Annotated in this window: 64 protein-coding genes and 1 tRNA gene (1 of these 65 cut by a window edge); 18 read left to right on the forward strand and 47 right to left on the reverse strand. The window is 42.1% G+C overall.

Annotated elements, in window-relative coordinates; translation table 11 throughout:
- Positions 1-516, reverse strand: the beginning of a protein-coding gene (locus A4G13_RS07110; RefSeq protein WP_090655621.1) for a glycosyltransferase family 9 protein. It extends 528 nt beyond the left edge of the window; the window shows 516 of its 1,044 coding nt (coding positions 1-516); it begins with the start codon at positions 514-516; its stop codon lies beyond the left edge, outside the window.
- An 86-nt stretch (positions 517-602) separates the two neighbouring features.
- Here A4G13_RS07110 and A4G13_RS07115 point away from each other — a divergent pair, with 86 nt between their 5' ends.
- A complete protein-coding gene (locus A4G13_RS07115) occupies positions 603-1,325 on the forward strand; it encodes a 3-deoxy-D-manno-octulosonic acid kinase (protein ID WP_041640030.1) in 723 nt (240 codons plus the stop codon).
- 35 nt (positions 1,326-1,360) lie between these two features.
- Here the strand turns inward: A4G13_RS07115 and aqpZ are convergent, their stop codons facing one another.
- Positions 1,361-2,053, reverse strand: a complete 693-nt coding sequence (gene aqpZ / locus A4G13_RS07120) for an aquaporin Z (RefSeq protein ID WP_090655618.1) — start codon at positions 2,051-2,053, stop codon at positions 1,361-1,363.
- Between the two features lie 228 nt (positions 2,054-2,281).
- Between aqpZ and metJ the strand changes: the two genes are divergently transcribed.
- Positions 2,282-2,599 carry a met regulon transcriptional regulator MetJ gene (gene metJ, locus A4G13_RS07125; protein WP_041640032.1) on the forward strand — a complete coding sequence of 106 codons (318 nt, stop codon included), beginning with the start codon at positions 2,282-2,284 and terminating at the stop codon, positions 2,597-2,599.
- A 70-nt stretch (positions 2,600-2,669) separates the two neighbouring features.
- Here metJ and A4G13_RS07130 read toward each other — a convergent pair whose 3' ends face one another.
- The 8 genes from A4G13_RS07130 to A4G13_RS07165 form a co-directional block, all read right to left on the reverse strand.
- Entirely contained in the window at positions 2,670-3,515 is an 846-nt protein-coding gene (locus A4G13_RS07130; protein WP_011201125.1) for a Dam family site-specific DNA-(adenine-N6)-methyltransferase, read from the reverse strand.
- Positions 3,516-3,527: 12 nt separating this feature from the next.
- Positions 3,528-4,616: a 3-dehydroquinate synthase gene (aroB, locus tag A4G13_RS07135; RefSeq protein ID WP_011201126.1), complete on the reverse strand. Its 1,089-nt coding sequence runs from the start codon at positions 4,614-4,616 to the stop codon at positions 3,528-3,530.
- Positions 4,617-4,645: 29 nt separating this feature from the next.
- Positions 4,646-5,173: a shikimate kinase AroK gene (gene aroK, locus A4G13_RS07140; protein ID WP_090655615.1), complete on the reverse strand. Its 528-nt coding sequence runs from the start codon at positions 5,171-5,173 to the stop codon at positions 4,646-4,648.
- Positions 5,174-5,366: 193 nt separating this feature from the next.
- Positions 5,367-6,752 (reverse strand): type IV pilus secretin PilQ, encoded by a 1,386-nt coding sequence (locus A4G13_RS07145; RefSeq protein ID WP_090655611.1) that lies wholly within the window; start codon positions 6,750-6,752, stop codon positions 5,367-5,369.
- Between the two features lie 14 nt (positions 6,753-6,766).
- Positions 6,767-7,177 (reverse strand): pilus assembly protein PilP, encoded by a 411-nt coding sequence (locus tag A4G13_RS07150; RefSeq protein ID WP_090655608.1) that lies wholly within the window; start codon positions 7,175-7,177, stop codon positions 6,767-6,769.
- A 2-nt stretch (positions 7,178-7,179) separates the two neighbouring features.
- A complete protein-coding gene (locus A4G13_RS07155; protein WP_090655605.1) occupies positions 7,180-7,692 on the reverse strand; it encodes a hypothetical protein in 513 nt (170 codons plus the stop codon).
- Complete coding sequence (locus A4G13_RS07160; protein ID WP_011201131.1) at positions 7,670-8,206, reverse strand: hypothetical protein; 537 nt, start codon at positions 8,204-8,206, stop codon at positions 7,670-7,672. Before A4G13_RS07160 ends, A4G13_RS07155 begins: the two co-directional genes overlap by 23 nt.
- A gap of 1 nt (position 8,207) precedes the next feature.
- Positions 8,208-9,035, reverse strand: coding sequence for a hypothetical protein (locus tag A4G13_RS07165; RefSeq protein WP_090655602.1), 828 nt, complete (start codon positions 9,033-9,035; stop codon positions 8,208-8,210).
- Positions 9,036-9,188: 153 nt separating this feature from the next.
- Here A4G13_RS07165 and A4G13_RS07170 point away from each other — a divergent pair, with 153 nt between their 5' ends.
- The gene (locus A4G13_RS07170) at positions 9,189-11,810 is read left to right on the forward strand and encodes a penicillin-binding protein 1A (RefSeq protein WP_090655600.1); all 2,622 of its coding nucleotides are present in this window, start codon (positions 9,189-9,191) and stop codon (positions 11,808-11,810) included.
- Positions 11,811-11,951: 141 nt separating this feature from the next.
- The gene (locus A4G13_RS07175; RefSeq protein ID WP_090655597.1) at positions 11,952-12,797 is read left to right on the forward strand and encodes a 23S rRNA (adenine(2030)-N(6))-methyltransferase RlmJ; all 846 of its coding nucleotides are present in this window, start codon (positions 11,952-11,954) and stop codon (positions 12,795-12,797) included.
- Positions 12,798-12,928: 131 nt separating this feature from the next.
- Here A4G13_RS07175 and A4G13_RS07180 read toward each other — a convergent pair whose 3' ends face one another.
- The 5 genes from A4G13_RS07180 to ltnD form a co-directional block, all read right to left on the reverse strand.
- Positions 12,929-14,281, reverse strand: coding sequence for a GntT/GntP/DsdX family permease (locus A4G13_RS07180; RefSeq protein WP_090655593.1), 1,353 nt, complete (start codon positions 14,279-14,281; stop codon positions 12,929-12,931).
- A gap of 109 nt (positions 14,282-14,390) precedes the next feature.
- On the reverse strand, positions 14,391-15,167 hold the full coding sequence (otnI, locus tag A4G13_RS07185; RefSeq protein WP_041640039.1) for a 2-oxo-tetronate isomerase: 777 nt from the start codon (positions 15,165-15,167) through the stop codon (positions 14,391-14,393).
- 1 nt (position 15,168) lies between these two features.
- On the reverse strand, positions 15,169-15,801 hold the full coding sequence (otnC, locus tag A4G13_RS07190; protein ID WP_011201137.1) for a 3-oxo-tetronate 4-phosphate decarboxylase: 633 nt from the start codon (positions 15,799-15,801) through the stop codon (positions 15,169-15,171).
- Positions 15,798-17,042: a 3-oxo-tetronate kinase gene (gene otnK / locus A4G13_RS07195; protein WP_090655590.1), complete on the reverse strand. Its 1,245-nt coding sequence runs from the start codon at positions 17,040-17,042 to the stop codon at positions 15,798-15,800. Before otnK ends, otnC begins: the two co-directional genes overlap by 4 nt.
- Before the next feature lies 1 nt (position 17,043).
- Positions 17,044-17,943: an L-threonate dehydrogenase gene (gene ltnD, locus A4G13_RS07200; protein WP_090655587.1), complete on the reverse strand. Its 900-nt coding sequence runs from the start codon at positions 17,941-17,943 to the stop codon at positions 17,044-17,046.
- Positions 17,944-18,148: 205 nt separating this feature from the next.
- Between ltnD and A4G13_RS07205 the strand changes: the two genes are divergently transcribed.
- Positions 18,149-18,907, forward strand: coding sequence for a DeoR/GlpR family DNA-binding transcription regulator (locus tag A4G13_RS07205; RefSeq protein WP_011201141.1), 759 nt, complete (start codon positions 18,149-18,151; stop codon positions 18,905-18,907).
- A gap of 81 nt (positions 18,908-18,988) precedes the next feature.
- Here the strand turns inward: A4G13_RS07205 and aspA are convergent, their stop codons facing one another.
- Entirely contained in the window at positions 18,989-20,407 is a 1,419-nt protein-coding gene (gene aspA / locus A4G13_RS07210; RefSeq protein WP_090655585.1) for an aspartate ammonia-lyase, read from the reverse strand.
- A gap of 277 nt (positions 20,408-20,684) precedes the next feature.
- Here aspA and gorA point away from each other — a divergent pair, with 277 nt between their 5' ends.
- Together gorA and murQ are read left to right on the forward strand one after the other, a co-directional pair.
- Positions 20,685-22,055: a glutathione-disulfide reductase gene (gene gorA, locus A4G13_RS07215; protein ID WP_011201143.1), complete on the forward strand. Its 1,371-nt coding sequence runs from the start codon at positions 20,685-20,687 to the stop codon at positions 22,053-22,055.
- A 143-nt stretch (positions 22,056-22,198) separates the two neighbouring features.
- Positions 22,199-23,113, forward strand: a complete 915-nt coding sequence (murQ, locus tag A4G13_RS07220; RefSeq protein ID WP_090655582.1) for an N-acetylmuramic acid 6-phosphate etherase — start codon at positions 22,199-22,201, stop codon at positions 23,111-23,113.
- A gap of 52 nt (positions 23,114-23,165) precedes the next feature.
- Here the strand turns inward: murQ and glpK are convergent, their stop codons facing one another.
- Entirely contained in the window at positions 23,166-24,677 is a 1,512-nt protein-coding gene (gene glpK / locus A4G13_RS07225; RefSeq protein ID WP_090655580.1) for a glycerol kinase GlpK, read from the reverse strand.
- A 354-nt stretch (positions 24,678-25,031) separates the two neighbouring features.
- On the opposite strand from glpK, the gene A4G13_RS07230 reads away from it, so the two are divergent.
- The 8 genes from A4G13_RS07230 to A4G13_RS07265 all read left to right on the forward strand — a co-directional run bounded on the left by A4G13_RS07230 (position 25,032) and on the right by A4G13_RS07265 (position 35,738).
- The gene (locus A4G13_RS07230; protein ID WP_041640046.1) at positions 25,032-25,772 is read left to right on the forward strand and encodes an MIP/aquaporin family protein; all 741 of its coding nucleotides are present in this window, start codon (positions 25,032-25,034) and stop codon (positions 25,770-25,772) included.
- 332 nt (positions 25,773-26,104) lie between these two features.
- On the forward strand, positions 26,105-27,550 hold the full coding sequence (gene glpT / locus A4G13_RS07235) for a glycerol-3-phosphate transporter (RefSeq protein WP_090655576.1): 1,446 nt from the start codon (positions 26,105-26,107) through the stop codon (positions 27,548-27,550).
- A 130-nt stretch (positions 27,551-27,680) separates the two neighbouring features.
- A complete protein-coding gene (glpQ, locus tag A4G13_RS07240) occupies positions 27,681-28,787 on the forward strand; it encodes a glycerophosphodiester phosphodiesterase (RefSeq protein ID WP_090655572.1) in 1,107 nt (368 codons plus the stop codon).
- A gap of 206 nt (positions 28,788-28,993) precedes the next feature.
- On the forward strand, positions 28,994-30,676 hold the full coding sequence (gene glpA, locus A4G13_RS07245) for an anaerobic glycerol-3-phosphate dehydrogenase subunit A (protein WP_090655640.1): 1,683 nt from the start codon (positions 28,994-28,996) through the stop codon (positions 30,674-30,676).
- Complete coding sequence (gene glpB / locus A4G13_RS07250; RefSeq protein ID WP_090655569.1) at positions 30,666-31,961, forward strand: glycerol-3-phosphate dehydrogenase subunit GlpB; 1,296 nt, start codon at positions 30,666-30,668, stop codon at positions 31,959-31,961. Before glpA ends, glpB begins: the two co-directional genes overlap by 11 nt.
- Positions 31,962-31,970: 9 nt before the next feature.
- Positions 31,971-33,248 carry an anaerobic glycerol-3-phosphate dehydrogenase subunit GlpC gene (glpC, locus tag A4G13_RS07255; RefSeq protein WP_090655565.1) on the forward strand — a complete coding sequence of 426 codons (1,278 nt, stop codon included), beginning with the start codon at positions 31,971-31,973 and terminating at the stop codon, positions 33,246-33,248.
- A 204-nt stretch (positions 33,249-33,452) separates the two neighbouring features.
- Entirely contained in the window at positions 33,453-34,070 is a 618-nt protein-coding gene (gene yihA, locus A4G13_RS07260) for a ribosome biogenesis GTP-binding protein YihA/YsxC (RefSeq protein ID WP_090655561.1), read from the forward strand.
- A gap of 135 nt (positions 34,071-34,205) precedes the next feature.
- Positions 34,206-35,738, forward strand: a complete 1,533-nt coding sequence (locus A4G13_RS07265) for a YifB family Mg chelatase-like AAA ATPase (RefSeq protein WP_090655557.1) — start codon at positions 34,206-34,208, stop codon at positions 35,736-35,738.
- Positions 35,739-35,816: 78 nt separating this feature from the next.
- On the opposite strand, the gene A4G13_RS07270 is transcribed toward A4G13_RS07265, so the two are convergent.
- A tRNA-Lys gene (locus tag A4G13_RS07270) sits at positions 35,817-35,891 on the reverse strand.
- Between the two features lie 245 nt (positions 35,892-36,136).
- Here A4G13_RS07270 and yccS point away from each other — a divergent pair.
- The gene (gene yccS / locus A4G13_RS07275; protein ID WP_090655554.1) at positions 36,137-38,323 is read left to right on the forward strand and encodes a YccS family putative transporter; all 2,187 of its coding nucleotides are present in this window, start codon (positions 36,137-36,139) and stop codon (positions 38,321-38,323) included.
- Positions 38,324-38,663: 340 nt separating this feature from the next.
- On the opposite strand, the gene rplQ is transcribed toward yccS, so the two are convergent.
- The 29 genes from rplQ to ansB all read right to left on the reverse strand — a co-directional run bounded on the left by rplQ (position 38,664) and on the right by ansB (position 53,800).
- Positions 38,664-39,047 (reverse strand): 50S ribosomal protein L17, encoded by a 384-nt coding sequence (rplQ, locus tag A4G13_RS07280; protein WP_011201180.1) that lies wholly within the window; start codon positions 39,045-39,047, stop codon positions 38,664-38,666.
- Positions 39,048-39,082: 35 nt separating this feature from the next.
- Entirely contained in the window at positions 39,083-40,072 is a 990-nt protein-coding gene (locus tag A4G13_RS07285; protein ID WP_011201181.1) for a DNA-directed RNA polymerase subunit alpha, read from the reverse strand.
- 32 nt (positions 40,073-40,104) lie between these two features.
- Positions 40,105-40,725: a 30S ribosomal protein S4 gene (gene rpsD / locus A4G13_RS07290; RefSeq protein ID WP_011201182.1), complete on the reverse strand. Its 621-nt coding sequence runs from the start codon at positions 40,723-40,725 to the stop codon at positions 40,105-40,107.
- 29 nt (positions 40,726-40,754) lie between these two features.
- Positions 40,755-41,144, reverse strand: a complete 390-nt coding sequence (gene rpsK / locus A4G13_RS07295; protein WP_011201183.1) for a 30S ribosomal protein S11 — start codon at positions 41,142-41,144, stop codon at positions 40,755-40,757.
- A 15-nt stretch (positions 41,145-41,159) separates the two neighbouring features.
- Entirely contained in the window at positions 41,160-41,516 is a 357-nt protein-coding gene (rpsM, locus tag A4G13_RS07300) for a 30S ribosomal protein S13 (RefSeq protein WP_011201184.1), read from the reverse strand.
- A 141-nt stretch (positions 41,517-41,657) separates the two neighbouring features.
- Positions 41,658-41,771: a 50S ribosomal protein L36 gene (rpmJ, locus tag A4G13_RS07305; protein ID WP_011201185.1), complete on the reverse strand. Its 114-nt coding sequence runs from the start codon at positions 41,769-41,771 to the stop codon at positions 41,658-41,660.
- A gap of 27 nt (positions 41,772-41,798) precedes the next feature.
- Entirely contained in the window at positions 41,799-43,124 is a 1,326-nt protein-coding gene (secY, locus tag A4G13_RS07310; protein ID WP_011201186.1) for a preprotein translocase subunit SecY, read from the reverse strand.
- Positions 43,125-43,131: 7 nt separating this feature from the next.
- Positions 43,132-43,566 (reverse strand): 50S ribosomal protein L15, encoded by a 435-nt coding sequence (rplO, locus tag A4G13_RS07315; protein ID WP_090655551.1) that lies wholly within the window; start codon positions 43,564-43,566, stop codon positions 43,132-43,134.
- Positions 43,567-43,570: 4 nt separating this feature from the next.
- Entirely contained in the window at positions 43,571-43,750 is a 180-nt protein-coding gene (rpmD, locus tag A4G13_RS07320; RefSeq protein ID WP_005543631.1) for a 50S ribosomal protein L30, read from the reverse strand.
- 6 nt (positions 43,751-43,756) lie between these two features.
- Entirely contained in the window at positions 43,757-44,257 is a 501-nt protein-coding gene (gene rpsE / locus A4G13_RS07325; RefSeq protein WP_011201189.1) for a 30S ribosomal protein S5, read from the reverse strand.
- 15 nt (positions 44,258-44,272) lie between these two features.
- The gene (gene rplR, locus A4G13_RS07330) at positions 44,273-44,626 is read right to left on the reverse strand and encodes a 50S ribosomal protein L18 (RefSeq protein ID WP_011201190.1); all 354 of its coding nucleotides are present in this window, start codon (positions 44,624-44,626) and stop codon (positions 44,273-44,275) included.
- Positions 44,627-44,639: 13 nt separating this feature from the next.
- On the reverse strand, positions 44,640-45,173 hold the full coding sequence (rplF, locus tag A4G13_RS07335) for a 50S ribosomal protein L6 (protein WP_011201191.1): 534 nt from the start codon (positions 45,171-45,173) through the stop codon (positions 44,640-44,642).
- Positions 45,174-45,188: 15 nt separating this feature from the next.
- Entirely contained in the window at positions 45,189-45,581 is a 393-nt protein-coding gene (rpsH, locus tag A4G13_RS07340) for a 30S ribosomal protein S8 (protein WP_011201192.1), read from the reverse strand.
- A 36-nt stretch (positions 45,582-45,617) separates the two neighbouring features.
- Positions 45,618-45,923, reverse strand: a complete 306-nt coding sequence (gene rpsN / locus A4G13_RS07345; RefSeq protein WP_090655548.1) for a 30S ribosomal protein S14 — start codon at positions 45,921-45,923, stop codon at positions 45,618-45,620.
- An 11-nt stretch (positions 45,924-45,934) separates the two neighbouring features.
- Positions 45,935-46,474: a 50S ribosomal protein L5 gene (gene rplE / locus A4G13_RS07350; protein ID WP_011201194.1), complete on the reverse strand. Its 540-nt coding sequence runs from the start codon at positions 46,472-46,474 to the stop codon at positions 45,935-45,937.
- A gap of 17 nt (positions 46,475-46,491) precedes the next feature.
- On the reverse strand, positions 46,492-46,803 hold the full coding sequence (rplX, locus tag A4G13_RS07355; RefSeq protein ID WP_011201195.1) for a 50S ribosomal protein L24: 312 nt from the start codon (positions 46,801-46,803) through the stop codon (positions 46,492-46,494).
- A gap of 15 nt (positions 46,804-46,818) precedes the next feature.
- Positions 46,819-47,190 carry a 50S ribosomal protein L14 gene (gene rplN / locus A4G13_RS07360; protein WP_005759632.1) on the reverse strand — a complete coding sequence of 124 codons (372 nt, stop codon included), beginning with the start codon at positions 47,188-47,190 and terminating at the stop codon, positions 46,819-46,821.
- Positions 47,191-47,444: 254 nt separating this feature from the next.
- On the reverse strand, positions 47,445-47,702 hold the full coding sequence (gene rpsQ, locus A4G13_RS07365; protein ID WP_005759643.1) for a 30S ribosomal protein S17: 258 nt from the start codon (positions 47,700-47,702) through the stop codon (positions 47,445-47,447).
- Entirely contained in the window at positions 47,702-47,893 is a 192-nt protein-coding gene (gene rpmC, locus A4G13_RS07370; protein WP_011201197.1) for a 50S ribosomal protein L29, read from the reverse strand. The genes rpsQ and rpmC overlap by 1 nt, the downstream gene beginning before the upstream one ends.
- Positions 47,893-48,303 (reverse strand): 50S ribosomal protein L16, encoded by a 411-nt coding sequence (gene rplP / locus A4G13_RS07375; protein ID WP_011201198.1) that lies wholly within the window; start codon positions 48,301-48,303, stop codon positions 47,893-47,895. Before rplP ends, rpmC begins: the two co-directional genes overlap by 1 nt.
- Before the next feature lie 13 nt (positions 48,304-48,316).
- A complete protein-coding gene (gene rpsC / locus A4G13_RS07380; protein WP_011201199.1) occupies positions 48,317-49,024 on the reverse strand; it encodes a 30S ribosomal protein S3 in 708 nt (235 codons plus the stop codon).
- A 16-nt stretch (positions 49,025-49,040) separates the two neighbouring features.
- Complete coding sequence (rplV, locus tag A4G13_RS07385; RefSeq protein ID WP_011201200.1) at positions 49,041-49,373, reverse strand: 50S ribosomal protein L22; 333 nt, start codon at positions 49,371-49,373, stop codon at positions 49,041-49,043.
- 10 nt (positions 49,374-49,383) lie between these two features.
- The gene (gene rpsS, locus A4G13_RS07390; RefSeq protein WP_005539416.1) at positions 49,384-49,659 is read right to left on the reverse strand and encodes a 30S ribosomal protein S19; all 276 of its coding nucleotides are present in this window, start codon (positions 49,657-49,659) and stop codon (positions 49,384-49,386) included.
- Positions 49,660-49,684: 25 nt separating this feature from the next.
- Positions 49,685-50,506: a 50S ribosomal protein L2 gene (rplB, locus tag A4G13_RS07395; RefSeq protein ID WP_011201201.1), complete on the reverse strand. Its 822-nt coding sequence runs from the start codon at positions 50,504-50,506 to the stop codon at positions 49,685-49,687.
- 20 nt (positions 50,507-50,526) lie between these two features.
- On the reverse strand, positions 50,527-50,832 hold the full coding sequence (rplW, locus tag A4G13_RS07400) for a 50S ribosomal protein L23 (RefSeq protein WP_011201202.1): 306 nt from the start codon (positions 50,830-50,832) through the stop codon (positions 50,527-50,529).
- On the reverse strand, positions 50,829-51,431 hold the full coding sequence (gene rplD / locus A4G13_RS07405) for a 50S ribosomal protein L4 (protein WP_011201203.1): 603 nt from the start codon (positions 51,429-51,431) through the stop codon (positions 50,829-50,831). The genes rplW and rplD overlap by 4 nt, the downstream gene beginning before the upstream one ends.
- Positions 51,432-51,446: 15 nt before the next feature.
- Positions 51,447-52,073, reverse strand: a complete 627-nt coding sequence (gene rplC / locus A4G13_RS07410; RefSeq protein WP_011201204.1) for a 50S ribosomal protein L3 — start codon at positions 52,071-52,073, stop codon at positions 51,447-51,449.
- A 16-nt stretch (positions 52,074-52,089) separates the two neighbouring features.
- On the reverse strand, positions 52,090-52,401 hold the full coding sequence (rpsJ, locus tag A4G13_RS07415; protein WP_001181005.1) for a 30S ribosomal protein S10: 312 nt from the start codon (positions 52,399-52,401) through the stop codon (positions 52,090-52,092).
- Between the two features lie 349 nt (positions 52,402-52,750).
- Positions 52,751-53,800 (reverse strand): L-asparaginase 2, encoded by a 1,050-nt coding sequence (gene ansB / locus A4G13_RS07420; protein ID WP_090655544.1) that lies wholly within the window; start codon positions 53,798-53,800, stop codon positions 52,751-52,753.
- Between the two features lie 173 nt (positions 53,801-53,973).
- Here ansB and A4G13_RS07425 point away from each other — a divergent pair, with 173 nt between their 5' ends.
- Positions 53,974-55,359 (forward strand): chloride channel protein, encoded by a 1,386-nt coding sequence (locus tag A4G13_RS07425; protein ID WP_090655539.1) that lies wholly within the window; start codon positions 53,974-53,976, stop codon positions 55,357-55,359.
- A 57-nt stretch (positions 55,360-55,416) separates the two neighbouring features.
- The gene (gene dusA, locus A4G13_RS07430; RefSeq protein WP_090655536.1) at positions 55,417-56,400 is read left to right on the forward strand and encodes a tRNA dihydrouridine(20/20a) synthase DusA; all 984 of its coding nucleotides are present in this window, start codon (positions 55,417-55,419) and stop codon (positions 56,398-56,400) included.
- The last annotated feature ends 80 nt before the right edge of the window (positions 56,401-56,480 follow it).

Here is a 56,480-nt window from a genome sequence, read left to right on the forward strand (position 1 = left end):
ATAAGGCTTAACCGCCTCTTTATCCTGCTCGGAAACCGCCAACTGCCAATGAGGCGCTTCAACCGGCACGCCAAGATATTCTACAAACGCCATAAAACCGTCAAGTACATGGGGATTTTGAGGATCCCGAACTTTGCGGTTAGTAAACAGCCACTGTCCTTCCCTTGCCCGCTGTTTACCAAAACCGATTTTATAACGCGCCTTAATGCCAAACGAAAGAACCGATGCACGAAATGCGGTCTGCATATTTAACAGCGCATCAAAACGGCGATGTTTAAGTTGTCTCCATAAGGCAAGAACCCCTTTCCAGCCCGATTTTTTGTCATACACAATCAATTCCGCATTAGGAATGCCCGCCAATAACTGCGCTTCGGTTTTGCCGACAATCCAGCTGATTTCCGTTTCAGGCCAATATTTCTGAATCTGCTGCACCGCCGCTAACGCATGGCAAACATCGCCAATTGCAGATAAACGCAATACACATAAAGATTTCGGAGCTTGATTAAAAAGTGCCATAAGGTTCTCACATTATTAATTGTATTTTGGTCTCGCCGTTATTTTAAAGTAGAATACGGCTATTCGCTATATCAGTGAGGAAGGATATGCTTCAAGTTCAGCACGAAAATCACTTTTTTTTATTTAATTTTGATGAGAACCGACCGAATCAGGAACATTTTTTCGAATCCTATTTCTGGCAAAAACAAAATCGGATTATAGGTTCCGCGAAAGGGCGCGGCACCACTTGGTTTATTCAGTCACAAGATTTGTTCGGTGTGAATACGGCATTGCGTCATTATTACCGCGGCGGATTATGGGGAAAAATCAATAAGGATCGTTATGCTTTTTCTTCATTAGAAGAAACCCGAAGTTTTGCCGAATTCAATTTGCTAAACCGGCTTTATCAGGCGGGCTTGCCCGTGCCGAAACCTATCGGCGCTCATGTAGAAAAATTAGCTTTTAATCATTATCGTGCGGATTTACTAAGCGAACGTATTGAAAATACGCAAGATTTGACCGCACTTTTACCTAATACGGAATTAACCGCCGAACAATGGCAACAAATCGGCAAGCTAATCCGCCGATTACATGATTTGCAAATCTGCCACACCGATTTGAATGCCCACAATATTTTGATCCGACAGCAAAATAATGACACTAAATTCTGGCTGATTGATTTTGATAAGTGCGGTGAAAAACCGGGAAATTTATGGAAACAAGAAAACCTGCAACGCCTGCACCGTTCCTTCCTTAAAGAAGTAAAAAGAATGCGAATTCAATTTTCTGAAAAAAACTGGGCTGATTTGTTAAACGGCTATCAAAACTAAAGATAAAAAAACGGGGCTTACCGCCCCGTTATCAATTAATCTTTTGATTCTAATAAAACCCGATAAATTATCCCGCCGATAATACCGCCGATGATTGGCGCAACCCAGAACACCCATAACTGCTCAAGTGCCCAACCGCCTTGGAAAACGGCTACCGCCGTACTACGCGCCGGGTTAACCGAAGTATTGGATACCGGAATACTGATTAAATGTATCAGGGTTAATGCCAAACCAATTGCAATTGGCGCAAAGCCCGCGGGCGCTCTTTTATCCGTCGCACCATGGATAATAATCAGGAAAAACGCCGTTAATACGACTTCGGCAATGAAAACCGCCGCTAACGAATAACCGTTTGGCGAATGCTCGCCGAAACCGTTTGAAGCAAAACCGCCGCTTACCGCATCAAAACCGGCTTTACCCGAAGCGATAGCATAAAGAACTGTCGCCCCCATAACACCGCCGACAACTTGCGCAAGAATATAGCTGAAAGCCTCTTTTGCCTGAAAGCGCCCGCCGGCAACTAAACCTAAAGTCACCGCTGGGTTAAAATGCCCGCCTGAAATATGTCCGACCGCATAAGCCATAGTTAATACGGTCAAACCGAAAGCCAGCGCCACACCGGCGAAACCGATTCCCAATTCAGGATAAGCAGCCGCAAGTACCGCACTGCCGCAACCGCCAAACACTAACCAAAATGTTCCGAAAAATTCAGCAAAAAGTTTTTTCATTATATAACCTCTATATTAGTAAAATTCGCTAAAATTTGTTCTAGGCTCGTCAATCACGCAATACCTAGCTTCCGGTTAGTCACTTTAAGCGGCGAAAAGTTGTGTAAAACATTGTAAATATAGGCTTTAATTTGCAAACCTGTTTAGCAGTCTTCACGTCTAGATTGTTATTTGGGCTTTTTTTCATTAAAATACAGACAAATTTTAAGGTTTTTGATAGGAAATTTTATGGCAGATTGGGATGGCAAATACATTAGCCCTTATGCAGAACATGGGAAAAAAAGCGAACAGGTAAAAAAAATCACCGTTTCAATTCCGATTAAAGTATTAGAAATTTTGACTAATGAGCGCACTCGCCGTCAGCTTAAAAATTTACGCCATGCAACAAACAGCGAATTGCTTTGCGAAGCTTTTCTTCATGCTTTCACCGGGCAGCCGCTGCCGACTGACGAAGATCTGTTAAAAGAACGGCATGATGAAATCCCGGAACAGGCAAAACTGATCATGCGAGAATTGGGAATTAATCCTGATGAATGGGAATATTAATTAACGCTTATTGAAATGAAAGGTACGGAAATTCCGTACCTTTCATTTTTGTAATTTATCGCAATACCGACTATTTAAAAACGGCAATCAACTCGTTGACTTTAACCCGACGCTCCGCCGCCTGACTGATAGTTCGTTGAACCTTGATCCGTTTAAACTTGGCTCCGTGATAAATTTCACGGGTAAACGCCGTATCGTGATTGGAAATCAATACCGGGATATTACGCTCATTAACCGTTTGTTTTGCCAATTCGGCAAGAGCTTGCTGGTGAGTAACGGAAAAATCATTACCCGCATATTTAGTAAAATTACTATCCTGTAATAAAGGTGCGTAAGGCGGGTCACAATAAATAACGGACTCATCATCCGCCAGCTTAAAGGTTTCATTAAAATCTGCGCAAATAAACACCGCACTTTTTGCTTTTTCGGCAAAATAACGCAATTCTTTTTCAGGAAAATAATGGGATTTATAGGCACCGAAAGGCACGTTAAACTCATTTAACGAATTGTAGCGACATAATCCGTTAAAACCGAAACGGTTTAAATATAAAAACAAAACCGAGCGGAAAAACGGATCCGTTGAATTATTAAAATCATCACGACGGGCATAATAATAACCGGCGCTGTTTGCCTCCGCATGAAAAAACACAGGTTTTAGGGCTTCAATGTAAGCGTCCACATCCGTTTTTACGGTATTAAATAAGTTAATTAAATCCGCATTAATGTCCGCCAAAATATAACGTTCAAACTGACTGTTTAAAAAAACCGAACCCGCCCCGACAAAAGGTTCGACCAAACATTTTCTCCGTTTGGGAAACAGGTTGTTAATATTATCCGTCAGGCGATATTTACCACCCGCCCATTTTAAAAATGAGCGGTGTTTTAAGCCATGTTTAGTTTTGCCAGAATGCGACATTAATATGTGAGATTAGTTATTTTGTGAACAAACGCGAATCGCATCAAGAACAAGCGATTTATCGGTGTCTGATGCCACATAAGCTTGCCCCAACGTTTTAAGTAAGACTAGACGTAGTTTACCCGCCAGCACTTTTTTATCACGCATCATGTGCGGCAGATAATCTTCCGCCTGCATAGTATCCGGTGAAACTGTCGGTAAATTTGCACGAGCCAATAATTTTTCTAAACGGGCGACTTCCGAATAACTTAAATCGCCTAATTTTTCGGATAATACGGCAGCCATCATACTGCCCGCCGCAACGGCTTCGCCGTGCAGCCAGTTACCGTATCCGAGATGGGTTTCGATCGCATGACCAAAAGTATGACCTAGATTTAATAAGGCGCGATCGCCTTTTTCCGTTTCATCGCGGGCAACAACATCCGCTTTAATTTGGCAACAACGGGCGATACAATATTGTAAATCCTGTTGATTCAAAGCGACCAAATTATCAATATGCGCCTCTAACCATTCGAAAAACGGCAAGTCGAGAATAGCACCGTATTTAATCACTTCGGCAAGACCCGCATTAACTTCCCGTTTAGGCAGCGTAACTAAAGTGCGGGTATCAATAATCACAGTACAAGGCTGATAAAAGGCACCAATCATATTTTTACCTAATTCGTGATTTACCGCAGTTTTGCCGCCAACGGAAGAATCCACTTGCGCAAGCAAAGTGGTCGGAATTTGAATAAAACGGATACCGCGCTGATAACTGGCCGCCGCATAACCCGTTACATCGCCGATCACCCCGCCGCCTAATGCGATAAGCGTGGTATCACGCCCATGATTTTCTTTCAATAATGCGGTAAAAATCATGTTTAAAGAATCTAAGGTTTTATACTTTTCGCCGTCAGGTAATAAAACATGGCTGACCTGGCAACCCAGTTTTTCTAAGGTTTCGGTAACCGGTGTTAAATAATATTGCGCCACTGTAGGATTGCTGACAATCATGACTTTATCACCCATTTTTACAGGATAAACGCCCGTATCCGTTAACAAATTTTCACCGATATAAATAGGATAACGACGTTCTTTCAATTCGACATTAACACACACCATAAGAGTTACGACCTTATTTAACTATTTGATTAACCGTTGAAATTATCAATTAATTCAACAATATGACTAGCCATCAGTTTTGCGCTTTGCTCGTCTGTAGGCAGAGTAATATCCGCTACTTCTTCGTATAATGGATTACGCACCCGAGCTAAATCTTCCAACACTTTGCGGACATCTTCAACGCCTTGTAATAACGGGCGTTTTTTATCCCGCTGAGTACGCTCGAATTGCTTATCCACCGTAGTTTGCAAATAAATAACAATACCTCTTGCAGACAAATGATTACGAGTTTCTTTGGATAAAATCGCGCCGCCGCCGGTAGAAAGCACAATACCCTGTTTTTGGGTCAATTCATTAATTATGCGCTCTTCGCGTTTACGGAATCCGTCCTCACCCTCAATATCAAAAATCCAACTGATATCGGCACCCGCGCGTTGTTCAATTTCATTATCGGAATCAATAAATTCCATATTCAGAAGTTGAGCCAATTGGCGACCAATGGTACTTTTACCCGCCCCCATAGGACCTACTAAAAAAATATTACGTTTTTCCGCCATTGTGTTATTCTTCTTAAAATTTTCTATAAACAGTAACAAGATCCTTAATCGCACAAATCAACAGCGATAAATAAAGGGATCACCAGAACTGACAGATTATCGCAATAAATCCCCCTTGTTTTCAACCTTAGGAAAGGATTTATTCCAATTATTTAACAAAAAGTCGTAATGAAAGGGAGATTTCCCGAAAAATCTATTTTTCAGGAGATTTTGGCGCATATTTAAAACGTTTTTGTATTTGCTCCAAGCTTTCGCCTTGTTTTAATATATGAGGCGTAACAAAAATAACCAATTCCCGTTTTTGGTGTTTTTCGCTTTCTTTGCTGAATAAATGTTTTATCAGCGGAATATCGCCCAAAATCGGCACTTTATCTTCGCTTTTCGTTATAGTATCGTTAAATACGCCGCCTAATACGATGGTTTCGCCGTCTTTTGCAAAAACCTGCGTATTAATTTCCTGTTTATCAATGGAAATTAAATTGCCATTCCCATAAACAATATTTGCGCCCGGAGAATTCTGGCTTACGATAAGGTCAAGTAAAATAGAATTATCTTTTGAAATATGCGGAGTGACTTCCAACCCTAGCACCGCCTCTCGAAACTCCACGTGTTCCGTATCATTTTTACGATTCACCGCCACATAAGGAATTTCCGTTCCTTGTTTAATACTCGCACTTTTCTTATTGGTAGTCAGCAGCCGCGGGCTGGCAATGATCTTGACATTGTTTTCCTGCTCTAAAGCGGTTAATTCCAAATCCAGCAAACGCCCGTGAATTTTTGCCACCTGCAACGCTACGGAACCTGCCGGCGTCGCACTGGTCGGGAAATTAACGTTAAGGTTTTGCCCTATATCGGCGAATCCGTTAGCTTCCAGGCTGCCGGCAATACGATGTGCGCTATTTACCCCCTCCAACAGCCCCCAACGCACACCGAGTTCTTTTAAACTTTCGTCGTTCATCGTCACGATACGGGCTTCAATTGCGATTTGTTCGATAGGTTTATCTAATTGAGCGATTATATTTTTGATATTTTGCAACGATCTGCGATCATCTTGAATAAGCAGCTGGTTACTGCGTTCGTCAAAGCTGACGGAACCAACGGGCGAAAGCAATGAACCCGTTCCCGATGTTAATGATTTCATCACCTCCGAGGCTTTGGCAAAATGCAGCTTGACGGTAGTACTAACCAGATTAGGTTCCGAAAGTGCGGTAAAATTTTCCGTATTTTTTAGCTCACCGGCGATGGAAGACGGTTCAATCAGGTTATTTTTCGTAAAATAATAAATATCCTTGTCTTTATGTAAGCTAAGATTTTTCAGCTTTGCCACCGAATGAAAAAGACGCTCCAGATTCACCTTTTCAAGCTTTAACGACAATGTACCTTCCAGTTCGTCATCAATCACCAGATTAGCATTTTGTTCTAAAGCAAGCTGTTGTAAGGTCGCCACCAACGGCGCCTTTTTCAAGTGAATGGAAAATTGCCGTTCCGCAAACGTACCGGATTCCCCGGCAAATGCGGAAGAAATAAAAATTCCAAAAAACAGACCGCACTTTTTACCAAAACTTATTATGCTTTCCATAGGTAAGTATTCCTTTAAAATTTTATTTTCATCAACTCGCCCCGCCCGCAATCCTGAGGATTATTCCATACCATAAAATCAACTTCGCGGGTATTAATCGCTTGTAACTGCATGCGTTCTTTTGCCAAAAAATCACCTTGTCCGGCGGTGAAAATATGCTGTTCGGCATCCATTAAAAAGACCTTCCGTTCTTGTTCATATTGCAAAACACCCACAATTTTCAATTGCTTAAATTCCGTATTCTCGGCCCAAACCGCCGCCGACTGATGACATTGATTCGTTTTTTCCACCAACATATCCGTATTTTGAGAAAGATTGCGTTTTGTTTTATCAAAAGGATCACTTTCCGCCCAACTTTGGAAGGTTAGCAATCGGATAACCGACACGATAATAAAAAAGAGCTTGAATAAAATTTTTATCCGCATATTTATTCCTTAGTTAGCTGCAATCTAAGAGTTAAATAAGCCGCCAGATTTTCATCGGGTTTAAATAGCTTTAAAGATGAGAGGCGCAATATTTCAAATTTCTGTAAAATGTCGGTAATAAATTGATTTAGCGAAAGAAAATCTCCTTCCATCCGCAACTGTAAAACCGCTGATGAAGAAAAATGCCATTGGGAATTTTGTATCTTCACATTTACAGACGAAGACTGAACATATTGATTAATCTGTGATAACAATGCGGCCGATTGCGGTGTCAGCAAATCATTTTTTGCCTTTTTCTCTAAACTTTGCAGTAATCTCTGTTGGTATATCGTTTGCCGTTGTTGCTCATTAATATTATTTTCCAACCGTATTAATTGTTCCCAAGAGGAATAGAGCCGATTAAGCGGTAAAAACAAGCCGAATAATGCCAAAATGAGTAATCCTGTATTTTGCTTCAATACTGAAGCTTGAATACATCTATGCCATAATTGTTTAATCCATACTTGCTTTACCATTGCGCCCCCATTCAATAGCAAATGAAAATGCTAATAATCCGTTTGCCGAAGTTGAAAAATGCGTTAATTTGCTCTCATAAATCCACTCGGTTTGCACAATATATTGATGAATCGAATCAAATTCCTGTTGATTTTCCGCATATCCATGCAAATGAATGCTGTTTTGCTGTAATAAGAACTCCGTTAGCTCGCCTTCATTCAAAGGAAGGCGGGCTAACCAACTTAAAAACAGCGAAACAGAATCGGAAGAAATCAAATTCTGTTCTTCCGTTTGCTCGTAAGACCGCCTTAATTGGGAAACTTGTCGGGTTAATTTAGCGAACTCATCTTGTTGTCGGTAAAACTGTTGTTGCTTTTCGCTCAGTTGCCGGGTTAAATTGCCATGAAAAAGAGAAATTCCCATTTCTAAAATTAAAAGTGCGGTAAAAAATAACGAAATTTTATAAATAAACTTTCTGTTTTTTTGCGCAATTAATTGTTGCCGCCAAGGCAGCAGATTGATCCAGTTTTTCATTTCAATGAAGAGACTCCGCCGTTTTTTCGCTTTCCTCTTTTTTTCTTTCCTCCGCCGACCATAAAGCGGCACCTAACGCCATAAAAGGATAAGGCGTCTCAACCAACCGCCAATGCGGCGAATCCCGCCGTTCAATATTGCTATAAGCATAACAATGGGCGGGCTGTTCGTTATAACGCCGACAAAATACTGTGTATAAATCAGATAAACCGGTTTGATTAAGTTGCAAAATACGCTGTTCAATTTCCGTTTTGGTTTGAATTGCCAGCGAAATGCTTTCATCCCGGTACAAAAACAGGGTATCTTCGGGAAAATCTTCAGGCATAATAAAATTAAATGCCCGTTTTATTGCAAGCGCTGCATTATCAAGAATATTAATGTGATAAGGCGCACAACCCGCCACTTGTTCTTGAGCTACTTTTTGCATAACGGCGTAAATCTTCAAATATGTTCCCTCCGCAACTTCAGTCGCACTGTAATCGTAAAATACGCTATCTAAAGGAACCGGCAATTCATTTTGCAAAGTATAGGCGCATTGCTGCTCACATTCCTGATGAGTCAGAATAGTCGGTAGAAACAAGGAACGGGACCAAATATGATGCGGAGGAATAACGCTGATAAATTTTGCATTCAACCTTTCGTAACCAAGCGATTTATGAATGAGACTAATCATTTCATATTGAGAATAAGCCGCCGGCAACAGTTGTTTTTCCTGATAAACCTTATCCCGTTCATCAAGCCAAACCACATCAAGCTGTTGTTTTCCGTCTCGCACGATTCCATATATTCCCACATTAACTTCTTTAGCCCTGTTTTTTACGAATTTCACTCAATTTTCCCCGCTTTTTGTACACTAATTTATCTTTTAGCTTTCGATTTGCTCAACTAATCTTTATACTTAACGCATTTAAAGTTAGTTATTTATCACTGATAGTGTTTATCACTTTTAGCTAAAACACATTAAACAAGAGTAAGTTTTGGAATGAAGATCGTAAAATTAATATTTAGCACCTTGCTAACCATCGTTATTTTAGGCTGTGTAGCCGGGGGATTATTATATTTCCATATAAAATCTCAATTACCGGACGTTCAGAGTTTAAAAACCGTCGAATTACAGCAACCGATGCAAATTTATACCGCAGATGAAAAACTGATTGGCGAAGTCGGCGAGCAACGTCGCATTCCGGTTAAACTTGAAAATGTACCGAAAATGCTGATTAACGCCATTTTAGCCACCGAAGACAGCCGCTTTTATGAGCACCACGGTTTAGACCCGGTAGGCATTGCCCGTGCGGTCTCCGTCGCTATCGCAAACAAAGGCGCATCTCAAGGCGCGAGCACAATTACTCAACAGCTTGCCAGAAACTTCTTTTTAACGCCGGAAAAAACGATTATCCGTAAAGCCAAAGAAGCCATTCTTGCCATTGAAATTGAAAATACTTTAACTAAAAACGAAATTCTGGAACTTTACCTGAATAAAATTTATTTAGGCTATCGTTCTTATGGTGTCGCTGCTGCGGCAAAAACCTATTTTGGTAAAAACCTAGCGGATTTGACTTTATCGGAAATGGCGATCATTGCCGGTTTGCCTAAAGCGCCTTCAACAATGAATCCGTTGTATTCCTTAAAACGCTCGGAAGAACGTCGCAATGTGGTTTTAGGGCGTATGCTGGAAATGCAATTTATTAATAAAGAACAATATGACGAAGCCGTTCAGGAACCGATCAAAGCTTCTTATCATGGCGCACAAATTGAGTTCCGCGCAGATTATGTCACCGAAATGGTGCGTCAGGAAATGGTAAAACGTTACGGAGAAGAAAGCGCCTATAACAGTGGTTTTAAGGTTTACACTACCATTCTTTCACAGGATCAGGCGCAAGCGCAAAAAGCGGTGCGTAACAACCTAATTGATTATGATATGCGCCATAGCCGTTATCGCGGCGCTATGCCTTTATGGCAACAAACCGACACGCCTTGGGAAAACAACAAGATTATTGATACCTTGCGTAAGTTACCGAATTCAGAACCGTTTTTGCCGGCGGTGATTTTATCCGTCGCTAAAGAGGGCACCGAGTTATTATTGGCTTCCGGTGAAAAAATGACCTTAAATGCCGCCGCAATGCGTTGGGGCGGAAGAAACGTATCCCTCAAAACCGGCGAGCAAATTTGGATTCGACAACGGGATAATAACGAATGGGTTTTAGGCCAAATTCCCGAAGCAAATTCCGCACTGGTTTCCTTAAACAGTGATAACGGCGCCATTGAAGCCATTGTGGGCGGTTTTAGTTTTGAACAAAGTAAATTCAACCGCGCCACCCAATCCATGGTACAGGTGGGTTCCTCTATCAAGCCGTTTATTTATGCGGCCGCCTTGGAAAAAGGCTTAACTTTATCAAGCGTATTACAGGATACGCCGATTAGTATTCGCAAACCGGGACAAGCGGAATGGCGCCCGAAAAACTCACCGGATCGCTATGACGGTCCGATGCGTTTACGCGTAGGTTTGGGACAATCTAAAAATATGATTGCAATCAGAGCAATGCAAACGGCAGGTATTCCTTATGTTGCCGAATTTTTACAACGCTTCGGTTTCAAACGCGAACAATATTTCGCCAGTGAAGCGCTCGCTTTAGGTGCCGCTTCTTTCACGCCGTTAGAAATGGCGCGAGGTTATGCGGTGTTCGATAACGGCGGTTTCTTAGTCGACCCCTTTATCATCAACCGTATTGTTGATAATTCGGGTAAAGACATTTTCATAGCGAATCCGAAAATCGCCTGCAGCACTTGTGATGAAATACCGACAATTTACGGGCAAACTACAGACAAAGTAGATGGTTTCAAAGAGAATGATTCCGTCAATGCCGACGGAAATTTAGCCCAAACCGACGAAAACACAAACGGTGAAGAAACCGATCAAAACGGCGAAAACAATGATGTACCGGAGTTGCAAAATCAAGGCGGAACAATCAATGAAGATGCCTTAAATTTAATGGTCGAAGGCAAAACCGACAGTTCTCAGGTACAGTATGCGCCTCGGGTAATTACCGGCGAATTGGCATTTTTAATCCGCAGTGCGTTAAACACCGCCATTTACGGCGAACAGGGACTGGGCTGGAAAGGTACCAGCTGGCGCATGGCAAATGAAATTAAACGTAAAGATATCGGCGGTAAAACGGGGACAACCAACAACGCTAAAGTGGCTTGGTACGCCGGCTTCGGCGCCAATCTCACTACAGCCGTTTATGTAGGTTTTGATGACAATAAACGTAACTTAGGTAAAGGCGAAGCCGGTGCAAAAACCGCGATGCCCGCATGGATTAACTATATGAAATTTGTGCTGGAAGATGTTCCTGAACGCGTTTTACCGACGCCTGCCAATATCATTGAAAAATCCATTGATTTAGGCTCGGGCTTGCTCTCAAAAGGCGGCGGTCGTACTGAATACTTCATCAAGGGTACGGAACCGAAACGCGCCTTTGTACAGGAACGCGGTTATTATGTGCCGGAAGGGCTTCCGTTCCAAACGCCTTCCGCCAGCGAATATGTGCCTATTGGTCAACCGGCACCGGCTGCACCCGCACCTTCTCGCAAAGAATTATTCTAAATAACTTTAGAGTCTGTTTATCTTTTATAAACAGACTCTAATAAAACGGACCGCACTTTAGCAATTAAAAGTGCGGTCAAAATTTACAAATTTTTAATTATTTACTTAGGCTTTGCCTATTCAACTACCTAAGGCTAATTTATGTTGAGTTATCGTCATAGTTTTCATGCCGGCAATCATGCGGATGTGGTTAAACATATCGTAGAAATGCTGATTATTGAAAATTTAACCCAAAAAGAAAAAGGATTTTATTATTTAGACACCCATTCCGGTGTAGGTCGTTATCGATTATTCAGCCAAGAGTCGGAAAAAACCGCTGAATTTGAGGAAGGTATCGCACGTTTATGGCAACGGGACGACTTACCGGAAGAAGTACAACGTTATGTAGATCTGATAAAAAAACTCAACTACGGCGGCAAAGAACTGCGTTATTATGCGGGCTCTCCGTTGATCGCCGCACAAATGCTGCGCCCGCAAGACCGTGGATTATTAGTGGAGCTGCACCCAACGGACTTCCCTTTATTGCGTAATAATTTTAAAGAATTCAAAAACATCATTGTAAAACGGGATGACGGTTTCCAACAGGTAAAAGCCACCTTGCCGCCCAAAGAACGACGCGGCTTAGTCTTAATGGATCCGCCTTATGAAATGAAAGAAGATTACGACTTAGTGGTCAACGCGATTGTTGAAGGATATAAACGCTTCGCCACCGGCATTTATGCCGTTTGGTATCCGGTAGTACTGCGCCAACAAAGCAAACGCATTGTTAAAGGATTAGAAGCCAGCGGAATCCGTAAAATCCTGCAAATCGAACTGGCGGTTCGCCCGGATTCGGATCAACGGGGTATGACCGCAAGCGGCATGATTGTAATTAACCCGCCATGGCAATTGGAAGCGCAAATGAAGAAAATTCTGCCATATCTAACCAATGTATTAGTACCCGAAGGCACCGGCAGCTGGAGCGTTAACTGGATCGTACCCGAATAAAAATCCTAAAAAAATGACCGCAGTTTTAAAACTGCGGTCATTTTTCAATGAAATTTAAATCAACTTATAGCAACACATCTCAATTAAATAGAGCGAATTGTTCGTTAAATTTGCTCTATTTCCCTTTGAGACTAGGCAAACATCCACATTAAAGTAACAATAAGAAATGCTAGTGAGCCATAAATAGTTGAAAGAATTGACCAGGTTCGTAACCCTTGGGTGATGGTTATACCAAAGAATTTAGTCCATACCCAGAACAAGCTGTCATTAACATGAGACAAAGTCATTGAGCCGGCGCCAATTGCCGCTGTTACCAATGCGGTTTGTATATCCGAATAGCCTGCGGATGTAACGGCCGGTGCCAGAATGGTCGCCGTTGTAATAACAGCGACAGTCGCGGAACCTTGTGCCGCCCGCAGCATTGCAGCAAGAATAAAGGATAAGGCCAGGATTGGCAGACCTGTGCTTGATAACACATCGGCAAGAGCGTTGCCTACACCGCTTTCATTCAAGACTTTACCAAACATACCGCCGGCACCGGTAATTAAGATAATTCCCGCAATCGGCGCTAATGCCGAGTTAAGAATTTCTTCAAGCTGTTCTTTTCTCCAACCGCGACGGATACCTAAAATATATGAAGATACGCATACGGCAAGCAATAATGCAAACGGAGATGCGCCCACCATACTGAAGAATTCGCGAACAATGCTTTCTTTAGGTAAGACTGTTGCACTAACAGTGCCGGACATAATTAATAGAAGCGGAAAAACAATCATCGCTAATACGGTTGCAAATTTTGGTAAACCGTCAACATTTTTGGATACCTGTTTTTGATATTCAAGTAAATCGCTTGAAGCGGGAATGGCGACAAAATTATTTTTTGTGAATAACGGAATAAAAGTCTGACCGATTAATACGGCGGGAAGTGCGGCAATAAAACCTAATCCCAGTACTAAACCTATATCCGCATTTAAAACTTGTGCCCCCGCAACCACGCCAGGATGAGGCGGCATTAATACGTGAACGGTTAACATAGATAAACCGATTGGTAACGCATAAACCAACATATTACCGCCGATGCGACGGGCTACACTGAAAATAATTGGAATTAAAACGATAAAGCCCACGTCGACGAATACCGGAATACCGAAGATAAATCCGGTCATGGCTAAGGCAAAGGGCGCACGTTTTTCACCGAACTTATCCAATAACCAACCGGCTAAAACATCCGCACCGTTGGATTTTTCAATAATCTTACCCAACATCGCACCAAGACCGACGATTAAAGCCACGCTACCAAGCGTTCCGCCCATACCGCTAATTAACGTAGGTACAACCTTCCCCATAGGGATCCCTGAAGAAAGTGCAACCGCAATACTTACTAAACTTAAAGCTACAAAGGGATGAACTTTGCCTTTAATCATAATTAAAAGCAAAGCAATAACACTGACTATGCCAATTAAAATAAGCATTTCATTAGACATATAATACTCCTGGTATAAAAGAGCCAATAAAATAGCGGCTATCTTTAAAGACAACTAAAAAATATCTAAAAAAACAACCGCTCTCTTTTTTATTTAAATCTATTTAAATTTATTTGTATTTTTCAAACCAGGCTAAACCGGCTGTAGTTTCGGTTCGCGGTTTATATTCGCATCCTACATAACCGTCATAGCCGATAGCATCAAGCTTATCAAAGATATATTGATAGTTGATTTCTCCTTCATCGGGTTCGTGACGATCCGGGACGGATGCGATTTGAATATGTTTCATCACAGGCGCCACCCGATCGGTTAAACGCGCAAGATTGCCTTCCACATTTTGAGCGTGGTAATAATCAAGCTGTAGGAACACATTGTCCCGATTGACCAGCTCAATAATTTCTAGGGCGTCGTCCTGGGTTTTCATTAGATAATTTTCTTTTACTTGCGGGCTTAACGCTTCCAGTACAATATTGATATTATGCGGTTTAAATTTTTCCGAGGCATAACGCAAATTATCAATAAAAGTCTGTTTGTATTTGGCGCGGCTCTGACCCGGCGGGACAACGCCGCCCATAATTAATACGGTCGGACATTGCAATACCAAGGCATATTCCAAAGCCAAATCAATATGTTGATGGCTTTCGGCTTCTCTGCCGGGAATGGCGGACACACCCCATTCGCCGGCAGCAATATCGCCGGGTAATGAGTTAAACAGAATTTGTTTTAAACCGTATTGATCCAGTTTGGCTTTAATCTGTTCGGCCGGATAATCATAAGGCCAAAGAAATTCAATATATTTAAATCCCGCTTTAGCCGCCGCTTCAAAACGATCTAAAAAAGGTACCTCGTTAAACATCATGGTTAAGTTTGCTGCAAATTTAGGCATTTTATTTTCCTCTGTTTTCAAGATCTTTCACTTCATCATCAGTGAGATAACGGATTTTTTGTCCTTGCAAGGTAAAGAAGAGTTTTGCCGTTTCCTCCAACTCCTCCGTATTATCAGATGCATCCAATAAATCGGCACCGGTTACTACGACACCATGGTTGGCAAGCAGAAAGGCCTTACCGCTCAATGCTCTTTCGCTTAGTTCACGGGCAATTTCGGGAGAACCCGGACGATAGTAAGGAATTACCTGCATTTTACCCACCCGCATGACGTAATATGGCGTGAAAGCCTTCATGGCGTTAGTGGGATCCAATCCCTGCAAGCAAGATAAGGCGGTCAGGTAAGTACAGTGTAAATGGACAATCGCATTACATTTCGGATTTTTGCGATACATTTCCAGATGGAAAACCGATTCTTTGGAAGGTTTATCGCCTTCCAATACATTACCGTCCATATCCAAAACGGATAAGCGTTCTACTTTCAATCGTCCTAATGACGAGCCGGTCGGTGTCACTAATACGCGGTTTTCATCCAGACGAACGGACAAATTGCCCGCACCGCCAACAGAATAGCCCCGCTCATAGAAAGAACGACCAAGCTGTACCATAAGTTCTTTTTGTTCTAAATCCGTCATAACAACATTCCTTGCGCATATTCAAAAAAGTCTTCTTTACCGAAATTACCTGATTTCAAGGCCAGCGAGATATTTTCATCCAATGCTTTTAACCAAGGTACCCCCGGAGCGATTTGTTTACCGATATGGAATCCGGTAAAACCTAATTGCTGAACCACAATGCTTGATGTTTCCCCGCCGGCAGTAATAAAGTTAACCACTCCCGCTTCGTTTTTTAAGCGTTGGGCTAATTTCGCAAAGGTATTTTCAATGGCATGACTTGCTTTATCGCCGCCAAATTTAGCCTGAATTTCATGCAGTTGTTCCGGAGGAACCGTTGCATACACCATCGGAGCTAAAGGTTCGTCTAAGTATTTCACCACTTCGCGATAAAGTTCATCGGCGTAATTTGCATTGGTTAATGCGGATTCAACATCAAGATAAATACTTGCGGCTTTCGCTTTATAAGCGTTAACCTGTTTGTTTGTCATGACAGAACAGGAACCGGATAACACTACGGTTTTTCCTTTAGCGGGAATAAATGCATTAACCCCTTTCTGGCCGCCGCTTAAACGTGCCGCCATATAGGCGCCTAATCCCGAACCGCCGGTTACCAGTTTCAAATCGGCTACCGCTTCGGCGAGTACGGCCAATTGCGCATTATCAACCGCATCAACCACGGCATAACGATAACCTTGCGCTTTTAATTCGACAAAACGTTCTTTTACCCGTGCGGCACCTTGAATAACATCCGAGTAGGCGACTAAACCGGTTTTTCCTTTAGATTGCGCATCCATTAAGCGCATTAAATTGGCGTCTTTCATGGGGGTAATCGGGTGGTTACGCATACCGGATTCGCTTAGCAAAATATCGCCGACAAATAAATAACCGTTAAAAATAGTACGGCCGTTAACCGGTAATGCTGGCGTAATCACCGTAAAATCATCATTTAACGCATCTAATAGGGCATCCGTTACAGGACCGATATTGCCTTTTTCCGTACTGTCAAAGGTAGAACAATATTTAAAATAATATTGGCTGCAACCATTCGCTTTGAGCCAGTTAAAGGCATTCAGCGATTGTTCAATCGCTTCATTTACGGGATTTGAACGTGATTTTAAGCTGATAACCACGGCATCCACTTTATCCGCCAAAGGCGCTTTCGGCACACCGTTCATTTGTACGCAGCTTAAGCCGTTTTCCACCAAAAAGCTGGCAATATCACTTGCACCGGTGAAATCGTCCGCAATAACACCTAACATATCAGTTGCCTCCTTTTTTGGGTAACTCTATACCGCTAAAGATTTTAATTACCGCGCTGTCGTCTTCCTTACCGAAACCGGCATTGCTTGCCTCGGTAAACATTGAATATGCGGTACTTGCCAAATGAAGCGGAAAGTGGAGAGATTTAGCGGTATCATTCACCAAACCTAAGTCTTTTACGAAAATATCCACCATAGATAACGGCGTATAGTCACCGTCAACCACGTGTTTCATGCGGTTTTCAAACATCCAGGAATTACCTGCCGCATTGGTCACCACATCGTACATAACGTCTAACGGAATCCCCGCTTTTGAGGCTAACGCCATGGCTTCCGCACCCGCCGCAATATGTACGCCCGCCAATAATTGGTGTACGATTTTCACTGTTGCGCCTAAACCGATAGCTTCACCGATGTTATATACTTTGCTTGCCGTCGCATCTAAAACGGGTTGTAATTTATCAAACGCTTCTTTTGAACCTGAAGCCATAACGGTCATTTCACCTTTCATTGCTTTCGCGGCACCACCGGAAACCGGCGCATCTAACATAATCAAACCTAATTCTGTTAATTTTTGTGAAATTGCTTGTGCGTCAGCGGCGGCCATTGTGGAAGAAATCATTACTGCCGTACCCGGTTTTAGTTTTTTCGCAATGCCGGTTTCGCCAAATAATGCGGCATTGGCTTGGGCTGCATTGACCACTAAGACGACAACCGCATCCAAGTCTTTAGCAAAAGCATCGCCGTTGGTGGCCACATCTTTTGCCCCGGCCGCTTTTAATTTCTCTAATGCCGCCGGATTTAAATCAATACCGTAGGTTTCTAACCCCGCATTCACACATGACACGGCAGCACCCATGCCCATTGAACCAAGACCGATCACAGCAACTGAATAACTCATAATATTTCTCCTTATTGTGGATGAATGTTGTTTTACGGTTCGCATTATGCCCTTTTAAAAAATAAAAAACTGAGACAAAGATCACAAAAATTAACAAATAAAGTTAAATTGTGTGAATATTTGTTTTTATTGGTATCAAGCTGACAAATTGACCAATAAAAGTTAGAATAAACCATTAAACTTAGTAGTGTGAAAGGATTGAGTAGTGATTCCAGCCGAACGACAAAAAATGTTACTAAACCTTATTAGCCAGCAAGATATAGTCAGTATCAGCCAGCTGGTGGAAACCTTAGGTGTTTCCCATATGACCGTTCGCCGAGATATTCAAAAACTAGAAGAAGAAGGCAAAGTGGTTTCGGTTTCCGGTGGAGTAAAAATGTTAGAACATTTATCCATCGAGCCGACACATAACGATAAATCATTGCTTTCACCTTCCCAGAAGAGCCAGATAGGAATTAAAGCCTCCGAAATAATTCCTGAAAAAACAACAATCTACCTTGACGCAGGTACAACAACCTTAGAGATTGCGCACCATATTGTTGACCGTGAAGATCTATTAGTCATTACCAATGATTTTGTGATCGCTAATTTTTTAATGAAGGCGGGAAAATGTGAATTAATCCATACCGGCGGTTCGGTAAATAAATCAAACTATTCTTCCGTCGGAGAACTTGCCGCTCAGTTTTTACGCCAAATTTCTATTGATATCGCATTTATTTCCACATCTTCCTGGAATTTAAAAGGCTTGACCACACCTGATGAAAATAAATTACCGGTCAAAAGAGCTATTTTACAATCCAGTAATAAGCGCATTTTAGTTTCGGATTCGTCAAAATACGGTAAAGTCGCAACCTTCCAGATTTGCCCGCTGTCCGAATTTGATGTGATTATTTGTGATTCTGATTTATTGGAAAATGCCAAAGATGCAATTAATGAAATGAGAATAGAATTATTGCTCGTATAAAGTTTATTTATTTCGCAAAAATCCTAAAAAAATGACCGCAGTTTTAAAAGTGCGGTCATTTTTTCTAAAGTTTTGGATAAACTATTTACTTAACTTCGCTTTGTAAGTCGGATTCATTAAGTTTTCAACAGAAAGAATATCGTCTAATTCCGCTTCTGTGAGTAACCCTTTTTCCAATACTACATCGCGTACGCTACGGCCGGTTTGCGCGCAGATTTTACCGACGATGTCGCCATTATGGTGACCGATGAACGGGTTCAGATAAGTTACGATACCGATTGAATTCAACACGTAGTTTTCACAAATTTCTTTGTTTACGGTAATTCCGTCGATACATTTATCACGTAAATTCACACAGGCATTAGCTAAAATGTCGATAGATTCGAACATAGCCTGACCAATTACCGGTTCCATTACGTTCAATTGCAATTGACCGGCTTCCGCAGCGAAAGTAACGGTTGTGTCGTTACCTATTACTTTAAAGCAAACCTGATTCACTACCTCCGGCACAACAGGGTTAACTTTTGCCGGCATGATTGAAGAACCGGCTTGTAATTCAGGTAAGTTAATTTCATTTAAACCGGCGCGCGGACCTGATGAAAGTAAACGCAGGTCATTACAAATTTTTGAAAGTTTTACCGCAGTACGTTTTAATGCGCCGTGAACCATAACATAAGAACCGCAGTCTGATGTCGCTTCGATTAAGTTTGACGCTTTAACGCAAGGTAAACCTGTCACTTCGGCAAGGCGTTTCACCGCTAATTCGGAATATCCCGCAGGCGTATTCAAGCCGGTACCGATAGCCGTCGCACCTAGATTCACTTCTAAAAGTAAATCCGCCGCATGTTTTAAGTTACGTACTTCTTCTTCCAATAGTACGGCAAATGCTTTAAATTCTTGCCCCACTGTCATTGGCACCGCATCCTGTAATTGAGTACGACCCATTTTCAGAATATTGGCAAATTCTTTCGCTTTGTTATCAAAGCCGTCGTGTAAATATTGGATCTTATCCATTAATTTTAAAATGCTGTTATAAACGGCAATGCGGAACCCTGTCGGATAAGCATCATTAGTTGATTGGCTGGCATTAACGTGATCCATCGGGTTAATCACATTGTATTCGCCTTTTTGATGACCGATTTTTTCTAATGCCAGATTCGCCACCACTTCATTGGTATTCATGTTTACGGAAGTACCTGCACCGCCTTGATATACGTCTGAAGGGAATTGATCTAAACATTTCCCGGTAGTTAAAATTTCGTCGCAAGCCGCTACGATTGCTTTGGCAATATCCGCAGGAATAGCGCCTAGTTCGCCGTTGGCAAGAGCAGTTGCTTTTTTAACCATTACCATGCCTTTTACAAATTCAGGCACATCAGAAATAGTTACTTTAGAAATATTAAAGTTTTCTACCGCTCTTAATGTATGAATTCCCCAATAAGCATCGGCGGGCACTTCACGTTCACCGAGTAAATCTACTTCTTTTCTTGTCGCTGCCATGTTGTTCTCCTTAGATATGACGCTCTTTAATTGGTTGCTATTATAGTAACTCTTATGGCGTAATAATGTGATCTACATCAAATTTAAAAAGTCCGTCACCGACATAAAAATAATGTTATTCATTACTTTTTTTAGGGCAAATAAAATAGCTATTTTCTTCAAATAACTATTTTTAAATTGATAAAACCAATCAAACCAATCATTTTATCCGCTTTGCTTTCTTTTTATTTTTTAGGCAAAATAGAACCAATCTCAACGGGAAAATAGGACAACAAACATGACTAAACATTATGATTATATTTCTATCGGCGGCGGTAGCGGCGGTATTGCGTCAATCAACCGTGCAGCCGGTTACGGCAAAAAATGTGCGATTATCGAAGCCAAACATTTGGGCGGCACCTGTGTGAATGTCGGCTGCGTACCTAAAAAAGTAATGTTCTACGGGGCTCATATCGCGGATGCAATTAATCATTATGCGGAAGACTACGGTTTTGACGTCTCGGTGAATAAATTTGATTTTGCGAAGTTAGTTGAAAGCCGCCAGGCTTATATCGGCCGTATTCATACCTCATACGGTAACGGATTAAGTAAAAACAAAGTGGATGTTTTTAATGGTTTCGCCCGTTTTGTTGATGCAAAAACCGTCGAAGTCAGCTATGAAGACGGCAGCTCAGAGCAAATTACGGCGGATCATATACTTATCGCTACCGGCGGTCGCCCAAGTATTCCTAATGTAAAAGGTGCGGAATTCGGTATCAGCTCAGACGGCGTATTCGCCTTAAACGAATTACCGAAACGAGTTGCTGTTGTCGGTGCAGGTTATATTGCGGTAGAACTTGCCGGCGTATTTAACAGTTTCGGCGTTGAAACCCATTTATTTGTGCGCCAACATGCGCCGTTGCGTAATCAGGATCCTTTAATCGTCGATACGTTGGTTGAAGTGCTTGTTCAAGACGGCATTCAATTACATCAAAAAGCAATTCCGCAAGAAGTGGTGAAAAATGCCGACGGCTCCCTGACCTTAAAACTGGAAGACGGTCGTGAAACCGTAGTCGATAGCCTTGTATGGGCGATTGGTCGCGAGCCGGCAACGGATGTCATTAATCTGCAAGCGGCGGGAGTGGAAACCAATGACCGCGGTTTTATCAAAGTGGACAAATACCAAAATACCAATATTCCGGGCATTTATGCGGTCGGCGATATTATTGAAGGCGGCATTGAATTAACGCCTGTCGCCGTTGCGGCCGGCCGTCGGCTATCCGAACGTTTATTCAACAATAAACCGGATGAGCATTTAGATTATAATCTGGTGCCGACCGTTGTATTCAGTCATCCGCCAATCGGTACTGTCGGTTTAACCGAACCTAAAGCCATTGAAAAATACGGTGCCGAAAATGTGAAAGTATATACCTCGTCATTTACCGCAATGTACACCGCTGTTACCCAACATCGCCAACCTTGTCGAATGAAACTGGTTTGTGCGGGCGCTGATGAAAAAATCGTCGGTTTACACGGTATCGGCTTCGGCGTAGATGAAATGATTCAAGGTTTTGCCGTCGCCATTAAAATGGGTGCCACCAAAGCAGACTTTGATAACACAGTTGCAATCCATCCGACAGGTTCGGAAGAATTTGTCACCATGCGTTAATGTATCCGATAACAACAAAAGGTAGAGCGATCTACCTTTTTTGTTTATTGAACCCAATAAAAAACCGAAAATTTATACCGCACTTTTAACTCAAGCGTATTATCATATCTTTATCCGATTTATTTTAAACAACCTATAAAAATATGACCGAACAAAATCTTTTATCCTCGCTTGCACGCATGATTAGCGAGCAACGCAATCCGAATTCAATGAACCTGGACAGTCTTTCCCCGTTAGAACTAGTAACCTTAATCAACAATGAAGACAAACAGGTGCCTTTAGCCATTGAAAAAGTATTACCGCAAATTGCGCAGGCGGTAGAAAAAATCGTACGGACTTTTCAGCAAGGCGGCCGTTTGGTTTATATCGGTGCGGGAACCAGCGGGCGGTTAGGCGTATTAGACGCTTCGGAATGTCCGCCGACTTACGGCGTCAAACCTGAAATGGTGGTCGGGTTGATTGCCGGCGGCGAGCGTGCCTTACGACACCCTATAGAAGGGGCGGAAGATAATGCAGAGCAAGGCAAAGCGGATTTACAACAAATTGATTTTTCGAAAAAAGATATTTTAGTCGGCATTGCGGCAAGCGGCAGAACGCCCTATGTCATAGGCGCATTGAACTATGCCAAATCCCTGGAGGCGATTACAATATCTATTGCCAGCAATCCGGATTCGGCAATGGCAAGCATAGCGGATATTGCCATTGATACCCTCGTCGGCGCAGAAGTGCTTACCGGGTCAAGCCGCATGAAATCCGGCACGGCACAAAAACTGGTGCTCAATATGCTCACTACGGCCAGCATGGTATTGATGGGAAAATGCTATCAAAACCTGATGGTTGATGTGCAGGCAAGCAATGAAAAATTGCGGGCAAGAGCCATTCGTATTGTGATGCAGGCGACGGATTGCGAAAAAGAAGTGGCGGAACGTTTCTTAAAAGCAGCGGATAATAATGCAAAATTGGCCGTTATGATGATATTAACAAATCTGGACAAACAACCAGCATTGGCGTTATTACAACGGCATCAAGGCAAATTAAGCCTCGCTTTATCTCAATAACAAAAAAGTGCGGTAAAATTTACCGCACTTTTGCTATTTATCGAGTGAAGGTTTATTCCGCGTCTTCTTTCGCCCATTCTAATGCACGGCGAACCGCTTTTTTCCAGCCTTTATAACGACGTTCGCGTTTTTCGTTATCGTTATCCGGCGTGAATGTGCGTTCTACCCGGGCTTTGTCTTGCAATTCGCTTAGATCTTTCCAGAATCCGACGGCAAGGCCGGCAAGATATGCCGCACCTAACGCAGTTACTTCTTTCACTACCGGACGTTCAACATTTACGTCAAGAATATCCGCCTGGAATTGCATTAAGAAGTTGTTTGCGGTGGCGCCGCCGTCCACGCGGAGATATTTTAATTTTTCACCGGAGTCGGACTGCATCGCTTCCAGCACGTCGCGGGTTTGATAAGCGATAGATTCAAGGGTTGCGCGCACAATATGGTTACGGTTTGCACCACGGGATAAACCTAAAATCGCGCCGCGTGCATACGGATCCCAATACGGCGCGCCTAAGCCGGTAAACGCCGGCACAACATAAACGCCGTTGGTGCTCGGCACTTTGGTGGCGAAGTATTCGCTGTCGTAGCTATCATGTACGATTTTAAGTTCGTCACGCAACCATTGGATGGATGCGCCGGCAATAAATACGGAACCTTCAAGCGCATATTCCGGTTCGCCTTTTGCATTACAGGCGATGGTTGTTAACAAACCGTTTTTAGAAGTAATGGCTTTATCACCGGTATGAAGCAACATAAAGCAGCCCGTACCATAGGTGTTTTTGGCTTGACCCGCAGTCACGCATAAATGACCGTAAAGCGCCGCTTGTTGGTCACCGGCAATACCTGCAACCGGAATACGCACACCGCCTTTACCGCCGATATTGGTTTGACCGTAAACTTCGGAAGAGTTTTTCACTTCAGGTAACATTGAACGCGGAATATCCAAAATTTCCAGCATTTTGTCATCCCATTGCTTGGTATGGATGTTGAATAGCATAGTACGGGAAGCATTGGTATAGTCTGTCACATGTACGCGACCTTGGGTTAATTTCCACACCAGCCAAGTATCTACCGTACCGAATAACAATTCGCCGCGTTCCGCTTTTGCACGCGCCCCTTCTACATTATCCAAAATCCATTTTACTTTAGTGCCTGAGAAATAAGGATCCACCACTAAACCTGTGGTTTGACGGATATAGTCTTCGTAACCGTCCGCCTTTAATTTATCGGTAATATCGGAAGTACGACGGCATTGCCATACAATTGCGTTATAAACCGGATTGCCGGTTTCTTTTTCCCATACGATTGTGGTTTCACGCTGGTTGGTGATACCGATAGCGGCAATTTCATCGGAAGTGATACCGGCTTTTGCCACCACTTCGTTTAAAGTAGAACTTTGTGTCGCCCAGATTTCCATCGGGTTATGTTCTACCCAACCGGCTTTAGGATAAATCTGAGTAAATTCACGTTGAGCGATTTCCACAATATTCGCATCATGATCTAATAACACGGCACGAGAACTTGTTGTACCTTGGTCTAACGCAATGATGTATTTTTTCTCAGACATAGTTAATCTCCTACTTGAGTAATTTATAAAATATGTGTTCAAAACTTATTTTGAACTAAAACGAACAAATCACGGGACAAAATTAATCAATATCGCTCAAATAATAAAGCGGAAAAAATCAAATATTTGAACTTGCTCACAATTATTTTACAAAATTATTCTAAATCGAAAAATAATTGTGAAGGAGTTAACAAATTTGAATTTTGCCTCTTTTCTTTTATTTCATTCTTTACATAATGACACACATTCTCTGTGAGAATAGAGAATTCAAAAAATCCCTAATGACTTATTTTAATAAAAACAACGAATCACAATTTTTTTAAGCATAATTCTCAATCATCTAAGGAGAAAAATATGAATCCGTATTTAGCAGAATTTTTAGGTACAGCACTTTTAGTTCTAATGGGTAATGGGGTTGTGGCAAATGTTTGCCTTAACAAAACCAAGGGGAATGGTTCCGGCTGGATTGTAATCACAACCGCTTGGGCATTTGCGGTTTATGTCGCCGTTGTAGCGACGGGTCCGTATAGCGGCGCACATTTAAATCCGGCGGTAACATTAGGTTTGGCGGCAAACGGCGGTTTCAGCTGGACAATGGTTCCCGGTTATATCATCGCTCAGATTCTCGGCGGTATTTTCGGCGGTTTAGTCGTTTACCTATTCTATCGGGATCACTTCTCGGCAACAGAGGATGAAGGCGCAAAACGCGCATCTTTCTGTACTGAACCCGCTATCCGTAATTACGGTAGCAATTTATTCAGTGAAATTATCGGTACCGTAGTGTTGGTATCCGTAATTTTCTATATCTCAGCGGGCTCAATCACATTACCTGGTGCGGAAGGCGCAACACCGGTGGGGTTAGGTTCTATCGGCGGCTTACCGGTAGCGATTCTTGTATGGGCAATCGGTTTAAGTCTGGGCGGTACAACAGGTTATGCAATTAACCCGGCTCGTGACTTAGGTCCTCGTATCGCACTAACATTATTAAGCAAAAAACTAAAAACATCTCCGGATTGGGGATATGCCTGGGTTCCTGTATTAGGTCCATGTATCGGTGGTTTACTTGCAGCTATTGGTTATCAAATCGTTATGTAAATAACTGATGATTTCTATATAAATTTAAAGGTTAGCTTATTCGGTTAAGTTGACCTTTTTTATTTATGATGAATTGCTCGAATTCGCCCGCGCTATTTTTCAAAAATACCAATTTATAGTTAAGAAACTTTCGTAATAGTTCGAAAACACTCAAAAATATTGTGACTAAAATCACAAATATATAACATTTTAATTTTTTCTTTATCAAAATTAGCGTATCTTTGGCTCAGCAAGTGCTTTATGCATTGCAATTGAGAACCAAAATGCTCATGTTTTAACGTCAGTTAATCACGGCAAAATATTATTATATTTATAACAAGTTGGAGAATTTTATGTTTGGTCCTTTCAAACCGGCTCCTGCTATCGCAGAGCTGCCGGCAGATAAAATAGACTCTACATACCGCCGCTTACGCTGGCAGGTATTTATGGGGATTTTCTTTGGTTACGCCGCATTCTACTTCGTTCGTGCGAATTTCGATTTAGCACAAAAAGGTTTAATTGAAGCGGGCATGTATACTAAAACGGAACTCGGTATTATCGGTACCGGCGCAGGTCTTGCTTACGGGTTATCTAAATTCGTAATGGCGGGTATGTCTGACCGTTCCAACCCGAAAGTATTCTTACCTTTCGGTTTATTACTTTCAGGTTTATGTATGACCTTGATGGGCTTAATTCCATGGGCGACATCAGGCATTTTAATTATGTTCGTGCTGATCTTCCTAAACGGTTGGTTCCAAGGTATGGGTTGGCCTCCTTGCGGACGTACAATGGTTCACTGGTGGTCAAAATCCGAACGAGGTACCATCGTTTCAATTTGGAACTGCGCCCATAACGTCGGCGGTATGGTTCCGGGTATGATGGTATTATTGGCAAGCGCCGTTTATTTCAGTAATACCGGTGTTCAGGCAACAGCCAAAGACGTATGGCAACAAGCGTTATATTATCCGGGTATTGCCGCGATGATCGCAGCCATTCCGGTTTATTTCGTGATGAAAGATACGCCGCAATCCTGCGGTTTACCGCCGATTGAAAAATGGCGTAACGATTATCCTGACGACTATAACGAAAAAACATACGAACACGATTTGACTACAAAAGAAATTTTCGTGAACTATGTATTAAAAAACAAATTGTTATGGTACATCGCTATTGCTAACGTATTCGTTTATTTAATCCGCTACGGCGTATTAAAATGGTCTCCGGTATATTTGGGTGAAGTAAAACACTTTAATATCAAAGGTACCGCATGGGCATATACAATTTATGAATTAGCCGCAATTCCGGGCACATTATTGTGCGGTTGGGTATCGGATAAAATCTTCAAAGGTAAACGCGGTTTAACCGGTTTCATCTTCATGATTTTAACCACTATTGCGGTATTTGCATTATGGAAAAACCCGGCTACACCGGAAGCGGAACTCGCGCAATACGCAGGCTTACCGTTCTATAAAAATCCGTACCAATTGATGGACTTCATTTTAATGACAACCGTTGGTTTCTTAATCTATGGTCCTGTAATGTTAATCGGTTTACACGCACTTGAACTTGCACCGAAAAAAGCGGCGGGTACTTCAGCAGGTTTCACCGGCTTATTCGGTTACTTGGGCGGTACGGTTTCCGCATCAGCTGTTGTCGGTTGGGCTGCCGATAAATTCGGTTGGGACGGCGGTTTCTACGTCATGATCACCGGCGGTATCTTAGCGGTTATCTTAATGTTCATCGTTATGGTTGCCGAAGGCAAACATAAAGCCAATTTAGGCGACCATTACGGAAAATAACATTAACCCTGTAAGGTTTCAAATAATGCGAAAGGAAGAGCAGTACCTCAATTGTTCTTCCTTTTTTCTTTTTTAAAAACTTCGCAAAAATTAACCGCACTTTTTAGCTCTAAACATAAGGAGAACTACAATGAAACATAAACTAAAAACCATTGCGATCGGCTTAGCATTTGCAACCTTAGCAGCTTGCTCCAGTCAAACCGCACAACAAACAACGCCTATGAACAATCAGGAAAAATTAGTCATTGCCCACCGCGGCGCAAGCGGTTATTTACCGGAACATACATTGGAAAGTAAAGCCTTGGCGTTTGCTCAACAGGCGGATTACTTAGAACAAGATTTAGCCATGACCAAAGACAACCATTTGATTGTGATCCACGATCATTTCCTGGACGGCTTAACCGATGTGGCTAAAAAATTCCCGAATCGTCACCGTAAAGACGGGCGTTATTATGTGGCGGATTTCACATTAAAAGAAATCAAATCCCTCGAAATGACAGAAAATTTCAAAACGGAAAACGGCAAACAGGTGCAGGTTTATCCGAACCGCTTCCCTATGTGGAAATCCCATTTCACTATTCACACGTTTGAAGAAGAACTTGAATTTATTCAGGGTTTAGAAAAATCCACCGGCAAAAAAGTGGGGATTTATCCGGAAATAAAAGCACCTTGGTTACATCATCAGGAAGGCAAAGATATTGCCGTCGCTACTTTAAAAGTATTACAAAAATACGGCTACACCAAGAAAACGGATCCAGTTTATCTGCAAACCTTCGATTTTAATGAGCTGAAACGGATTAAAACCGACTTGCTCCCTAAAATGGGTATGGATGTAAAACTCGTTCAATTGGTTGCCTATACCGACTGGCATGAAACCGAAGAAAAAAATGCACAGGGCAAATGGGTAAACTACGATTATGACTGGATGTTTAAAGACGGTGCGATGGCTGAAGTCGCTAAATATGCCGACGGTGTCGGACCGGGTTGGTATATGTTAATCGACGATAAAAACTCTAAAGCCGGCGATATAAAATATACACCGATGGTAGCGGATATTGCGAAAACGAAAATGGAACTTCATCCTTACACGGTCCGTAAAGACGCATTACCGGCATTCTTTACCGATGTAAACCAAATGTATGACGCATTATATAACCATGCGGGCGCAACCGGCTTATTTACGGACTTCCCCGATTTAGCCGTGAAGTTTCTAGGTAAAGATAAAAATAAACAATAAAACCAAAATTTCCTAATTTTGAACCGCACTTAAAAAAGTGCGGTTCTTTTTTTCAAAATTTTTTGTGATCTCCTTCACAATATAGTTTCTTTTTCGCTCAAAATACTATTCTAAAACGCTCATTTACAATAAAATAACATTACGCTATGTTGGGTTGCGTATTTTATTTAACAACCAATCAATTTACTTTCACTCGTGGGGGCATTATGGGAATGTCATCTCAACTTTATAAAAATGTTGGTGATTTTTCACCTATTAATACTGATGTGATTATTATCGGGGGCGGTGCCACCGGTGCCGGTGTGGCTCGAGATTGTTCATTACGCGGTTTGAAATGCGTATTGTTAGAGCGTCATGATATTGCGACCGGTGCGACGGGCCGTAATCACGGCTTGCTCCACAGCGGCGGTCGTTATGCAGTCAATGATCGTGAATCCGCCGAAGAATGTATCAAAGAAAATCTTATTTTAAAACGTATTGCCCGTCATTGTGTGGATGACACGAAAGGCTTATTTATCACTCTGCCGGAAGATGATCTTGACTATCAGAAAAAATTTATCGAGGCTTGTCAGGCATCCGGCATTGAAGCGGAAGCCATTGATCCGACTTTAGCAAAATTTATGGAACCTTCCGTAAATCCGGATTTAGTCGGCGCGGTAGTAGTTCCCGACGGTTCTATCGACCCGTTTCGTTTAACCGCAGCCAATATGATTGATGCGGTTGAAAACGGCGCTCAGGTTTTCACTTACTGCGAAGTAAAAGGCTTAATCCGTGAGGGCGGACGCGTTATCGGGGTCAATGTTTACGATCATAAAAATAAAATCAACCGTCAGTTCTTTGCGCCGATGGTGGTCAATGCCGGCGGGATCTGGGGTCAGGGTATCGCAGAATACGCGGATTTAAAAATTCGTATGTTCCCGGCAAAAGGGGCGTTATTAGTCATGGGGCACCGTATCAACGGCATGGTTATTAACCGCTGTCGTAAACCTGCGGATGCGGATATTCTGGTACCCGGCGATACGATTTGTGTAATAGGTACCACATCCGACCGCATTCCTTACGATCAGATCGATAACATGGAAGTAACGCCGGAAGAAGTGGATATTCTTATCCGCGAGGGGGAAAAATTAGCACCGAGCCTGCGTCATACCCGCGTACTTCGCGCCTATGCGGGGGTAAGACCGTTAGTGGCGACGGATGATGACCCGTCCGGTCGTAATGTAAGCCGAGGTATCGTATTGCTGGATCACGCACAACGTGACGGTTTGGATGGTTTTATTACCATTACCGGCGGTAAATTAATGACTTATCGTTTAATGGCTGAATGGGCGACGGATTTAGTCTGTCAAAAACTCAACAACAGCAAAAAATGCGAAACGGCCAACCGCACTTTACCGGGTTCTAATGAAAGCCGTGAAGAAACCAGCCAAAAAGTGGTTTCTCTACCGACTACGATTCGTAACTCCGCCGTTTATCGCCATGGTTCGCGCGCTACCCGTTTATTGGAAAACGAACGTTTAGATCGTTCTTTAGTCTGTGAATGCGAAGCGGTTACCGCAGGCGAAGTGCGTTATGCGGTTGATGAACTTAACGTCAACAATCTTATTGACTTACGCCGTCGCACCCGTGTGGGAATGGGAACCTGCCAGGCGGAACTTTGCGCCTGTCGTGCCGCCGGTTTAATGGCGCGTTTTGACGTGGCGACGCCTCGTCAGTCAACGGAACAATTAGCCTCATTTATGGAAGAACGCTGGAAAGGCATTCGCCCTATTGCCTGGGGCGATGCGGTGCGTGAAGCCGAATTCACAAGCTGGATTTATTACAGCCTGCTTGGTTTAAATGATGTATTACCAGAAGATGCACAAGGAGTGAATAACAATGAATTTTGATGTCGTGATTATCGGTGCGGGAATCGCCGGTTTAACCTGCGGTCTCACCCTACAAGAAAAAGGCGTTCGTTGTGCAATCATTAATAACGGTCAGGCGGCACTGGATTTTTCTTCCGGTTCTATGGATTTATTAAGCCGCTTACCAAACGGAAGTACGGTGGATTCTTTTGCACAATCTTATGCCGCACTTGCGCAACAATCACCAAACCACCCTTATGTTATTTTAGGCAAAGATGTGGTATTAGACAAAATACAACAATTCGAAACCCTTGCCAAATCACTCAATTTATCTTTGGTCGGTTCAAGCGACAAAAATCATAAAAGAGTAACCGCACTTGGCGGTCTGCGCGGTACATGGCTTTCACCCAACAGTGTGCCGACAGTCAGCCTTGAGGGCAAATTCCCGCACGATAACATCGTATTGCTGGGCATTGAAGGCTATCATGATTTTCAACCGCAATTATTAGCGGATAACCTCAAACAAAATCCGCAATTTGCTCATTGTGAAATTACGACGAATTTCTTGCATATTCCGGAATTAGATCATTTGCGCCAAAACAGTCGCGAATTCCGAAGTGTAAATATCGCTCAAGTGCTTGAATATAAATTGTCGTTCAATAATCTTGTGGATGAAATCAAACAAGCGGTCGGTAATGCCAAAGCGGCATTTTTACCCGCCTGTTTCGGGCTTGACGACCAATCATTCTTTGAATCGCTCAAACAAGCGACCGGCATCGAACTTTATGAGCTACCGACACTTCCGCCTTCATTATTGGGTATTCGCCAACACCGCCAATTACGTCATCGTTTTGAAAAGCTGGGCGGTGTAATGTTTAACGGTGATCGCGCATTACGTTCCGAATTCGAAGGTAATAAAGTCGCCCGTATTTTCACACAATTACATCTTGAAAACGCCGTTACGGCAAAATATTTTGTGTTAGCTTCCGGCGGATTCTTTAGTAACGGTTTAGTATCCGAATTTGAAGAAATTTATGAACCGTTATTCAGATCCGACATCGTAAAAACCGAGCGGTTTAATGCAACGGATCGTTTCTCCTGGATCAGTAAACGCTTTGCCGATCCGCAACCTTACCAATCTGCCGGCGTAGTCATTAATGCCGAATGTCAGGTACAAAAAAACGGAAACAACGTGGAAAATCTGTTTGCCATTGGTGCGGTCATCGGCGGTTATAACGGTATTGAACTGGGTTGCGGCTCAGGAGTTGCCGTTACAACGGCATTGAAAGTTGCAGACAATATTATCGCTAAAGAAAGCAGAAATTAGGGGGAGAGAATGAATATTCAAGAATTGATTAAGCAAGCAAAACAAGATATGCAATCTCCTATCGCGGCGGAAATCTTTCATGATAAAAGTTTTGAAAGTTGCATAAAATGTACCGCTTGTACCGCCGTTTGTCCGGTTTCCCGCAACAATCCGTTGTATCCGGGGCCTAAGCAGGCGGGTCCAGACGGCGAACGTTTACGCTTAAAAAGCCCTTCATTCTATGATGAAGCATTAAAATACTGCTTAAACTGTAAACGTTGTGAAGTTGCTTGTCCGTCAGATGTAAAAATTGGCGACATCATCGTTCGTGCGAGAAATAAACACTTAGCGCAGCAAAACAAACCTTTCGTACAAAAATTACGCGATGCGATTTTAAGTAATACGGATATTATGGGCACGCTTGCAACACCGTTCGCCCCGATTGTGAACACCGTAACGGGTTTAAAAGCTACAAAATTCGTGTTGGAAAAAACCATTCAGGTAAGCAAACACCGCACTTTGCCTAAATACTCCTTTGGTACGTTTCGCAGCTGGTACATGAAAAACGCGGCAAAAGAACAGACAAAATTCGACCAAAAAGTGGCGTATTATCACGGTTGCTACGTTAACTATAATAATCCGCAATTAGGTAAAGAATTTATTCAGGTCTTTAATGCCATGGATATCGGCGTGGTGTTGCTCGAAAAAGAAAAATGCTGTGGGTTGCCGTTGAGTGTGAACGCTTTCCCTGAACGAGCGAAAAAACTTGCGCAATTCAACACGGATTACATTGAAAAAATGTTGGATGAAAACGGATTGGATGTTATCAGTGAAGCTTCAAGCTGCACCTTAAACCTTCGTGACGAATATCATCATATTTTAGGTATCGACAATGCCAAAGTGCGCCCGCACATTCACATGGTAACGCCGTTCCTATATAAATTATTCCAACAAGGCAAAACATTACCGTTAAAACCGCTTAAACTCCGTGTCGCCTATCATACGGCCTGCCATGTAGAAAAAGCCGGCTGGGCGCCATACACCCTTGAAATTTTAAAACAAATTCCGGGACTGGAAGTGGTTGTGTTGCCGTCGCAATGCTGCGGTATCGCCGGAACTTACGGTTTCAAAGCGGAAAACTATGAAACCTCCCAAGCCATCGGTAAAACGCTGTTTGATAACATCAACGAAGGCGGTTTTGACTACGTAATCTCGGAATGTCAAACCTGTAAATGGCAAATTGATATGTCAAGTAATGTAATCTGTATCCACCCGATTACATTATTGGCTATGTCAATAAACCAATAAAAATCCTCAAAAACCGACCGCACTTTGCAACTTTCGTAACCCAAAGTGCGGTATTTTTTTGCTGATTTTTGAACATCTATGCAAAACGTTTCGTTAACTAAATGGAAAATCAATCTGTAACTTTAATAAAAAAGTTACATTTTTTGTCGTGATAGGCTGAATTATCGGGTATCCTATACGGAATTTTTTATTTAGGGGATCGCAATGACAGAATTTAAATTGAATTACCACAAAACACACTTTATGACGAGTGCGGCAAATATTCATCAGCTGCCAAAAGACGAAGGAATGGAAATTGCATTTGCCGGACGTTCAAATGCGGGGAAATCAACCGCACTTAATGCATTAACCAATCAGAAAAACCTTGCGCGCACCTCAAAAACACCGGGTCGTACCCAATTAATTAATTTATTTGAAGTGGAACCTCAATATAAATTGGTGGATTTGCCGGGTTACGGTTATGCCGCCGTGCCGGAGCAGATGAAATTACAATGGCAAAAATCCTTAGGCGAATATTTACAACATCGAGAATGTTTAAAAGGTGTGGTTATTTTGATGGACATCCGCCACCCGCTAAAAGATTTGGATCAACAAATGATTGAATGGGCCGTATCATCCGATTTAGCTGTGCTTCTGCTGCTAACCAAAGCGGATAAACTAAGTCAAAGCGCAAGAAGCAAACAAGTTAAAACGGTACGCGAGGCAATTCTGCCGTTCCAGGGCGATGTGCAGGTTGAAGCCTTTTCTGCGCAAAACAAAATCGGCATTGATAAACTGGCCGTTAAGTTGGACTCCTGGTTTTCATCACTTTTAACCGAATAAAATTTTATTTCTGCGAGCCGGATCTCAAAGTGCGGTAAAAAAATCAAAATTTTTACCGCACTTTTTTATTATTTCTCCTTATTATTAACACGCTTTATTTATAAACGGCGAATCCCTTCTAATACCGGAGAAAATATGTCTCTTGCCATTGTTTACACCCGAGCCTCCATGGGCATTCAAGCGCCATTGGTCACCATTGAAGTACATATCAGTAACGGGAAACCGGGGTTCACCTTGGTCGGTTTACCGGAAAAAACGGTAAAAGAAGCGCAGGATCGCGTACGTAGCGCCCTGATTAACACGCAATTTAAATATCCGGCGAAACGGATTACAGTGAACCTTGCACCGGCTGATCTGCCAAAAGAAGGCGGACGTTTCGATTTGCCTATTGCTATCGGTATGCTTGCCGCTTCAGGGCAAATTGATGCGGATAAATTGCGTCGGTTTGAATTTATCGGCGAGTTGGCCTTAACGGGAAATTTGCGCGGCGTTCACGGCGTTATTCCGGCTATTCTCGCCGCACGACAGGCTAAAAGATATGCTGTTATCGCCGCTCAAAATGCCAATGAGGCGGCATTAATTTCCGATCAGGAAAGTTTCTTCGCTACATCATTACTTGAAGTAGTACAATTTTTAAATGAACAAAACAAACTGCCGTCCACCTCTGATTTAACGCCTCAATCAGCAAAAAACGGCTCCTCAACAATTACAAAAGATTTAACGGATATTATCAGCCAGCAACACGCTAAACGAGCACTGATTATTGCAGCGGCCGGACAGCACAATCTGCTTTTCTTAGGTCCGCCCGGCACCGGGAAAACAATGCTTGCCAGCCGCTTAACCGATCTTTTACCGGAAATGACCAATCAAGAGGCAATCGAAACCGCCTCTGTCACCAGCCTTGTGCATAATGAATTGAATTTTACTAATTGGAAACAACGCCCTTTCCGGGCTCCTCATCATAGCGCTTCACCGGCGGCGTTGGTCGGCGGAGGGACCATTCCCAAACCGGGAGAAATATCGCTGGTACATAACGGTGTGCTATTTTTAGACGAATTACCCGAATTTGAACGGCGGGTTTTGGATGCCTTGCGTCAACCTTTGGAAAGCGGGGAAATCATTATTTCCCGTGCTACGGCGAAAATTCAATTTCCGGCTAAATTCCAACTTATTGCGGCTATGAACCCAAGCCCTACTGGTAATTATCAGGGAACCCATAACAGAACTTCCCCGCAACAAATTATGCGTTATTTAAACCGGTTATCCGGGCCTTTTCTTGATCGTTTTGACTTGTCAATTGAAGTACCGCTATTGCCTAAAGGCGCTTTGCAGAGTTCGGATAACCGCGGCGAAACCAGTGCGCAGATTCGACAGAGAATCTTGCAGGTGCGGGAAATCCAATTAACCAGAGCCGGTAAAGTTAATGCTCATTTAAGCGGCAAAGAAATTGAACGAGATTGTAAATTAAGTACTCAGGATTCCATATTTCTGGAAAATGCCTTAACAAAATTAGGGCTTTCCGTGCGCGCCTATCACAGAATTCTAAAAGTGTCGCGCACTATTGCCGATCTGGACAACGAACTCCATATCAGTCAGCGCCATATTGCGGAAGCCTTGGGATACCGCGCGATGGACAGGCTTTTACAAAAGCTGAACAACAACGATTGATCTATAATCCAAAATAAGATATTGCATTTAAAACTTTAGAAAAATTAACCGCACTTTTAACAATTAATTATTGGGAATTGGTGGGTCGTGAGCGATTCGAACGCTCGACCGACGGATTAAGAGTCCGCTGCTCTACCACTAAGCTAACGACCCACAAACGAAAAGTGTGGTTATATTAAATAAAATCCCAATAAAATGCGACCATATTTTTGATATTTCTCACCCTTTTTTGACATAAGATAATTTTATTTTCGAGTAAATACAGCTAAATCAATAAAGCGAAAAATAACGCTGATTTTTTCCAAAACAAGCGCATACTTAACTTGCTATCTCTATTCGGGCAACTTAAACTCTTCTTATCGTCTTTGACTGGTTTAAGGCTTACGGACATTTATACTATGAACGGATTATTAAGAAAAATAAGTTCGAAATGGCTAACTGAAAGTATTATCAAAACACTTCCTATTTTTATTTCATCCAACTTAGTAGCTATCGTTATTTGGAAACTACAAATTTCTCATTTAGCAATGCCGCTGATTTTAGGCGTTATTGCCGGCGGTTTAGTTGATTTGGACAGCAGTATCGGAGGAAGAATCAAAAACCTGATTTTCAGCTTGATTGCCTTTGCTATTTCTTCGCTGGGTGCACAAATATCATTAGGATACGGCTGGATTTTTATCCCGGCAGTAATGGTCAGTGCGTTTATTCTGGTTATGCTTGGCGCATTGGGACAACGTTACAGTACCATTGCTTTCGGTACGTTAGTAGTCGCTATCTATACCTGTTTAAGTTATAACCCTGAAATGCCTTGGTACGGAAATATGTCGATGATTCTCATGGGGGCAACTATTTACGGATTGGTAAGTATTACCGTGTATTTATGTTTCCCAAACCGAGTAACGCAGGAAAATTTAGCCAATGCTTATGATGCGTTAGGAGAATATTTACAGGCAAAATCAGAATATTTTGATCCGGATGACGATAATTTAGCAACGAAACAAATCAATTTAGCCGAAGCGAACCGTAAAGTTATGCCGGCTTTTGATCAAACAAGAGTATCGTTATTTTATCGATTACAAGGGCATAATCATCAAGTAAGGACACGCCGATTACTGCGTTATTATTTTAGTGCGCAAGATATTCTTGAAAGGGCAAGTTCCAGCCATTATCAATATCATGAACTTTTTCAAGAACTGAACAATACGGATCTGATGTTCCGTTTTCAACGGGTAATGGAATTGCAAGCCGCTGCCTGTCAAAAAATAGCAACGGCGCTTCGCCGGAGAGAAACTTATACTCATAGCCCTCGGGGAAAGAAAGCATTACAGGGCTTACTTGATTCTTTAAATTATTACAACAAGCAAGGATTACCAAATACTTATCGCTGGCAGATGATTGCGGAAAACCTCCGTAATATTGAAAACCAATTGAGCCAAATAGAACAAGATAATATTAGCGTAGAGGCATCGGATAACGAATTAGTAAAATCAATTCGATTAACCGGTGAAAATGTCTCCGGAATACAAAATATGTTCAGAGTGATACGCGGACAATGCACTTTTTCTTCTCAATTATTTCGCCATGCCGTCCGGCTTTCTATTTTAATGGTGATTTGTAGTGCGCTCGTTCAGATTTTTAATTTAGACAGCAAGAGATATTGGATTGCCTTAACCGCAATTTTTGTCTGCCAGCCGAATTACGTCGCTACCAAAAAAAGATTAATACAGCGGATTATCGGCACTGTGTTGGGTGTTATCGTCGGCTACAGTTTTCAGTATTTATCACCAAGTCTTGAGGCGTTATTAGGTTTAACCGTATTAACGGGCAGCTTATATTACTTTTTCCGTCTGAGTAACTACGGATCCTCAACATTTTTTATTACTCTACTTGTTTTCGTCAGTTTAAATGTCATTGGTGTAGGTGCAAATGAAGGAATCTTACCAAGATTGTTTGACACCTTACTCGGTACCGCATTAGCCTGGATTGCCGTATCATTCCTTTGGCCGGACTGGAAATATTTGAATCTACATAATAATTTGAAAAGTACGTTATCCGCCTGCACGGAATATATGCGCCACATAATTGCCCAATTACAATTCGGTTATAATGACCAACTGGCTTATCGCGTAGTGCGTCGCGAAGTGCATAATAATATTTCCTCACTTAGTGCGGTTATTTCCAATATGTATTCGGAACCGGGCAAATATCAAGAGGCCTTAGAATTTGCACCTAAATTGCTTGGCATTACCTACACATTATTAAGCTATATTTCCACAATGGGGGCCTATCGTGCGGCAAGCAGGGAACTGGATCACAATACAGAATTTTCCGCATTATTTTTTAAATACGGTAAACAAACGACAGAAATCCTGGATTGTCTAACTGATAAAAAATGTTCAACTGATAATATTAATGAACGAATTAAAATTATTGACGAAAATCTAGCTCGATTTAATAAATATGATAAACAAAGCAATGGCATCGAACAGGTACTAGTGCAGCAACTAAGAATGATATTACAGCTACTGCCACAATTAGGGGTTTTAGTGAAAACAGAAAACTCGTATTTTCAATTAGAATCCTAAATCTAGTTTTAAGCAAAAGAACCGCCTCAATTGAAGGCGGTTTTCATCAAAAGTGCGGTTAAAATTTTGAGAATTTCATCAAGTAAAAATTTTATAATTAATTCGAAAATATTTTCCTATTTAATTAAAATAATAAAAATTCGCTCTAAATGACTAAACCATACAATACCGGAAGCCCCGTATTTTCTAAATATGACCAATAGCCGGTAAAATCAATTTTGCATTCTGTATCAATAGCCCGCAATACCGGGTTATTAATTACATGCTCTACGCTTAAAAAGTTTTACTAGGCAAATAAAAAAGCCCGCTATCGCGGGCTCTTCAATAATAAATTAAAAAATTATTCTTCTACAGCTGCTGCTGTTTCTGGGCGATCCACTAACTCAATGTAAGCCATTGGAGCATTATCACCTGCACGGAAACCACATTTTAAGATACGAGTATAACCACCCGCACGTTGTGCAAAACGTGGACCTAATTCATTGAATAATTTAGCAACAGTTTCAATGTTGCGTGTACGAGCGAAAGCTAAACGACGGTTTGCTACGCTGTCTTCTTTTGCTAATGTAATTAACGGTTCAACTACACGACGTAATTCTTTAGCTTTTGGCAATGTAGTCTTGATGATCTCGTGACTAACTAAAGAACTTGCCATATTACGGAACATCGCTTGGCGATGGCTGCTATTACGGTTTAGTTGACGACCACTCTTACGATGGCGCATGATCTTATCCTTCTCAGAAAAATCTAACCAAGAAATTAGTCTTCAGCAATACTTGCCGGAGGCCAATTCTCAAGGCGCATACCCAGTGACAAGCCACGAGAAGCAAGCACGTCTTTAATCTCAGTAAGAGATTTCTTACCAAGGTTAGGCGTTTTTAATAACTCGACTTCAGTACGTTGTACTAAATCACCGATATAATGAATTGTTTCTGCTTTCAAACAGTTAGCAGAACGAACTGTCAACTCTAAGTCATCAACAGGACGCAACAGAATCGGATCGAATTCTGGTTTCTCTTCCTTAACTTCAGGTTGACGAACATCTCGCAAATCAACGAATGCATCAAGCTGCTCTGCTAAAATTGTTGCTGCACGACGAATCGCTTCTTCAGGATCAATAGCCCCGTTTGTTTCAAGCTCAATAACCAACTTATCCAAGTCAGTACGTTGCTCAACACGTGCTGCTTCAACATTGTAAGCAATACGGTCTACAGGACTATAGCATGCATCCACTAACAAGCGACCAATTGGTCGTTCTTCGTCTTGAGCATGTACACGAGCTGATGCTGGTACATAGCCTCTGCCACGTTGTACACGAATACGCATATTAATTGATGCGTTTTCGTCGGTTAAGTGACAAATAACATGCTCAGGATTTACGATTTCAACATCACCGTCATGGGTAATGTCTGCCGCAACAACAGGGCCGATTCCAGATTTGTTTAATGTCAGAAAAACATCATCTTTATTCTGAACTTTAACCGCTAGGCCTTTTAAGTTTAGAAGCACTTCAAGAATATCTTCTTGTACGCCTTCTTTACTGCTGTATTCGTGCAATACGCCATCAATTTCTACCTCAGTTACAGCACAACCTGGCATTGAAGATAGAAGAATACGACGCAATGCATTACCCAGAGTATGACCGAAGCCACGCTCTAACGGTTCTAAGATCACTTTAGCATGAGTTGGGCTGACTTGCTCAATATCAACTAAGTGTGGCTTTAAAAATTCTGTAACAGAACCCTGCATTTTATCCTCTCTTTGCTTCCAAGCTTTAACTATTATTTAGAGTAAAGCTCAACGATCAGATGTTCGTTAATGTCTGCTGATAAATCAGAACGTTCAGGAACACGTTTGAACACACCTTCCATTTTAGCAGCATCAACTTCTAACCAAGTTGGTTTTTCTCTTTGTTCTGCTAATTCTAACGATGCCTTAATACGAGCTTGTTTTTTAGACTTTTCACGTACAGCAACAACATCGTCAACTGAAACTTGGAAAGATGGAATATTCACAACACGACCATTTACAACAATCGCTTTATGACTCACCAATTGGCGAGCTTCAGCACGAGTTGCAGCAAAGCCCATGCGATAAACAACGTTATCCAATCGACCTTCTAATAATACTAGTAAGTTTTCACCGGTATTACCTTTTAAACGGTTTGCTTCTTTATAGTAGTTACGGAATTGACGTTCTAAAATACCATAGATACGACGAACTTTTTGTTTCTCACGTAATTGACTACCATAGTCAGACAAACGCGGTTTACGAGCACCGTGTTGACCGGGTGCTGTATCAATTTTACATTTAGAATCGATAGCACGCACGCCAGACTTAAGGAATAAGTCTGTGCCTTCACGACGGCTTAGCTTGAGTTTAGGACCCAAATATCTTGCCATTTTCTTTCTCCAATTATCCTAACGTCAGATTAAACACGACGTTTTTTCGGTGGACGACAACCGTTATGAGGAATCGGAGTCACATCAGTAATATTCGTGATTCGGAAACCCGCAGCATTTAATGCGCGAATTGTTGATTCACGACCCGGACCCGGACCTTTAACCATAACTTCCAAGTTCTTTAAGCCGAATTCTTTTACAGCTTCAGCACAACGTTCTGCCGCTACTTGAGCTGCGAACGGAGTCGATTTACGAGAACCACGGAAACCTGAACCACCTGCGGTTGCCCATGCAAGAGCGTTACCCTGACGGTCAGTAATAGTCACGATTGTATTATTGAAAGATGCGTGAATATGCGCTACGCCATCTACAACTTGTTTTTTTACACGTTTACGTGCACGAACTGGTGTTTTAGCCATTAATATTTACCCCGACTATTTTTTGATCGGCTTACGAGGACCCTTACGGGTACGCGCATTAGTTTTAGTACGTTGACCACGTACCGGTAAACCACGACGATGGCGTAAACCACGATAACAACCTAAGTCTAAAAGACGTTTGATGTTAAGTGTTACTTCACGGCGTAAGTCACCTTCAACGGTAAATTTACCAACTTCGTCACGCAGTTTGTCAATCTGCTCTTCAGACAATTCGCTGATCTTAACATTTTCGGCAATACCTGCAGCTGCACAAATTGCTTGTGAACGAGTTTTACCGATACCATAAATTGCTGTTAAAGCGATCACAGTATGTTTATGATCAGGAATGTTAATGCCTGCAATACGGGCCACTATGCACTCCTATTTTCTAATTAATTTGACACACTGATCTTGAAAAGCCCGTTTTCAGGATACTCAAACAGTGTGCCAAGGACATAAATGAGTTGAGCAGTATAACTGCTCAACTGGTTCTTTGCAAGAAAAAACTATCAATTAACCTTGACGTTGTTTATGTTTAGGATCGCTGCATAAAACACGAACGACACCTTCACGTTTAACAATTTTACAGTTACGACAAATTTTCTTTACAGAAGCACGAACTTTCATTGCTTATCCCTTTTATTTCTAGGACAGTTATTGTCCAAAACCTCTAAGGTTTGCTTTTTTCAGCGCAGATTCATATTTAGTTGACATCAAATGACTTTGAATCTGAACGATGAAATCCATAATTACCACTACAACGATCAGTAAAGATGTACCACCGAAGTAAAACTGTACATTCCATGCTGACATCATAATGTAAGGAACCAGACACACAAAGGTAATATATAAACCGCCAATTAATGTTAAGCGGGTCATAATTTTATCAATATAACGTGATGTCTGCTCACCTGGTCTAATTCCGGGTATAAATGCTCCAGATTTTTTTAAATTATCTGCTGTATCACGAGGATTATATTGCATTGCTGTATAGAAAAAACTAAAGAAAATAATAGCAATAGCGTAAACAATCAAATATAACGGCTGACCTGGATGCAGTAACATCGACAGATCGGTTAACCATTCAAGACTCGATCCTTCACCGAACCATTGTGTTAATGTTGCGGGGAATAAAATAATACTTGAAGCGAAAATAGCCGGGATAACACCTGCCATATTCACCTTCAATGGTAAATGAGTTGAATGACCGCCTAAAATTTGACGACCTTGTTGACGTTTAGCATATTCAACTTTAATTCGTCTTTGACCTCTTTCGAAGAACACCACGAAATAGGTTACCGCAAAAACAATTACGGCAATTAATAAAAGAACTAATAGATGCATTTGCCCTTGACGAGCCTGCTCAATAGTTTGACCGATAGCCGAAGGAAGTCCGGCAACAATCCCTGCGAAAATAATTAAAGAAATACCGTTACCAATTCCACGCTCTGTAATTTGTTCACCTAGCCACATCAAGAACATAGTCCCTGTAACAAGGCTGATTACAGCGGTAAAATAGAAACCGAAACCTAAATTAGGTACTAAACCCGGCAACATATTAGGTAAGCCTGTAGAAATACCGATTGCCTGTAAAGTGGCAAGTCCTAAAGTCGCATAACGAGTATATTTGCTAATTTTGCGACGACCTGACTCGCCTTCCTTTCTTAATTCATTTAATGCGGGATAAACTGTTGCAAGCAATTGGATAATAATCGATGCCGAGATATACGGCATGATACCCAATGCAAAAATAGACGCCCGACTTAACGCACCACCAGAGAACATGTTAAACATATCAATGATGGTGCCTTTTTGTTGTTCAATCAACTGAGCTAACACGGCTGCATCAATACCAGGAACCGGAATGAAAGAACCTACACGGAAAACTATTAGTGCACCTAATACGAAAAGTAATCGACTTTTAAGTTCACTACTACCGCTTTGGGTACTTCTACTTTGATAGCCTGGTTGCTTAGCCATTTGTTAATTATTCCTCAACTGAACCGCCAGCAGCTTCAATTGCTGCTTTTGCACCTTTAGTCACACGTAGACCGCGAACAGTTACAGCACCTTTAACCTCACCCGCTAAAACAACTTTAGCGAATTGGATCTCTTTAGTGATGATATTTGCAGCTTTTAGTGATTCTAAAGTTACTACGTTATTTTCTACTTTAGTTAAATCATTCAAACGAATTTCCGCTGTTACAGCAGCTTTCATTGATGTAAAACCAAATTTTGGTAAACGACGGTATAAAGGCATTTGACCACCTTCGAAACCACGACGAACACCGCCGCCGGTACGAGATTTTTGACCTTTATGACCGCGTCCACCGGTTTTGCCTAAACCAGAGCCAATGCCACGACCTAAACGCTTAGCGCTATGCTTTGCACCTTCAGCCGGAGCCAGAGTATTTAAATACATTATATTACTCCTCTACTTTAACCATGTATGAAACTTGGTTAATCATACCGCGTACTGCCGGAGTATCGATTAACTCAACAGTATGGTGCATATGGCGAAGACCTAGACCACGTAAAGTAGCTTTATGCTTCGGTAAACGAGCGATAGAACTACGTACTTGTGTTACTTTGATAGTTTTTGCCATTGTCAATTACCCCAAAATTTCATCAACGGTTTTACCGCGTTTTGCAGCAACCATTTCAGGTGATTTCATATTTGCTAATGCATCAATCGTTGCACGAACAACATTAATCGGGTTGGTTGAACCATATGCTTTAGAAAGAACGTTACGAACACCTGCAACTTCTAACACGGCACGCATTGCACCGCCTGCGATGATACCGGTACCTTCACTAGCCGGTTGCATAAATACGCGAGAACCAGTGTGAATACCTTTAACAGGATGTTGTAATGTACCTTCGTGTAAAGCTACATTAATCATATTGCGACGTGCTTTTTCCATCGCTTTTTGGATCGCTGCCGGAACTTCGCGCGCTTTACCATAACCAAAACCTACGCGACCATTACCATCACCCACTACTGTTAAAGCAGTGAAACTCATGATACGACCACCTTTTACTGTTTTTGATACACGGTTTACCGCGATTAGCTTCTCTTGCAGTTCACCAGCTTGTTTTTCGATGTTTGCCATCTAAAATTACCTCTATTAGAACTGTAGACCAGCTTCACGGGCAGCGTCCGCTAAAGATTGGACACGACCATGATATTTAAAACCGGAACGATCGAAAGCGACATCTTTAATGCCTTTCGCTAATGCTCTTTCTGCAACTAGTTTACCAACTACTGCTGCGGCATCTTTGTTACCGGTATATTTAACTTGCTCACTGATTGCTTTTTCTACTGTGGAAGCTGCGGCAAGCACTTCTGAACCGTTTGGTGCAATTACTTGTGCATAAATATGACGCGGAGTACGGTGAATCACTAAACGTGTCACTCCGTTCTCTCTCATCATATGACGTGCACGAGCTGCACGACGGATACGAGCTGATTTCTTATCCATAGTGTTACCTTAATTATTTTTTCTTAGCTTCTTTCGTGCGAACCACTTCATCAGAATAACGAACACCTTTACCTTTATAAGGTTCAGGGCTACGGTATGCACGAATATCTGCTGCAACTTGACCAATTAATTGTTTGTCGGCACCTTTCAACACAATTTCGGTTTGAGATGGACATTCTGCAGTGATACCTGCTGGTAAAGTATGCTCAACTGGGTGAGAAAAACCTAAGCTTAAGTTAACAACATTGCCTTTAACTTGTGCTCTGTAACCAACACCCACTAATTGTAACTTCTTAGTGAAGCCTTCAGTAACACCGATAACCATAGCATTAACTAATGCGCGGGTAGTACCAGCTTGTGCATTTGCTTCAGCTCCGTCATTACGAGGAGAGAAAGTTAATTCATTATTATCTTGTTTAACTTCAACAAAGTTATGAATGGTACGAGTTAACTCGCCATTTTTACCTTTAACTGTTAGTAGCTGACCGTCAAGTTTTACTTCAACGCCGGCAGGAACACTAACAGGTGCTTTTGCAACACGAGACATTTTCCTACCTCTCTATTAAGCTACATAACAAATGATCTCACCGCCTAAACCAGCTTGACGAGCTGCACGGTCAGTCATTACACCTTTAGATGTAGATACTACAGCAACACCTAAACCACCCATAACTTTTGGTAATTCGTCTTTACGTTTGTAAATACGAAGACCAGGACGGCTTACGCGTTGGATACTTTCTACAACAGGTTTACCTTGGAAATATTTTAAAGTAATTTCCAACTCAGGTTTTGCACCTTCTAAAACTTTAACGCTTTCAATATACCCTTCCGCAGCTAATACGTTGGCAATAGCCACTTTTAGCTTGGATGAAGGCATACTGATCGCAACTTTGCTCGCAGCTTGACCGTTACGAATACGAGTCAACATATCTGCGATTGGATCTTGCATACTCATTGTGCTTTTTCTCCGATTCCAAAATAAAGTGGTAAATTACCAACTTGCTTTTTTAAGGCCAGGGATTTCGCCACGCATTGCTGCTTCGCGAACCTTAATACGGCTTAAACCAAACTTACGAAGAACGCCGTGAGGACGTCCGGTTTGGCTGCAGCGGTTACGTTGACGGCTTGGGCTTGAATCACGTGGTAAAGTTTGTAACTTTAACACTGCATCCCAACGCTCTTCATCGGATGAATTTGCGTCAGAAATGATTCTTTTTAATTCAACGCGTTGAGCGTAAAATTTTTCAGCCAATTTAACGCGTTTTACATCGCGTGCTTTCATTGATTGTTTAGCCATTGTAACCTGCCTTATTTACGGAATGGGAAATTAAAGGCAGCAAGTAGTGCTTGACCTTCTTCATCACTCTTAGCCGTAGTTGTGATAGTAATATCCAAACCACGTACACGATCTACTTTATCGTAGTCGATTTCAGGGAAGATGATTTGCTCGCGCACACCCATACTATAGTTACCGCGTCCATCAAATGACTTCGCGCTTAAACCGCGGAAGTCACGGATACGAGGAACCGCAATTGTAATTAAGCGTTCTAAGAACTCCCACATACGTTCGCCACGTAGTGTTACTTTACAACCGATTGGATATCCCTGACGGATTTTAAAGCCTGCAACAGATTTGCGAGCTTTAGTAATTAAAGGTTTTTGACCGCTAATTGCCGTTAGATCCGCTACTGCGTTATCTAAAAGTTTTTTGTCGGTCAATGCTTCACCCACACCCATATTCAGGGTAATCTTTTCGATTCGTGGGACTTGCATGACAGATGCGTAGTTGAATTTAGTTTTTAATTCGTTCACTACTTGATCTCTGTAGTAATCATGCAGTTTCGCCATCGCATTACTCCAGTTTGTTAAATAATTTCATTGTTAGATTTGAAGAAACGGACTTTTTTGCCATCTTCGAATCTAAAACCTACACGGTCAGCTTTATTTGTTTTAGGATTAAAAATCGCAACATTTGATACATCAATTGCCGCTTCTTTCTTCACTAAACCACCTTCTTTTCCTAATGCAGGAACCGGTTTTTCATGTTTAGTGATGATTTTAACACCTTCAACAATCACTTTTCCGTTTGGTAACACTTGTGTTACCTTACCACGTTTACCTTTGTCTTTTCCGGTAAGAACGATTACTTCATCATTTTGACGAATTTTTGCAGCCATTTAATGCTTCTCCTCTTATAGTACTTCTGGTGCTAAAGAGATGATCTTCATGAATTTCTCTGAACGAAGTTCACGAGTCACCGGTCCAAAAATACGAGTACCGATAGGTTGCTCTGAGTTATTGTTTAAGATAACACAAGCATTACCATCGAAGCGAATAACTGCTCCGTCTGGGCGACGAACACCCTTCTTGGTGCGCACAACAACCGCTTTTAACACATCACCTTTTTTTACTTTACCGCGTGGAATCGCTTCTTTTACAGTAACTTTAATGATATCGCCAATAGCAGCGTAACGACGGTGCGATCCACCTAGAACCTTGATACACATTACGCTGCGAGCGCCTGAATTATCAGCAACATCCAGCATAGTCTGTTCTTGGATCATATTAGTGCTCCGTTAAGTTAATAATACACCCTTTCGGGACGAACCTATTCACCCTAAGGTAAATAGGGTGCAGATTTTAGCAATTCAAGAGGGAAAAATCAACAGAATTTTCAGGATTATTATGCTTTCTCTTAACGAGAAATAAACGTAAAAGTGCGGTAAAAAAATACGATTTTTTAACCGCACTTTTACCGCATTTTACAGAAAGAAAAGCCCCGGTTAATACCGGGGCTTTCGAGTTTTAATATAGTTAATTAAGCTTCAACAGCTTTTTCAACTACACGAACTAATGTCCAAGATTTAGTTTTTGATACCGGACGACATTCTTTAATTTCGACAGTATCACCAATTCTTGCTTCATTGTTCTCGTCATGCACGTGTAATTTTGTGGTACGACGGATAAATTTACCTAAAAGTGGGTGTTTCACTTTACGCTCAATTGCGATTGTGAAAGATTTATCCATTTTATCGCTGATTACACGACCTTGCACGGTACGAATTTTATCAGTCATTACTCACCCGCCTTCTCGGTTAGTACAGTTTTAACTTGTGCAATATTACGACGCACTTGTTTTAACTGATGGGTTTGTTGAAGCTGACCTGTAGCGGCTTGCATACGCAATTTAAATTGCTCGCCTGCTAAGTTAGCTAATTCAGCATTCAGCTCTTCAACAGTTTTTGCACGTAGTTCTTGAGCTTTCATTACATCACCGTTTTAGTTACGAATGTTGTTTTAATTGGAAGTTTCGCTGCCGCTAAAGCAAATGCTTCGCGTGCGATCTCTTCAGAAACACCATCCATTTCATAAAGCACTTTACCCGGTTGGATTAAGGCTACCCAGTACTCAACGTTACCTTTACCTTTACCCATACGGACTTCTAATGGTTTTTCAGTAATTGGTTTGTCTGGGAATACACGGATCCAGATTTTACCTTGACGTTTAACCGCACGTGTCATTGCACGACGTGCTGCTTCGATTTGACGAGCTGTTAAACGACCACGGCCAATAGCTTTTAAACCGTAAGTACCGAAACTCACGTCGGTGCCCGCAGCGATACCGCGGTTACGACCTTTGTGAACTTTACGGAATTTTGTACGTTTTGGTTGCAACATTTAGCAGTTCTCCTTACTTACGACCTTTGCCGCGTGGTGCCTTTTTAGGCGCAGCAGGTTGTTGTTCTGGTTGTTGTGCAATTGCAGCCATTCCACCAAGAATTTCACCTTTGAAGATCCACACTTTAACGCCGATTACGCCGTATGTAGTATGAGCTTCAGAAGTATTATAATCGATGTCCGCACGTAATGTATGTAATGGTACGCGACCTTCACGATACCACTCAGAACGTGCAATTTCTGCACCACCTAAACGACCGCTTACTTCAACTTTGATACCTTTGGCACCTAAACGCATTGCATTTTGTACCGCACGTTTCATTGCGCGACGGAACATCACACGACGTTCTAATTGAGAAGCGATGCTATCCGCGACTAATTTCGCATCCAGCTCAGGTTTTTTCACTTCAGCAATGTTGATTTGTGCCGGAACGCCTGCGATTTTCGCCACTGCGTTACGTAATTTTTCAACATCTTCGCCTTTTTTACCGATAACGATACCCGGACGAGCTGTGTGAATTGTTACACGAATACTTTTAGCAGGACGTTCAATAGTGATACGTGATACTGAAGCATTCGCTAATTCTTTATTCAAGAATTTACGTACTTTGAAATCGCCGTCTAAATTAGATGCGAAATCTTGTGTATTCGCGAACCAAGTAGAGCTCCAAGGCTTAACGATACCTAGGCGAATACCATGTGGATTTACTTTTTGACCCATTGCTATTCCTCTACGATTAACGATCTGACACAACCACTGTAATGTGGCTTGTACGTTTTAAAATACGATCTGCACGACCTTTAGCACGTGGCATAACACGTTTCATGCTAGGACCTTCATCAACGAAAATCTTCGTTACTTTAAGATCATCGATATCTGCACCGTCATTGTGCTCCGCATTAGCAATAGCAGATTCAAGTACTTTCTTAACTAAAGCCGCAGCTTTTTTATTTGTATAAGTTAAGATTTCTAATGCCGCCGCTACTTTTTTACCACGGATTAAATCCGCAACTAAGCGAGCTTTTTGAGCTGAAGTGCGAGCGTAACGATGTTTTGCAATAGTTTCCATCTTTTACCTCTTACTTCTTAGCTTTCTTATCCGCAGCGTGACCGCGGTATGTACGAGTCGGTGCAAATTCACCTAATTTATGACCGATCATTTCGTCTGATACATAAACAGGAACGTGCTGACGACCATTATGGACTGCGATGGTCAAACCAATCATTGATGGAATGATCATTGAACGACGGGACCAAGTTTTAATTGGTTTTTTATCCCCGCTTTCCACCGCCTTCTCTACCTTCTTCAACAAGTGGAGGTCAAGGAAAGGACCTTTCTTGAGAGAACGTGGCATGGCTTATCCTCTTAATTCAATTTAATTATTTGCCACGACGACGTACGATATATTTATCGGTACGTTTGTTGTGACGAGTTTTCTTACCTTTGGTTTGAACGCCCCAAGGTGATACCGGGTGTTTACCAAAGTTACGACCTTCACCACCACCGTGCGGGTGATCTACCGGGTTCATCGCAGTACCGCGAACTGTAGGGCGAACGCCTCTCCAGCGGTTGGCACCGGCTTTACCAAGTACGCGTAACATATGTTCTGAATTACCTACTTCACCAATGGTAGCGGTACATTCAGCTAATACTTTACGCATTTCACCGGAACGAAGACGTAAAGTTACATAGTTACCTTCACGTGCGATGATTTGTACATAACTACCTGCAGAACGAGCGATTTGACCGCCTTTACCAGGTTTTAATTCAACATTATGTACTGTCGAACCGACTGGGATATTACGCATTGGTAATGCATTACCAACTTTAATCGGCGCATTAACACCAGCTTGGATTTGATCGCCTGCACTTAAACCTTTAGGTGCTAAGATATAACGACGTTCACCGTCTTTATAAAGCACTAAAGCAATGTTTGCGGAACGATTCGGATCATATTCAAGACGCTCAACAACCGCTGGGATATCTAACTTGTTACGTTTGAAATCGATTAAACGGTAATGTTGTTTATGACCACCACCGATATGACGAGTAGTGATACGTCCTAAATTATTACGACCACCAGTTTTAGATTTAGTATCTAATAAAGGTGCGTAAGGTTTACCCTTATGTAATTCAGGGTTCACGATTTTAACAACGTGACGACGACCAGCGGAGGTCGGCTTACATTTAACGATAGCCATTTATTTCTTCTCCTCCGTTATTACTCTGCAGCGCCTTCAACGAAGTCCAATTCTTGGCCTTCGGCAAGGGTTACATAAGCTTTTTTCCAGTCACTGCGACGTCCTGTTTTAGCACCGTGACGTTTAGTTTTACCTTTAACTACAACGGTACGAACAGAATCCACTTTCACTTCAAATAATTGAGCAACTGCATTAGCAATTTCAACTTTATTAGCATCTAATGCTACTTTGAAAACGATAGTGTTAGACTTCTCAGCGTTATTTGTTGCTTTCTCAGAGATATGCGGTGCTTTAAGCACTTTTAACAAACGTTCTTGTTGACTCACGCTAACATCTCCTCAATTTGTTTCACAGCATCAACTGTAACAACCACTTTATTGAAAGCAATTAAGCTTACAGGGTCGATACCTTGAACATCACGAACGTCAACTTTATATAAGTTACGCGCCGCTAAGAATAGATTTTCATCTAAACTTGCTGTGATGATTAACACATCTTCAAGTGCTAAATCTTTTAATTTTTGAACTAAAACTTTAGTTTTTGGTGCGTCAATTTCGAATTTATCCACCACAACCAAACGGTCTTGACGAACTAATTCTGAAAGAATGCTTTTGATTGCACCACGGTACATTTTTTTGTTCACTTTTTGGCTGTGATCTTGTGGTTTCGCAGCAAAAGTGATACCACCTGAACGCCAGATTGGTGATTTAATATCACCGGAACGAGCACGGCCTGTACCTTTTTGACGCCAAGGTTTTTTACCTGAACCAGACACTTCAGCACGAGTTTTTTGAGCGCGCGAACCTTGACGAGCACCTGCCGCATACGCAACAACTACTTGATGGATTAACGCTTCATTGAACTCACGTCCGAAGGTAGTTTCAGAAACAGCTAGTGCGTTTGCACCTACAACTTGTAATTCCATCTCTATCTCCTAGACTTATGCTTTAACTGCCGGTTTCACGATAACATCACTATTAGTCGCACCAGGGACGGCACCTTTAACTAATAATAATTTACGTTCAGCATCAACACGAACAACTTCCAGTGACTGAACGGTTACTCGTTCGGCACCTAAGTGTCCTGCCATTTTTTTGCCTTTAAACACACGACCCGGAGTTTGGTTTTGACCAATAGAACCAAGTACACGATGTGATAAAGAGTTACCGTGGGTTGCATCTTGAGTACGGAAATTCCAACGTTTAACACCACCTTGGAAACCTTTACCTTTAGATGTACCGGTAACATCAACTTTTTTAACATCCGCAAAGATGTCAACATTAATTTCTTGACCTAAAGTGAATTCTTCACCTTCAGTACGAAATTCCCATAAACCGCGACCAGCTTCAACACCTGCTTTCACGAAATGACCTGCTTCTGGCTTAGTTACACGGCTCGCTTTTTTCGAACCTGTAGTAACTTGAACAGCAGAATAACCATCGTTTTCAAGAGTTTTAACTTGAGTCACACGGTTGGCTTCGATTTCGATAACGGTAACTGGAATTGAAACGCCTTCTTCAGTGAAGATGCGAGTCATACCAACTTTACGACCGACTAAACCAATCATTGTAATAACCTCTTAATTAACCTAGGCTGATCTGCACGTCAACGCCGGCAGCTAAATCTAAACGCATTAATGCATCAACAGTTTTTTCTGTTGGCTCAACGATATCAACTAAACGTTTGTGAGTACGGATTTCATATTGGTCACGTGCATCTTTGTTCACGTGTGGAGAAATCAATACAGTGAAACGTTCTTTACGAGTTGGTAAAGGAATTGGACCACGAACTTGTGCACCAGTACGTTTAGCTGTTTCTACGATCTCCGCAGTAGATTGATCGATCAAACGATGATCAAAAGCTTTTAAGCGGATACGGATTCTTTGGTTCTGCATTAGACCAGAGCTCCAATAATTTTTAGCTAATAAAAAACTGACACCATCACCTTTCAACTTCTTAAATAAAAGGGAAGTGCAGCAGACCTATTTAGCTCCCAAATCGGGAACATTGTTATGTGTTACATATCGTAACACGCATTCAATAAATGATTACATTGAACGTCTTTCTCACGCTTTCACGTGTAAAGCCAGCGAATTCTACTCAAATTGTAAACATATTGCAAGCGTTTATTTAATAATAACGACAAATTACCGCTTTGCAAAAATCGTCAAAAAAATACCGCACTTTTAAAACCAAAAGTGCGGTCGGAATTTGACAATTTTTATTTATGTTGATCTGCCCGATTTAGAAATCATCAAAATATTGTTGGATTTGTTTAATATCCTTGGTTTGCGTTAAGGCAAGCTGCAATAACACTCTGGCTTTTTGCGGGTTGAGGGTGCCTGATGCGGCAAACCCTAAGGCGTTATCATCCACTTCGCCGTTACGGGTAGTATAACCGGTCGGCACACGGGAAGAACGCACTACGGCAACACCGTCTTTCGCCGCTTTTTCCAGGATAGCGGAATTAGCCTGATTCACATTACCGTTGCCGACGCCGGCGGTTACAATGCCTTCATATCCCGCATCTAATAATGCTTTCAGCGGTTCTGTCGGCATATTGGAATAAGCGTAAACAATACCGACTTTAGGTAACGCAGTTAAATTATCCACATTAAACGGTGTTGCGGTCGTATGTTTACTTTCCGGCGAACGTTCATAATCCACTTTGCTGTTATGGATATAACCCAAGCTGCCGAAATTCGGCGAATTAAACGTTTCTACCGCGGTGGTGCTTGTTTTTGTCACATCTCTGGCACCCAGAACCTTATCATTCATCGCTACTAACACGCCGCGCCCTGCGGATTTTTTGTCCGTCGCCACCACAACGGCATTATATAAATTAAGCGGACCGTCGGCACTTTTTTCGGTTGCCGGACGCATTGCCCCGACTAATACCACCGGTTTTTCACATTTTACCGTCATATCCAGAAAATAGGCGGTTTCTTCCATAGTATCCGTGCCGTGCGTAATCACAAAACCGTCGGTTTCGTTACATTTGGCATTAATGGTTTTTGCCAGTTTCAGCCACACCTCATCGCTCATATCCTGCGAACCGATATTAACCACTTGTTCACCGGTAATATTGGCGAGATCTTTCATTTCGGGCACCGCTTCAATTAAGGTTTGCACGGTTAACTGCCCAGCTTTATATGAGGAACTTACCGAAGTCGCACCACTACCGGCGATTGTACCGCCCGTTGCTAAAATCGTAATATTAGGTAATTCCGCCGCATTAGCAAAAGATACGCCTAAACCTAAGCTCATTGTTAGTGCAAGTTTAGTTAATTTCATGGTAACTCCTTAAAGTTTGAAGAATTCTTTTCAATTATGCGCTTTATAGTTGCAATCACAAACCCTGTTTATTCGTTTTTTGATCTAGTTCACAAGAAAATCATGCTTTCAACGATGAACGGATTACCCTATTCCGGGTATAATGATCAAAAAATTAACTTTAGTCATACCTTATGTTCAATTTAAAATATTTTAAAACCCGGCTCGGTTTTATTATTCATAAAAAATTGCGCCAAACTCACCGCATTTCCCATAAAAGTATTGAATTTATCTGCTTATTATCAGGAGCCGCGTTGGTAGCGTTATTTTCGTTAGCGTTTGCTAAGCTTTCCGATCTCGGCTTGCAATGGAATGCCCGCTGGTCCGCTCACTATCCTCTCGCAGTTTGGTTTATTCTGCCTTTAGGATTAGCCGCACTCAGCTGGTTTACGGCAAAATTCACGCCTTATGTTGGCGGCAGCGGAATTCCGCAGGTTATTGCAGCTATCAGCTTACCTCATGGTAAGAATAAAAATCGTTTGGTGGAGTTCTGGCAAACGTTATGGAAAATACCGCTTACATTTTTAGCCATGCTAATAGGCGCTTCCGTCGGGCGCGAAGGGCCTTCCGTCCAAGTAGGGGCGGCGGTTATGTTAGCCTGGGGCAATTTTTGCCGTAAACATAATTTTGCCTTTAGAGGATTAAGCGCAAACGAATTAATAGCGGCGGGTGCCGGCGGCGGTTTGGCGGCGGCATTTAACGCGCCGCTGGCGGGTGTTATTTTCGCAATTGAGGAACTCGGCAGAGGCTTTGTTTTGCGCTGGGAACGTCGGATATTGCTCGGTGTGTTAGCCGCCGGTTTTATTTTAGTTGCCATTGAAGGAAATAATCCCTATTTTCCGCAATATCAGGGCGCTTATTCCTCACAATACATTTATTTATGGGTTATTTTATGTGGTGTGATCTGCGGTTTTTTCGGCGGCGTTTTTGCCCGGTTATTAGCGAAAGGCGCCGCCGGCGTTTCGCCTGCAAAAATCCGCGGTTGGGTGCGCCGCCATCCGATTTATACGGCTTTACTTCTCGGTCTAATGTTGGCGGCACTCGGTTCCTATACAAAAGGGCAAACCTACGGAACCGGTTATCATGTGGTTACTCAGGCATTAAGCGGAGAATTATTACAGCCGGAATCGGTGGGCATTGCTAAACTTGCCGCCACTGTCGCCACTTATTGGACCGGCATAGCGGGCGGTATTTTCACACCGTCGCTGACTATCGGCGCCGGTATAGGTTCGCAAATCGCCGCTTATGCCGGTGATTTAATTGACCCTCGCTTATTGGTGTTGCTTTGTATGTCGGGCTTTTTAGCCGGCGCCACCCAATCCCCCGTAACCGCCAGCGTGGTGGTTATGGAAATGACCGGCAGTCAACCGGTCTTGATTTGGGCATTGATTGGCTGTATTGTAGCGAGCTTTATTTCACGTCAGATTAATCCGAAACCCTTTTATCATTTAGGCGCGGCACGCTTTCGCCAGCGGGTTCAGGAAGAAAGCAAACTGAAAAACAATGATGTGAATCCCTAGAATCTGTTTATCTTTTATAGACAGATCCTAATCAGCCAAATTTAAGAAAGTAGAAAAATGAACCAAAATCAACCGCACTTTTATCGAGGACGCTTTTCCGTTGCGCCGATGCTTGACTGGACAACGCGTCACTGCCGTTATTTTCATCGCCAATTCAGCCACCATGCATTACTTTATACCGAAATGGTGACCGCACCGGCAATTATTCATGCCAAATACGATCATTTGGAATTTGATCCGGCGGAAAATCCCGTTGCCTTGCAATTGGGCGGCAGCGATCCGGAACAATTACAACATTGCGCAAAACTGGCTGAACAACGGGGTTATACGGAAATCAATTTAAATGTGGGCTGCCCTTCCGATCGCGTACAAAACGGCATGTTCGGCGCCTGTTTAATGGCGAAAGCCGATTTGGTCGCCGAATGTGTGGAAAAAATGCAGGCTGAGGTAGCAATCCCCGTTACGGTGAAAACCCGGATCGGTATTGATAATCTGGACAGTTACCAATTCTTTTGTGATTTCATTCAAAAAGTGCATAGCAAAGGCTGCAATGAATTTATCGTGCATGCCCGTAAAGCCTGGCTTTCGGGTTTAAGCCCAAAGGAAAATCGTGAAATTCCGCCACTTAATTATGAACGAGTTTACCAACTCAAACGAGATTTTCCGCAGCTAACTATCAGCATTAACGGTGGTATCAAAACTCTCGAGGAAATGACCGCACATTTAGCTCATGTGGACGGCGTGATGGTAGGGCGGGAAGCTTATCAGAACCCCGCCCTGTTAGGGCAAATCGATCGGGCGTTATTTGACCTTAACGCACCTATCGTCACGCCTCGCGAAGCGGTGGAAAAGATGTTCCCTTATATTGAACGCCAATTAAGCCGAGGCGTACATTTAAATCATATTGTCCGCCATATGCTCGGCGCATTCCAAAACTGCAAAGGTGCGCGCCAATGGCGCCGGCATTTGAGCGAGAATGCACATAAAACGGGCGCCGGTATCGAGATTCTGGAAACCGCATTACACTTTGTTGAAGAATAAAAAAGTGCGGTTGAAATTTTGGAATTTTTTGATGAATATCGAAATATTATTTCGTTATAAACGGATGCCAGTCCATCACT

The sequence above is a fragment of the Basfia succiniciproducens genome (assembly GCF_011455875.1).
Classification (GTDB): Bacteria; Pseudomonadota; Gammaproteobacteria; order Enterobacterales; family Pasteurellaceae; genus Basfia; species Basfia succiniciproducens.

What these genes read in the sequence shown, in the direction of transcription:
- rpmD (WP_005543631.1), bottom strand. Translation starts at nt 43,750, where the DNA reads ATGGCAAAAACTATCAAAGTAACACAAGTACGTAGTTCTATCGCTCGT.
- glpB (WP_090655569.1), top strand. Translation starts at nt 30,666, where the DNA reads ATGAATTTTGATGTCGTGATTATCGGTGCGGGAATCGCCGGTTTAACC.
- A4G13_RS07170 (WP_090655600.1), top strand. Translation starts at nt 9,189, where the DNA reads ATGAAGATCGTAAAATTAATATTTAGCACCTTGCTAACCATCGTTATT.
- A4G13_RS07180 (WP_090655593.1), bottom strand. Translation starts at nt 14,281, where the DNA reads ATGTCTAATGAAATGCTTATTTTAATTGGCATAGTCAGTGTTATTGCT.
- rplV (WP_011201200.1), bottom strand. Translation starts at nt 49,373, where the DNA reads ATGGAAACTATTGCAAAACATCGTTACGCTCGCACTTCAGCTCAAAAA.
- rpsS (WP_005539416.1), bottom strand. Translation starts at nt 49,659, where the DNA reads ATGCCACGTTCTCTCAAGAAAGGTCCTTTCCTTGACCTCCACTTGTTG.
- otnK (WP_090655590.1), bottom strand. Translation starts at nt 17,042, where the DNA reads ATGTTAGGTGTTATTGCGGACGATTTCACCGGTGCAAGTGATATTGCC.
- rplO (WP_090655551.1), bottom strand. Translation starts at nt 43,566, where the DNA reads ATGTATTTAAATACTCTGGCTCCGGCTGAAGGTGCAAAGCATAGCGCT.
- rpsE (WP_011201189.1), bottom strand. Translation starts at nt 44,257, where the DNA reads ATGGCAAACATCGAAAAACAAGCTGGTGAACTGCAAGAGAAGCTAATC.
- glpA (WP_090655640.1), top strand. Translation starts at nt 28,994, where the DNA reads ATGGGAATGTCATCTCAACTTTATAAAAATGTTGGTGATTTTTCACCT.
- A4G13_RS07265 (WP_090655557.1), top strand. Translation starts at nt 34,206, where the DNA reads ATGTCTCTTGCCATTGTTTACACCCGAGCCTCCATGGGCATTCAAGCG.
- A4G13_RS07155 (WP_090655605.1), bottom strand. Translation starts at nt 7,692, where the DNA reads ATGGTAAAGCAAGTATGGATTAAACAATTATGGCATAGATGTATTCAA.
- A4G13_RS07145 (WP_090655611.1), bottom strand. Translation starts at nt 6,752, where the DNA reads ATGGAAAGCATAATAAGTTTTGGTAAAAAGTGCGGTCTGTTTTTTGGA.
- rplX (WP_011201195.1), bottom strand. Translation starts at nt 46,803, where the DNA reads ATGGCTGCAAAAATTCGTCAAAATGATGAAGTAATCGTTCTTACCGGA.
- A4G13_RS07175 (WP_090655597.1), top strand. Translation starts at nt 11,952, where the DNA reads ATGTTGAGTTATCGTCATAGTTTTCATGCCGGCAATCATGCGGATGTG.
- gorA (WP_011201143.1), top strand. Translation starts at nt 20,685, where the DNA reads ATGACTAAACATTATGATTATATTTCTATCGGCGGCGGTAGCGGCGGT.
- A4G13_RS07160 (WP_011201131.1), bottom strand. Translation starts at nt 8,206, where the DNA reads ATGAAAAACTGGATCAATCTGCTGCCTTGGCGGCAACAATTAATTGCG.
- rpsH (WP_011201192.1), bottom strand. Translation starts at nt 45,581, where the DNA reads ATGAGTATGCAAGATCCAATCGCAGATATGTTGACTCGTATTCGTAAC.
- otnI (WP_041640039.1), bottom strand. Translation starts at nt 15,167, where the DNA reads ATGCCTAAATTTGCAGCAAACTTAACCATGATGTTTAACGAGGTACCT.
- aqpZ (WP_090655618.1), bottom strand. Translation starts at nt 2,053, where the DNA reads ATGAAAAAACTTTTTGCTGAATTTTTCGGAACATTTTGGTTAGTGTTT.
- rplP (WP_011201198.1), bottom strand. Translation starts at nt 48,303, where the DNA reads ATGTTGCAACCAAAACGTACAAAATTCCGTAAAGTTCACAAAGGTCGT.
- rplN (WP_005759632.1), bottom strand. Translation starts at nt 47,190, where the DNA reads ATGATCCAAGAACAGACTATGCTGGATGTTGCTGATAATTCAGGCGCT.
- A4G13_RS07425 (WP_090655539.1), top strand. Translation starts at nt 53,974, where the DNA reads ATGTTCAATTTAAAATATTTTAAAACCCGGCTCGGTTTTATTATTCAT.
- aspA (WP_090655585.1), bottom strand. Translation starts at nt 20,407, where the DNA reads ATGGCAGCGACAAGAAAAGAAGTAGATTTACTCGGTGAACGTGAAGTG.
- otnC (WP_011201137.1), bottom strand. Translation starts at nt 15,801, where the DNA reads ATGACGGATTTAGAACAAAAAGAACTTATGGTACAGCTTGGTCGTTCT.
- rplF (WP_011201191.1), bottom strand. Translation starts at nt 45,173, where the DNA reads ATGTCTCGTGTTGCAAAAGCACCTGTTAGTGTTCCTGCCGGCGTTGAA.
- A4G13_RS07285 (WP_011201181.1), bottom strand. Translation starts at nt 40,072, where the DNA reads ATGCAGGGTTCTGTTACAGAATTTTTAAAGCCACACTTAGTTGATATT.
- rpsK (WP_011201183.1), bottom strand. Translation starts at nt 41,144, where the DNA reads ATGGCTAAAACACCAGTTCGTGCACGTAAACGTGTAAAAAAACAAGTT.
- rplD (WP_011201203.1), bottom strand. Translation starts at nt 51,431, where the DNA reads ATGGAATTACAAGTTGTAGGTGCAAACGCACTAGCTGTTTCTGAAACT.
- aroK (WP_090655615.1), bottom strand. Translation starts at nt 5,173, where the DNA reads ATGGCGGAAAAACGTAATATTTTTTTAGTAGGTCCTATGGGGGCGGGT.
- ltnD (WP_090655587.1), bottom strand. Translation starts at nt 17,943, where the DNA reads ATGAGTTATTCAGTTGCTGTGATCGGTCTTGGTTCAATGGGCATGGGT.
- rpsD (WP_011201182.1), bottom strand. Translation starts at nt 40,725, where the DNA reads ATGGCAAGATATTTGGGTCCTAAACTCAAGCTAAGCCGTCGTGAAGGC.
- rpsC (WP_011201199.1), bottom strand. Translation starts at nt 49,024, where the DNA reads ATGGGTCAAAAAGTAAATCCACATGGTATTCGCCTAGGTATCGTTAAG.
- glpQ (WP_090655572.1), top strand. Translation starts at nt 27,681, where the DNA reads ATGAAACATAAACTAAAAACCATTGCGATCGGCTTAGCATTTGCAACC.
- A4G13_RS07230 (WP_041640046.1), top strand. Translation starts at nt 25,032, where the DNA reads ATGAATCCGTATTTAGCAGAATTTTTAGGTACAGCACTTTTAGTTCTA.
- ansB (WP_090655544.1), bottom strand. Translation starts at nt 53,800, where the DNA reads ATGAAATTAACTAAACTTGCACTAACAATGAGCTTAGGTTTAGGCGTA.
- secY (WP_011201186.1), bottom strand. Translation starts at nt 43,124, where the DNA reads ATGGCTAAGCAACCAGGCTATCAAAGTAGAAGTACCCAAAGCGGTAGT.
- rplE (WP_011201194.1), bottom strand. Translation starts at nt 46,474, where the DNA reads ATGGCGAAACTGCATGATTACTACAGAGATCAAGTAGTGAACGAATTA.
- murQ (WP_090655582.1), top strand. Translation starts at nt 22,199, where the DNA reads ATGACCGAACAAAATCTTTTATCCTCGCTTGCACGCATGATTAGCGAG.
- A4G13_RS07115 (WP_041640030.1), top strand. Translation starts at nt 603, where the DNA reads ATGCTTCAAGTTCAGCACGAAAATCACTTTTTTTTATTTAATTTTGAT.
- metJ (WP_041640032.1), top strand. Translation starts at nt 2,282, where the DNA reads ATGGCAGATTGGGATGGCAAATACATTAGCCCTTATGCAGAACATGGG.
- glpT (WP_090655576.1), top strand. Translation starts at nt 26,105, where the DNA reads ATGTTTGGTCCTTTCAAACCGGCTCCTGCTATCGCAGAGCTGCCGGCA.
- A4G13_RS07150 (WP_090655608.1), bottom strand. Translation starts at nt 7,177, where the DNA reads ATGCGGATAAAAATTTTATTCAAGCTCTTTTTTATTATCGTGTCGGTT.
- rpsQ (WP_005759643.1), bottom strand. Translation starts at nt 47,702, where the DNA reads ATGACTGATAAAATTCGTACCGTGCAAGGTCGTGTAATCAGCGATAAA.
- rpsJ (WP_001181005.1), bottom strand. Translation starts at nt 52,401, where the DNA reads ATGCAGAACCAAAGAATCCGTATCCGCTTAAAAGCTTTTGATCATCGT.
- rplR (WP_011201190.1), bottom strand. Translation starts at nt 44,626, where the DNA reads ATGGATAAGAAATCAGCTCGTATCCGTCGTGCAGCTCGTGCACGTCAT.
- aroB (WP_011201126.1), bottom strand. Translation starts at nt 4,616, where the DNA reads ATGGTGTGTGTTAATGTCGAATTGAAAGAACGTCGTTATCCTATTTAT.
- rpmC (WP_011201197.1), bottom strand. Translation starts at nt 47,893, where the DNA reads ATGAAAGCTCAAGAACTACGTGCAAAAACTGTTGAAGAGCTGAATGCT.
- glpK (WP_090655580.1), bottom strand. Translation starts at nt 24,677, where the DNA reads ATGTCTGAGAAAAAATACATCATTGCGTTAGACCAAGGTACAACAAGT.
- yihA (WP_090655561.1), top strand. Translation starts at nt 33,453, where the DNA reads ATGACAGAATTTAAATTGAATTACCACAAAACACACTTTATGACGAGT.
- glpC (WP_090655565.1), top strand. Translation starts at nt 31,971, where the DNA reads ATGAATATTCAAGAATTGATTAAGCAAGCAAAACAAGATATGCAATCT.
- rplB (WP_011201201.1), bottom strand. Translation starts at nt 50,506, where the DNA reads ATGGCTATCGTTAAATGTAAGCCGACCTCCGCTGGTCGTCGTCACGTT.
- yccS (WP_090655554.1), top strand. Translation starts at nt 36,137, where the DNA reads ATGAACGGATTATTAAGAAAAATAAGTTCGAAATGGCTAACTGAAAGT.
- rpmJ (WP_011201185.1), bottom strand. Translation starts at nt 41,771, where the DNA reads ATGAAAGTTCGTGCTTCTGTAAAGAAAATTTGTCGTAACTGTAAAATT.
- rplC (WP_011201204.1), bottom strand. Translation starts at nt 52,073, where the DNA reads ATGATTGGTTTAGTCGGTCGTAAAGTTGGTATGACTCGCATCTTCACT.
- rpsN (WP_090655548.1), bottom strand. Translation starts at nt 45,923, where the DNA reads ATGGCTAAACAATCAATGAAAGCACGCGATGTAAAACGCGTTAAATTG.
- dusA (WP_090655536.1), top strand. Translation starts at nt 55,417, where the DNA reads ATGAACCAAAATCAACCGCACTTTTATCGAGGACGCTTTTCCGTTGCG.
- A4G13_RS07130 (WP_011201125.1), bottom strand. Translation starts at nt 3,515, where the DNA reads ATGTCGCATTCTGGCAAAACTAAACATGGCTTAAAACACCGCTCATTT.
- rplQ (WP_011201180.1), bottom strand. Translation starts at nt 39,047, where the DNA reads ATGCGCCATCGTAAGAGTGGTCGTCAACTAAACCGTAATAGCAGCCAT.